The 57,671-nt window shown below is 46.4% G+C and carries 50 protein-coding genes (2 of these 50 cut by a window edge); 42 read left to right on the top strand and 8 right to left on the bottom strand.

Going from position 1 to position 57,671, the window contains the following annotated elements; translation table 11 throughout:
• The 8 genes from hemA to CLOSA_RS15420 form a co-directional block, all read left to right on the top strand.
• Positions 1 to 644, top strand: partial view of a glutamyl-tRNA reductase gene (gene hemA / locus CLOSA_RS15455; RefSeq protein ID WP_013273699.1) — the 3' portion only. Its footprint begins 553 nt before the window's first position; 644 of the gene's 1,197 nt are visible here — the last part of the coding sequence; its start codon lies beyond the left edge, outside the window; it ends in the stop codon at positions 642 to 644.
• Positions 641 to 1,285, top strand: a complete 645-nt coding sequence (locus tag CLOSA_RS15450; RefSeq protein ID WP_242647747.1) for a precorrin-2 dehydrogenase/sirohydrochlorin ferrochelatase family protein — start codon at positions 641 to 643, stop codon at positions 1,283 to 1,285. Before hemA ends, CLOSA_RS15450 begins: the two co-directional genes overlap by 4 nt.
• Entirely contained in the window at positions 1,275 to 2,177 is a 903-nt protein-coding gene (hemC, locus tag CLOSA_RS15445; protein WP_013273697.1) for a hydroxymethylbilane synthase, read from the top strand. Before CLOSA_RS15450 ends, hemC begins: the two co-directional genes overlap by 11 nt.
• 12 nt (positions 2,178 to 2,189) lie before the next feature.
• The gene (gene cobA, locus CLOSA_RS15440; RefSeq protein ID WP_013273696.1) at positions 2,190 to 3,716 is read left to right on the top strand and encodes a uroporphyrinogen-III C-methyltransferase; all 1,527 of its coding nucleotides are present in this window, start codon (positions 2,190 to 2,192) and stop codon (positions 3,714 to 3,716) included.
• Positions 3,713 to 4,990: a glutamate-1-semialdehyde 2,1-aminomutase gene (gene hemL, locus CLOSA_RS15435; protein WP_013273695.1), complete on the top strand. Its 1,278-nt coding sequence runs from the start codon at positions 3,713 to 3,715 to the stop codon at positions 4,988 to 4,990. The genes cobA and hemL overlap by 4 nt, the downstream gene beginning before the upstream one ends.
• A 191-nt stretch (positions 4,991 to 5,181) precedes the next feature.
• Complete coding sequence (gene bilS / locus CLOSA_RS15430; RefSeq protein WP_013273694.1) at positions 5,182 to 5,685, top strand: flavodoxin family protein BilS; 504 nt, start codon at positions 5,182 to 5,184, stop codon at positions 5,683 to 5,685.
• A 23-nt stretch (positions 5,686 to 5,708) separates the two neighbouring features.
• A complete protein-coding gene (gene ftsH / locus CLOSA_RS15425; RefSeq protein ID WP_013273693.1) occupies positions 5,709 to 7,586 on the top strand; it encodes an ATP-dependent zinc metalloprotease FtsH in 1,878 nt (625 codons plus the stop codon).
• A gap of 127 nt (positions 7,587 to 7,713) precedes the next feature.
• The gene (locus CLOSA_RS15420; RefSeq protein WP_013273692.1) at positions 7,714 to 9,903 is read left to right on the top strand and encodes a methyl-accepting chemotaxis protein; all 2,190 of its coding nucleotides are present in this window, start codon (positions 7,714 to 7,716) and stop codon (positions 9,901 to 9,903) included.
• A gap of 699 nt (positions 9,904 to 10,602) precedes the next feature.
• Here CLOSA_RS15420 and CLOSA_RS15415 read toward each other — a convergent pair.
• Entirely contained in the window at positions 10,603 to 11,511 is a 909-nt protein-coding gene (locus CLOSA_RS15415) for a radical SAM protein (protein ID WP_013273691.1), read from the bottom strand.
• Between the two features lie 193 nt (positions 11,512 to 11,704).
• On the opposite strand from CLOSA_RS15415, the gene CLOSA_RS15410 reads away from it, so the two are divergent.
• Positions 11,705 to 12,412 carry an AzlC family ABC transporter permease gene (locus CLOSA_RS15410; protein ID WP_013273690.1) on the top strand — a complete coding sequence of 236 codons (708 nt, stop codon included), beginning with the start codon at positions 11,705 to 11,707 and terminating at the stop codon, positions 12,410 to 12,412.
• The gene (locus tag CLOSA_RS15405) at positions 12,409 to 12,747 is read left to right on the top strand and encodes a branched-chain amino acid transporter permease (protein ID WP_013273689.1); all 339 of its coding nucleotides are present in this window, start codon (positions 12,409 to 12,411) and stop codon (positions 12,745 to 12,747) included. The genes CLOSA_RS15410 and CLOSA_RS15405 overlap by 4 nt, the downstream gene beginning before the upstream one ends.
• 12 nt (positions 12,748 to 12,759) lie before the next feature.
• Here CLOSA_RS15405 and CLOSA_RS15400 read toward each other — a convergent pair whose 3' ends face one another.
• Positions 12,760 to 13,638, bottom strand: a complete 879-nt coding sequence (locus tag CLOSA_RS15400) for an AraC family transcriptional regulator (protein ID WP_013273688.1) — start codon at positions 13,636 to 13,638, stop codon at positions 12,760 to 12,762.
• Between the two features lie 175 nt (positions 13,639 to 13,813).
• On the opposite strand from CLOSA_RS15400, the gene uxuA reads away from it, so the two are divergent.
• The 3 genes from uxuA to CLOSA_RS15380 all read left to right on the top strand — a co-directional run bounded on the left by uxuA (position 13,814) and on the right by CLOSA_RS15380 (position 18,174).
• Complete coding sequence (uxuA, locus tag CLOSA_RS15395; RefSeq protein ID WP_013273687.1) at positions 13,814 to 14,869, top strand: mannonate dehydratase; 1,056 nt, start codon at positions 13,814 to 13,816, stop codon at positions 14,867 to 14,869.
• Between the two features lie 16 nt (positions 14,870 to 14,885).
• Complete coding sequence (locus CLOSA_RS15390) at positions 14,886 to 15,734, top strand: SDR family oxidoreductase (protein WP_013273686.1); 849 nt, start codon at positions 14,886 to 14,888, stop codon at positions 15,732 to 15,734.
• Between the two features lie 400 nt (positions 15,735 to 16,134).
• On the top strand, positions 16,135 to 18,174 hold the full coding sequence (locus CLOSA_RS15380) for a methyl-accepting chemotaxis protein (protein WP_013273685.1): 2,040 nt from the start codon (positions 16,135 to 16,137) through the stop codon (positions 18,172 to 18,174).
• A 65-nt stretch (positions 18,175 to 18,239) separates the two neighbouring features.
• On the opposite strand, the gene CLOSA_RS15375 is transcribed toward CLOSA_RS15380, so the two are convergent.
• Positions 18,240 to 18,452 (bottom strand): hypothetical protein, encoded by a 213-nt coding sequence (locus CLOSA_RS15375; RefSeq protein ID WP_013273684.1) that lies wholly within the window; start codon positions 18,450 to 18,452, stop codon positions 18,240 to 18,242.
• A 182-nt stretch (positions 18,453 to 18,634) separates the two neighbouring features.
• On the opposite strand from CLOSA_RS15375, the gene CLOSA_RS15370 reads away from it, so the two are divergent.
• Positions 18,635 to 19,156: a LytR/AlgR family response regulator transcription factor gene (locus tag CLOSA_RS15370; RefSeq protein ID WP_013273683.1), complete on the top strand. Its 522-nt coding sequence runs from the start codon at positions 18,635 to 18,637 to the stop codon at positions 19,154 to 19,156.
• A 197-nt stretch (positions 19,157 to 19,353) separates the two neighbouring features.
• Here the strand turns inward: CLOSA_RS15370 and CLOSA_RS15365 are convergent, their stop codons facing one another.
• Complete coding sequence (locus CLOSA_RS15365; RefSeq protein ID WP_013273682.1) at positions 19,354 to 20,241, bottom strand: aldose 1-epimerase family protein; 888 nt, start codon at positions 20,239 to 20,241, stop codon at positions 19,354 to 19,356.
• A gap of 487 nt (positions 20,242 to 20,728) precedes the next feature.
• Here CLOSA_RS15365 and CLOSA_RS23250 point away from each other — a divergent pair, with 487 nt between their 5' ends.
• The 17 genes from CLOSA_RS23250 (at position 20,729) to CLOSA_RS15280 (ending at position 36,817) form a co-directional block, all read left to right on the top strand.
• Entirely contained in the window at positions 20,729 to 21,007 is a 279-nt protein-coding gene (locus tag CLOSA_RS23250) for a transposase (RefSeq protein WP_041708503.1), read from the top strand.
• Positions 20,968 to 21,876, top strand: coding sequence for an IS3 family transposase (locus tag CLOSA_RS22235; protein WP_330362227.1), 909 nt, complete (start codon positions 20,968 to 20,970; stop codon positions 21,874 to 21,876). The genes CLOSA_RS23250 and CLOSA_RS22235 overlap by 40 nt, the downstream gene beginning before the upstream one ends.
• Positions 21,877 to 21,957: 81 nt before the next feature.
• Positions 21,958 to 22,581: a biosynthetic peptidoglycan transglycosylase gene (locus CLOSA_RS15350; RefSeq protein WP_081443042.1), complete on the top strand. Its 624-nt coding sequence runs from the start codon at positions 21,958 to 21,960 to the stop codon at positions 22,579 to 22,581.
• A gap of 174 nt (positions 22,582 to 22,755) precedes the next feature.
• The gene (locus CLOSA_RS15345) at positions 22,756 to 23,424 is read left to right on the top strand and encodes an exonuclease domain-containing protein (protein ID WP_013273680.1); all 669 of its coding nucleotides are present in this window, start codon (positions 22,756 to 22,758) and stop codon (positions 23,422 to 23,424) included.
• Between the two features lie 95 nt (positions 23,425 to 23,519).
• The gene (locus tag CLOSA_RS15340; RefSeq protein WP_013273679.1) at positions 23,520 to 23,699 is read left to right on the top strand and encodes a hypothetical protein; all 180 of its coding nucleotides are present in this window, start codon (positions 23,520 to 23,522) and stop codon (positions 23,697 to 23,699) included.
• Between the two features lie 16 nt (positions 23,700 to 23,715).
• Complete coding sequence (locus CLOSA_RS15335) at positions 23,716 to 24,234, top strand: GNAT family N-acetyltransferase (RefSeq protein WP_013273678.1); 519 nt, start codon at positions 23,716 to 23,718, stop codon at positions 24,232 to 24,234.
• Positions 24,235 to 24,494: 260 nt separating this feature from the next.
• Positions 24,495 to 26,141 (top strand): ABC transporter substrate-binding protein, encoded by a 1,647-nt coding sequence (locus tag CLOSA_RS15330; protein ID WP_013273677.1) that lies wholly within the window; start codon positions 24,495 to 24,497, stop codon positions 26,139 to 26,141.
• Positions 26,138 to 27,148 carry an ABC transporter permease gene (locus CLOSA_RS15325; RefSeq protein ID WP_013273676.1) on the top strand — a complete coding sequence of 337 codons (1,011 nt, stop codon included), beginning with the start codon at positions 26,138 to 26,140 and terminating at the stop codon, positions 27,146 to 27,148. The genes CLOSA_RS15330 and CLOSA_RS15325 overlap by 4 nt, the downstream gene beginning before the upstream one ends.
• On the top strand, positions 27,145 to 27,969 hold the full coding sequence (locus CLOSA_RS15320; RefSeq protein ID WP_013273675.1) for an ABC transporter permease: 825 nt from the start codon (positions 27,145 to 27,147) through the stop codon (positions 27,967 to 27,969). Before CLOSA_RS15325 ends, CLOSA_RS15320 begins: the two co-directional genes overlap by 4 nt.
• Before the next feature lie 11 nt (positions 27,970 to 27,980).
• On the top strand, positions 27,981 to 28,916 hold the full coding sequence (locus CLOSA_RS15315) for an ABC transporter ATP-binding protein (RefSeq protein WP_013273674.1): 936 nt from the start codon (positions 27,981 to 27,983) through the stop codon (positions 28,914 to 28,916).
• 1 nt (position 28,917) lies between these two features.
• Complete coding sequence (locus CLOSA_RS15310; protein WP_013273673.1) at positions 28,918 to 29,529, top strand: ABC transporter ATP-binding protein; 612 nt, start codon at positions 28,918 to 28,920, stop codon at positions 29,527 to 29,529.
• Positions 29,530 to 29,547: 18 nt separating this feature from the next.
• Positions 29,548 to 30,291: a nickel pincer cofactor biosynthesis protein LarB gene (gene larB / locus CLOSA_RS15305; protein ID WP_013273672.1), complete on the top strand. Its 744-nt coding sequence runs from the start codon at positions 29,548 to 29,550 to the stop codon at positions 30,289 to 30,291.
• A 1-nt stretch (position 30,292) separates the two neighbouring features.
• Complete coding sequence (larC, locus tag CLOSA_RS15300) at positions 30,293 to 31,672, top strand: nickel pincer cofactor biosynthesis protein LarC (RefSeq protein ID WP_013273671.1); 1,380 nt, start codon at positions 30,293 to 30,295, stop codon at positions 31,670 to 31,672.
• On the top strand, positions 31,672 to 32,502 hold the full coding sequence (gene larE / locus CLOSA_RS15295) for an ATP-dependent sacrificial sulfur transferase LarE (protein ID WP_013273670.1): 831 nt from the start codon (positions 31,672 to 31,674) through the stop codon (positions 32,500 to 32,502). Before larC ends, larE begins: the two co-directional genes overlap by 1 nt.
• Positions 32,503 to 33,002: 500 nt before the next feature.
• Entirely contained in the window at positions 33,003 to 34,466 is a 1,464-nt protein-coding gene (locus CLOSA_RS15290; protein ID WP_013273669.1) for an aminoacyl-histidine dipeptidase, read from the top strand.
• A gap of 88 nt (positions 34,467 to 34,554) precedes the next feature.
• On the top strand, positions 34,555 to 36,477 hold the full coding sequence (locus CLOSA_RS15285) for an OPT/YSL family transporter (protein WP_013273668.1): 1,923 nt from the start codon (positions 34,555 to 34,557) through the stop codon (positions 36,475 to 36,477).
• Entirely contained in the window at positions 36,464 to 36,817 is a 354-nt protein-coding gene (locus tag CLOSA_RS15280) for a PqqD family protein (protein ID WP_013273667.1), read from the top strand. The genes CLOSA_RS15285 and CLOSA_RS15280 overlap by 14 nt, the downstream gene beginning before the upstream one ends.
• A 242-nt stretch (positions 36,818 to 37,059) precedes the next feature.
• Here the strand turns inward: CLOSA_RS15280 and CLOSA_RS15275 are convergent, their stop codons facing one another.
• The 3 genes from CLOSA_RS15275 to CLOSA_RS15265 form a co-directional block, all read right to left on the bottom strand.
• Positions 37,060 to 37,977, bottom strand: coding sequence for a ketopantoate reductase family protein (locus CLOSA_RS15275; RefSeq protein ID WP_013273666.1), 918 nt, complete (start codon positions 37,975 to 37,977; stop codon positions 37,060 to 37,062).
• A 59-nt stretch (positions 37,978 to 38,036) separates the two neighbouring features.
• Positions 38,037 to 38,504, bottom strand: a complete 468-nt coding sequence (locus CLOSA_RS15270) for a hypothetical protein (RefSeq protein ID WP_013273665.1) — start codon at positions 38,502 to 38,504, stop codon at positions 38,037 to 38,039.
• A gap of 65 nt (positions 38,505 to 38,569) precedes the next feature.
• Positions 38,570 to 39,499: a LysR family transcriptional regulator gene (locus CLOSA_RS15265; protein ID WP_013273664.1), complete on the bottom strand. Its 930-nt coding sequence runs from the start codon at positions 39,497 to 39,499 to the stop codon at positions 38,570 to 38,572.
• A gap of 191 nt (positions 39,500 to 39,690) precedes the next feature.
• Here CLOSA_RS15265 and CLOSA_RS15260 point away from each other — a divergent pair, with 191 nt between their 5' ends.
• The 11 genes from CLOSA_RS15260 to CLOSA_RS15210 all read left to right on the top strand — a co-directional run bounded on the left by CLOSA_RS15260 (position 39,691) and on the right by CLOSA_RS15210 (position 56,027).
• Positions 39,691 to 40,524: an ABC transporter permease gene (locus CLOSA_RS15260; RefSeq protein ID WP_013273663.1), complete on the top strand. Its 834-nt coding sequence runs from the start codon at positions 39,691 to 39,693 to the stop codon at positions 40,522 to 40,524.
• The gene (locus tag CLOSA_RS15255; protein ID WP_013273662.1) at positions 40,517 to 41,299 is read left to right on the top strand and encodes an ABC transporter permease; all 783 of its coding nucleotides are present in this window, start codon (positions 40,517 to 40,519) and stop codon (positions 41,297 to 41,299) included. The genes CLOSA_RS15260 and CLOSA_RS15255 overlap by 8 nt, the downstream gene beginning before the upstream one ends.
• An 11-nt stretch (positions 41,300 to 41,310) precedes the next feature.
• Positions 41,311 to 42,345 (top strand): ABC transporter ATP-binding protein, encoded by a 1,035-nt coding sequence (locus CLOSA_RS15250; RefSeq protein ID WP_013273661.1) that lies wholly within the window; start codon positions 41,311 to 41,313, stop codon positions 42,343 to 42,345.
• Between the two features lie 136 nt (positions 42,346 to 42,481).
• The gene (locus CLOSA_RS15245; protein ID WP_013273660.1) at positions 42,482 to 43,552 is read left to right on the top strand and encodes an ABC transporter substrate-binding protein; all 1,071 of its coding nucleotides are present in this window, start codon (positions 42,482 to 42,484) and stop codon (positions 43,550 to 43,552) included.
• Between the two features lie 12 nt (positions 43,553 to 43,564).
• Positions 43,565 to 45,370: an adenine deaminase C-terminal domain-containing protein gene (locus CLOSA_RS15240; protein ID WP_013273659.1), complete on the top strand. Its 1,806-nt coding sequence runs from the start codon at positions 43,565 to 43,567 to the stop codon at positions 45,368 to 45,370.
• Between the two features lie 12 nt (positions 45,371 to 45,382).
• A complete protein-coding gene (locus CLOSA_RS15235) occupies positions 45,383 to 46,720 on the top strand; it encodes an amidohydrolase (protein ID WP_013273658.1) in 1,338 nt (445 codons plus the stop codon).
• A 222-nt stretch (positions 46,721 to 46,942) separates the two neighbouring features.
• A complete protein-coding gene (gene rpsO / locus CLOSA_RS15230) occupies positions 46,943 to 47,209 on the top strand; it encodes a 30S ribosomal protein S15 (protein ID WP_013273657.1) in 267 nt (88 codons plus the stop codon).
• Positions 47,210 to 47,562: 353 nt separating this feature from the next.
• Positions 47,563 to 49,692, top strand: a complete 2,130-nt coding sequence (locus tag CLOSA_RS15225; RefSeq protein ID WP_013273656.1) for a polyribonucleotide nucleotidyltransferase — start codon at positions 47,563 to 47,565, stop codon at positions 49,690 to 49,692.
• Between the two features lie 377 nt (positions 49,693 to 50,069).
• Positions 50,070 to 52,673 carry a cation-translocating P-type ATPase gene (locus CLOSA_RS15220; RefSeq protein ID WP_013273655.1) on the top strand — a complete coding sequence of 868 codons (2,604 nt, stop codon included), beginning with the start codon at positions 50,070 to 50,072 and terminating at the stop codon, positions 52,671 to 52,673.
• A 111-nt stretch (positions 52,674 to 52,784) separates the two neighbouring features.
• The gene (locus CLOSA_RS15215) at positions 52,785 to 54,086 is read left to right on the top strand and encodes a DUF1576 domain-containing protein (protein ID WP_013273654.1); all 1,302 of its coding nucleotides are present in this window, start codon (positions 52,785 to 52,787) and stop codon (positions 54,084 to 54,086) included.
• Between the two features lie 57 nt (positions 54,087 to 54,143).
• On the top strand, positions 54,144 to 56,027 hold the full coding sequence (locus CLOSA_RS15210) for an ABC-F family ATP-binding cassette domain-containing protein (RefSeq protein WP_013273653.1): 1,884 nt from the start codon (positions 54,144 to 54,146) through the stop codon (positions 56,025 to 56,027).
• A gap of 80 nt (positions 56,028 to 56,107) precedes the next feature.
• Here CLOSA_RS15210 and CLOSA_RS15205 read toward each other — a convergent pair whose 3' ends face one another.
• Positions 56,108 to 57,671, bottom strand: the 3' portion of a protein-coding gene (locus tag CLOSA_RS15205; protein WP_013273652.1) for a methyl-accepting chemotaxis protein. 212 nt of this gene lie beyond the right edge of the window; 1,564 of the gene's 1,776 nt are visible here — the last part of the coding sequence; its start codon lies beyond the right edge, outside the window; the stop codon is at positions 56,108 to 56,110.

Below are 57,671 nucleotides of genomic sequence, written 5' to 3'. Positions count from 1 at the left end.
AAAAAGAGGGCGGGGAAAAGAATGTGATGGTGATCGGCATGACCGGTAAAATGGGGAGTACGATAACAAAGAATATTTTAAGCAAGCAGGGGATTTGGGTGACAGGAACGGTCAGAAGCCATAAATCGGATCTGACCGTAGAGGCAAAGGGAGAACGGGTGAGGGTCGTGGATTACAGGGACCGCTATCAGTACATGGAAGAGATGGATATTGTCATCAGTGCTACTTCGGGACCTCACTATACCGTAACCTGTGAAGAGCTGTCAGAGCAGATAAGCCCGGAAAAAAAACGGCTGTTCATGGATGTGGCGGTTCCCGTGGACATGGACCCTGAGATTGGGGAATTGGATCGGCTGACCCTTTATAACATTGATTATTTTGAGACACTTTCAAAAAACAACACGGAAATAAAGCTAAAAGAGCTGGACCGGGCAAACGCCATCATGGAAGAGGAACTGGATGGGGCCATTAAGGAAGTGGTGTTCCATCCATATATCAAGAGAATGGAAGGGCTTAGGAAAGCATTTGCAGGAAAACGGCTGGATACCCTTCTCTATGAGATCAGGGACCATGTTCCCAGTGAGGACTTAAAGGTGGTGCTTAAAACGCTGGATGGCCTGGAACGCTGGATTAAGGAGGAATGACCGTGGCTTACTTTCCGTTTTTTGTTGATATTGAGGGGAAAAGGTGTCTGATTGCAGGCGGAGGAACGGTTGCCTTCCGAAAGGCCCTGACACTCATGGATTACGGTCCGGACATTGTGATCGTGGCTCCCCGGGTGATTCCGGAGATGGAGCGGCTCATAAAGGAGAGCAGGGGGAAACTCACATGGAGGCGCCGGGAGGTTAAGGAAACGGATCTGGCAACTATGGATTTTGTAATAGCCGGAACCTCGGATGAAGAAGTAAACAGGAGAATTTCCAACTGGTGCAGAGAGCGGAGGATTCCGGTCAATGTGGCGGATCAGCAGGAGGAATGCAGCTTTATTTTCCCGGCCCTTATTAAGGATGGGGATATTACGGTGGGGATTTCCACGGGAGGAAATTCTCCGGCCCTTGCCCGGTATTTGAAAAAGCAGCTGAAAGATGCCATTCCCAAGGGACTTGGCAGTCTGGCAAAGCAGCTTGGCTCATATAGGGATATGGTCAGGGAAAAGGTGGATTCCCTTCCTGTCAGAAGATCAATTTTCAGAGCCATGACAGAGGAAGGGATCCGCCAGGGTGGTTTTTCCGGGGAACAGGCTGAAGAACTGATAGAAAGGATGCTGGCGGAGCATGAAAAGTAAGACCATTCGCATTGGAACAAGAAGAAGCGCTTTGGCCGTGGCACAGGCGAACATAATGGCTGAGGCCCTTGAAAGGACAGGTACTGGCCTGTCAGCGGAACTGGTGCTGAAACTGACGGAAGGAGACCGGATCCTGGATAAACCTCTTTTGGAATTTGGTGGAAAAGGCGTATTTGTGACCGAATTTGAACAGGCCCTTTTAAGGGGAGAGATTGATTTCGCAGTCCACAGCGCAAAGGATCTTCCCATGGAGCTGGAAGAAGGCCTTGGAATTGTTGCAGTTTTGGAAAGGGAAGATCCCAGGGATGTTCTGGTGACGCCGGCATCCGGTATTCTTTCCGGAAAAAGGGAAATCATAATCGGAACATCCAGCTTAAGAAGAAAGATTCAGATTGAGGAAATCGGTAAGACCATGTGGCCGGAGGCATTGGTACGCTGTGAGAATTTAAGAGGCAATGTGCTCACCAGACTTTCAAAGCTCATGGAAGGCTCTTATGATGGCATCATACTGGCTGCTGCCGGGTTAAAACGGCTGGGGCTTTGGGAGGACAGCCGGTATCATTATCATTGCTTTGATTGTGATACCTTTATTCCGGCTGGAGGCCAGGGAATACTTGCCGTGGAAGGACGGCTGGATTCCGGGCTTGAGGCGGTGGTAAAATCTCTTGAGGATGAGGAAGCCAGGCTGTGCCTGACTATGGAACGAAAGATTTTAAAGCTGTTAAATGCCGGATGCCATGAGCCTATAGGTGTTTATTCCAGGCTTAAAAACGGGGAAATAGAGATTCTTGGAATCAGCAGAAGAGGAGAAGAAGCAAAACGGATCCATCTGCGCGGAGGAATAGGGGAACTGGACAGGCTGGCCCTGCTGGCAGCAGAGAGCCTTGGGTAAAAGGAGGATGCTATGAAGGAAACTGGAGTTGTATATCTGGTAGGGGCCGGTCCCGGAGATCCGGGGCTTATTACGGAAAAGGGGTTGTCAAGGCTGCGGACCTGTGAAGCTGTTGTTTATGATTCCCTTCTTTCTCCGCGTCTCCTTGATGAGGTACCGGCCCATTGCCGGAAGATCCATGTGGGAAAACGCGCCGGGCATCATTCCATGAAGCAGGAGGAGATCAATCAGCTTCTGGTAGAGCTGGCAGAGAAAGGACTATCCGTGGTAAGGCTAAAGGGTGGGGATCCCTTTGTGTTTGGACGGGGAGGAGAGGAGATCATGGCACTTACTAAGGCAGGGATCCCTTATGAGGTAGTTTCGGGAGTTACCTCTGCGGTTGCAGCCCTGGCTAGTGCCGGGATCCCGGTGACCCACCGGGCGGTCAGCAGAAGCTTTCATGTCATGACCGGACACACTCTTTCAGAAAAAGGAGCGCTTCCTCCTGATTTTGCTGAATTTGCGGGACTTTCCGGTACATTGGTTTTTCTTATGGGACTTGGAAACTTATCCCTTATCGTAAAGGGCCTTTTAAACCGGGGAAAACCAGGGGTGACACCTGCTGCGGTCATTCAAAACGGAACTCTTCCGGAAGAAAGGACCGTTCGTGGAACCTTGGAGGATATCGAGGAAAAGGTGCTGGCGGCTGGAATCGAAAGTCCTGCCATTATTGTGGTGGGAGAAGTGGCCTCCCTTGATTTTTCTTCTACGTTGAAGCATCCCCTGGAGGGGTGCAGGATCGGAGTGACAGGAACAGATTCCTTTACGGTCAGGCTGGGTAAACAGATCAAATCTCTCGGAGGGGATTGGGAATGCATGCTGAGCCTTATCATAAAGTCCCACCGAAAGGACGGGAAAATGAAGGCAGCATATGAAAAGCTGCCATCCTACACCTGGATCGTATTTACCAGTGCCAATGGAGTTAAGGAATTTTTCCGTGGACTATTGGAATGGGGGTATGATTTCCGGTCGGTGGGCCATGTGAAATTTGCTGCGGTCGGAAGAGGAACTGCCGATGAATTGCTGGGGCATGGCTTTTGTGCTGATTACATACCAAAAAAATATCAGGTGCAGGATCTTGCGGCAGGCTTAAAAGGCTTAATTACCGGGGAGGACAGGCTTTTGATCCCCAGATCCTCAGGCGGCTCTAAGGAATTAAATGAGATTCTTGATGAAGCCGGGGCCTTTTATCATGACATTGTGCTGTATGATGTGGCCCCAGCAGGCCTGGAGACAGAAAACAGGGCGGAAGCATTAAGGCATTTGGACTATCTGACCTTTTCAAGCGCATCCGGTGTGGAAGCCTTTTTTAAGGAAGCAGAGGAGGGGATTGAGGAAGCTCTGGCAGGCCTTAAAGTGGTCTGTATCGGGGATATAACAGCAAAAGCCCTTTCAGAGCACGGAAGAAAGGCAGATATGATTGCCGGGGTTTACAGCATCCAGGGGATAACGGAAGTCATCTGCCGGGATTGGAACGAAGAAAGGAGTCAGTTAAAATGAAAATAGAAGAATCCAAAGTATTATTTGAAAAATCAAGGGAGTATTTTCCGGGCGGAGTCAACAGCCCGGTCCGCGCTTTTGGTTCCGTAGGGGGAGTTCCGGTCTTTGTAAAGCGGGCGTCAGGTTCCCATATTTACGATGAGGACGGAAACGAATACATTGATTATGTAAATTCCTGGGGGCCGTGTATTCTTGGACATGCCTGGGGGCCTGTGGTGGAAGCCGTAAGAGAGGCCTGTCTTGACGGTCTGTCCTTTGGAGCGCCAACCAGAAAAGAGCTGGTGCTGGGGGGGCTTATCAGGGAGTGTATGCCTTCTATGGAGATGATGCGTATGGTAAGCTCCGGAACGGAAGCGGTCATGAGCGCCATCCGCGCCGCAAGAGGCTATACGGGAAGAGATAAGATCATCAAATTCAAGGGCTGCTATCATGGCCATTCCGATGGCCTGTTAGTAAAGGCAGGTTCCGGAGCCCTGACAGGCAGTGCACCGGACAGCGCCGGTGTTCCGGCTTCCTATACGGAACATACCCTCCTTGCCCAGTATAATGATGAGTCTTCTGTAAAAAAGCTGTTTTCAGAATATCCAGATGATATCGGTGCATTGGTGGTGGAGCCGGTGGCAGCAAACATGGGGCTTGTCCCTCCAAAGCCTGGTTTCCTGGAGTTTTTAAGGGATATCACAGCAAAGTATGGAACACTTCTCATTTTCGACGAGGTCATAACCGGCTTTCGCATGGGGCTTGGAGGAGCACAAGGATATTATGGGGTTGTTCCTGATTTAACGACATTGGGAAAAATTGCCGGAGGCGGTATGCCCATGGGAGTCTATGGAGGAAAGCGGGAGATCATGGAGGTGGTTTCTCCTCTTGGAAGGGTTTACCAGGCAGGCACTCTTTCCGGCAATCCGGTTGCAACAGCGGCTGGAATTGCCACCATTAGGGCTTTGATGGAACGGCCGGAAATCTATCCAACCCTGGAAGAAAGAGCGGGAAGACTTGTAAAGTCCTTAAGGGAAGCCCTTCCGGATACCTGGGTGAATCAGGCAGGCTCCCTTTTCAGCCTGTTCTTCACAAAAAATCCGGTGGTGGACTATGATACGGCTTTGGCCTCTGATACGGTCAAATATGGAATATTTTTCCACTATCTGTTAGACCATGGAATTTATACGGCACCTTCCCAATTTGAGATCCTGTTTTTGTCTGCGGCTCATACGGATGAGGACATTGAAAAAACATGCGGCATCATAAAGAAAGCAGCCGGATCTCTGTCATAAGACAACGGAAAAAAGCTTTGGTACAGCTGGTAAACAGCGGTTCCAAAGCTTTTTTCTTGGTTTTTTGACCAGATAATTGTGAACTTTGCCATATAGATTCTAAAAGTTACATAAATTGTATTAACATTTCCCGCAATCTATTGATAAATAATCCGGTTTGGTATATTTTAATGTCATAGGAGGCTGAATGTATGGACTATTTGGTTGTGTATACAAGTAATACCGGAAATACCCAGAAGGTTGCCATGAGAATTTTTGAAACGCTTCCCGGAAAATCTAAGGATATTGTCAGCCTGGAGGAGCTTCACGGAGAAGAAGCAGATACGTATTTTGTAGGGTTCTGGAACAACCGGGGAACCTGCAAAACAGAAGTGCTTGACTTTCTTTCCGATTTACATGGCAAACGGGTGGCCCTGTTCGGAACTTGCGGGCTTTCCGGAAACAAAGAATATTATAAGCAGGTGGAAAAGCAGGTTGCTGTTTTTCTGCCGGATGATAACGAATATCTAGGATGCTTTTTGTGCGGAGGAAAGATGGCTCCCCAGATCCTTGAAAAGTACAGGCAGATGCAGGCAATTCATGATACTCCCCAGATCAGGACCTTAATATCTGCATATGAGGATGGCATGCTTCATCCCAACCAACAGGATTTTAAAGACGCGGAGGAATTCGTGAAATCGGTACTCAAGGAGTAACGGAAGAAAAAAGGAGGAGTTTTATGGGTTTGAAAGATGACGGTAATTCACAGAAAAATCCGAAAAGACCATTTATATATTATTACGCAATCGTATTGTTAGTCATGATTGTGTTCAATGCTATGACGGTTCCATGGCTGCAGTCAAAAACCGTTAACGAGGTTCCATACAGTACATTTCTGGAAATGGTTGACCAGGGGAAGGTACAGGCGGTGGCAAAGACGGAAACCGAGATCCAGTTTAAATCCGACACCGGTAAAAAGGATTGGGAAGGCAAGCCTGTGTACGATGTGTATAAGACCGGGTTATGGCCCGATGAAACCCTGACGGAACGGCTCCTTGCCCATAACGTTTCCTTTGAAAAGGCCATTGTGAAGCAGATGTCTCCCCTGCTTTCCTTTCTGCTTACCTGGATCATTCCCATTCTGATCTTTGTATTCCTGGGAAATTTTTTATCCGGGCAGATGCAAAAGAAGATGGGCGGCGGCAATGCCATGACCTTTGGAAAATCAAATCCCAAAATCTATGCGGAATCTGAAACAGGAAAAACCTTCCGGGATGTAGCCGGACAGGAGGAGGCAAAGGAAGCGTTAAAGGAGATCGTGGATTTCCTTCATAATCCACAGAAGTATGCAGATATCGGAGCGTCTCTACCCAAGGGTGCCTTGCTGGTAGGCCCTCCGGGAACCGGTAAGACACTGCTTGCCAAGGCGGTGGCCGGGGAAGCCCATGTACCGTTTTTCTCCATATCCGGTTCGGAATTTGTGGAAATGTTTGTTGGTATGGGTGCTGCAAAGGTCAGGGACTTATTTAAGCAGGCCGGTGAGAAAGCTCCCTGTATTGTGTTCATCGATGAAATTGATACCATAGGAAAGAAACGAGATGGGGGCGGCTTTACCGGAAATGATGAGAGAGAGCAGACCTTAAACCAGCTTTTGGCTGAAATGGATGGGTTTGACGGAAGAAAAGGGGTTGTGATACTGGCAGCCACCAACCGTCCGGATTCCCTGGATAAGGCACTTTTAAGACCGGGCCGTTTTGACCGCAGGATACCTGTGGAGCTTCCCGACTTAATCGGGCGGGAGGCCATATTAAAGGTTCACGGCAAAAATGTGAAACTGTCCGATGATGTGGATTTTCACGGAGTGGCTCTTGCCACTGCCGGATCCAGTGGAGCGGAGCTTGCCAATATTATCAATGAGGCGGCCCTTCGGGCAGTCCGCATGGGCAGGAAGACTGTGACCCAGAGAGACCTGGAAGAAAGCGTGGAGGTCGTGATTGCCGGATACCAGAAAAAGGACTCTTCTGTCAGCAGCAGGGAAAGGAAGATCATTGCTTATCACGAGGTTGGGCACGCTCTGGTGGCTGCATGTCAGAACCATTCGGCTCCGGTCCATAAGATCACCATTATCCCAAGAACATCCGGTGCGCTTGGCTATACCATGCAGGTGGATGAGGAAGAACGTTATCTTCTGACAAAGGAGGCTGCATTAAGCAAGATCGCTACCTTTACTGGAGGAAGGGCGGCAGAAGAGCTGATATTTCAAACGGTTACCAGCGGAGCTGCCAATGACATTGAACAGGCTACCAGAATCGCCAGGGCTATGGTAACCCGTTACGGCATGAGCGACGAATTTGACATGGTGGCTCTTGAAACTGTGACCAACCAGTATCTGGGCGGAGACACCACGCTTGCCTGTTCCCCGGAAACCGCGAAGCGGATTGATGACGCTGTGATCAGAATCGTAAAGGAGCAGCATCAGAAAGCTCTGAATATACTAAAGGACAATGAAACCAGGCTTCATGAGATTGCGAAATATCTTCTGGAACGGGAAACCATTACAGGGGAAGAGTTTATGAAGATCGCCGGATTTGATTTAGCGGAAGCTCAAGAGAGCTGACGGGTGCTGTAAGTAATTCATAATTAATTGTAAATATGTTCCAAAAAATGCTGAAATATCGTTTTACATTTTGGTAAATTATGGTATAATTCCCATAAAGCTTGTAACAACAGAGGGGGATTATGCGATGAAGGAACAGATTTTCAGAAAATGGAGGAATCGTGATTCAGGATACAAGGGAACATCATGGCTGACGAAGATGGGGATAGGGAAACACCATCTTTCAACCAGGATTGCATGTATCGCAGGGATTTTGCTGGTGGTGGTTTTTGCAGCTTTAATTGGGATTACCTCAAGAATGACAAAAAGTGTCATGAAACAGTCTGCTTTCAGGGAGTTAAAAACTCTGGCATCTGAGAATGGAAAAGTGATCCAGCAGACGCTGGATGAGGCAAGTCAGGTTTCAGAGAATATTACTTATTATCTGGAGAATTCTGCTGCTAACAGAAAGGTTCTCCAGGGGCTGAGAATCAAATCAGGCCCATCGGCCGAGCCTCTTTATAAGAGCCAGATATTTGACAGTGTTACCCTGGACAGCTATGGCATGAAGATGGAGGACTACATGCTGACCACTATAAAGTCCTCTGTTCTCTATTCCCAGGATATTGTAGGGGTCGGCATCCTGTTTGAGCAGTATGCCATGAGTTCGGCGGCCAGAAGCTACGGATTGTATGCAGGCAAGGATGGAACGGTTAGGGACTGCGGTCTTTATGAGGATTATTCTACTGCAGATTACTTTGTAAAGGCGATGGAACAAAAGGCTCAGGTCATTACGCTCCCCTATGAATCAAATGGGATGATGATCATTACCATGGCAATGCCTGTGATTGTTAACGACAGAGTGCTGTGCGTGGTTGCAGTGGATGTTGGGCTGGACCGGTTCAGCCAGATAAAGACGGCTGGTTCTTCCTATCCCAGCATGCAGACCTTTATTTTAAATGAATCAGGTACCATTATTTCAGAAAGCACAGGCAGCGGGCTTGTGGGTACCGGTGTTTCTGATTTTGTAAACAGCAAATCGTGCAAGGAAGAAATAACTTCAGGAATCTCGTCAGGTTCTGACTTTTATACCGTAGATGCAGGAAAAAAAGGGGATACATATTATTTCTTTGAACCGATCCAGCTAAAAGGGTCCAACTGGTATTCCGTCACAGCGGTGGAAGCCGGAGATATGAACCGGGAAGCAAACCGGATGTCTTCCTTAATGGCCGTGATTTCCATCATTGCCATGGTTGTTATTCTATTCATTATAACCGTTGTCATAACAAGGCAGTTAAAACCCATCCTTAAGATCGTAACGGCTGCCGGGAAGATCGCGGAAGGAAATCTGGACGTCTGTGTTGATGTGGAATCCAATGACGAAATTGGTCTTGTAGCGTCTTCCTTTGAACGAATGACGGTAAATTTAAAAGAGGTCATTGACCGGATATCCTTTGCTTTAAAGGAGGTTGCGGACAACCATCTGGATTTTGACGTGGAGCTGGGTCTTAAGGGAGATTTTTCCCAGCTTGAAGCAGCGGTCAAGCAGATTGTCAAGAATTTAAATGCAGTTATGAATGATGTCAATCAGGCGGCCTCCCAGGTTGCCGTAAGCTCCGGACAGGTTGCAAGCGGTTCCCAGCTTCTGGCAAACGGTGCAGAGGAGCAGGAAAAGACTGTTGACATGCTGTCCGGATCCATCAGCCAGGTAGCGGATAAGGTGAAACGTTTGGCAGATAAGGCAGGCGAGGTTTCTATGCAGGTGCAGCAGACCGGAACTGAGGTGGTAAGCTGTGATATGTCCATGCAGAACCTTTCCAATGCCATGAATGAGATTCATGCTTCCTCCGGAGAGATTGGAAAGATCATAAAGGTAATTGAAGATATTGCGTTTCAGACCAATATACTTGCTTTAAATGCGGCAATTGAGGCAGCCAGGGCAGGGGAATCCGGAAGGGGATTTGCAGTGGTTGCCGGTGAGGTACGGAATCTGGCGGCTAAAAGCTCAGAAGCAGCAAAAAACACCACAGCCTTAATCAGGGATTCCATAAATGCGGTGGAAAAGGGCAATGAGATACTGGCTGAAACCGTACAATCCATGATGAAGGTACTGGAGGACTCCGCCCTGGCAGTTGACTCCGTAGATTCCATTTCGGCAATAGCAGCCCAGGAAGCAAAATCAGTGGAAGAGGTGACAAAGGAGCTTGGAAGGATCTCCTCCGTAGTACAGAACAATGCAGCAGCAGCAGAAGAGAGCGCGGCCTCCAGCGAGGAATTATCCCAGCAGGCCCAGCTTCTGCGTGAACTGGTACTAAGCTTCCGTCTGAGAGAGAGCTGAAAAGGTATTCAAATTAATATATACAGTGAAAACAGAGTTGAGAAGCAGATGTCTTAGCTCTGTTTTTTGCTTAGGAATGGTAAAAATATATAAGATTCCGATAGAATTTAAAAATAAATTTTATTACAATACGATATAAATGAATATAAAATCTAAATAATTATATACAATTTGAAAATTAACAAATAATGAAATGAAAACATTGAAAAAGTATTGACAACATAAAGCTTGTACGCTATAATAAAGTCATAACAAAAAGAAATACAAAAGATAACCAAATCCAACGAAAGGAGGTACACTCCACCAGAAAGAGAAGTCTGGCTTCATTCATGAAAAAATGAAGCAAAAGGAAAACCAATCTGCCGATGTTAAAAACCTATCGAAGGAGAGCTCATGAAAAGTGATGAGAGGAATTGATTGTATTCATGGCCGGATTAACTGTATGAGATTCCAAACGTGGAACAAAGAAAATTTTGTAACACCGTAAGAGAGAAAACAGTAAGGAATGATAGAAGTTCATGAATCTGGTGTATAACAACGGGGAGCGGAAAAATTAATATAGATCATGTGAATGATATGTACCATGTACAAGGAAGTAAACATGAGAGAAACGAGGTATTAAGACCATTGGATGAGATAATATAGAAACGGGTATCGATTGTAGTTTTTTCATCGGTATCCGTTTCTATCTGTGTTTTATCATTCAATTCCTTCCAAATCAAAGGGCGGCGTGTATTCTTCCTTTGCGCTGCTTTTTTCCTGCATAAAACCCTGATCCAACCCAAGTCGGATGGCTTCATCCACCACTTTCCCATATTCATATGAAGTAATTCTCCGGTTGATTTCCGGAAAGTTTCCGCTTTTATAGAATGGAGTATATTGGCTCATAAGGCTGATGTAATACATTCCCTCCGGCAGTGTTTCCTTCATCCAGTGAAGAAGACGGATGGAATCTTCTTTTGCACCCGGAAGCACCATATGGCGTATGATGACGCCTTTTTTCATAATATCACCATGGGAGTCAAACTGGGGGGCTCCTGTCTGGAGGATCATTTGTTTAATAGCTTTAGAGGCCGCTTCAAAATAGCCGGGCGCCTTACTGTAGCGGGAGGAAAGCTCCGTGCTGAAATATTTTAAATCAGGAAGCCAGATATCGACATAGGAGGACAGTTCCTTTACGATTTCTTCCGATTCATATCCCCCGCAATTATAGACCACGGGGATGAATAGACTGGATTTTATAAGATCCAGGGCTTCCAGGATGGAAGGAAGATACTGGGTGGCAGTGACCAGGTTAATGTTATGGGCCCCTTTCTCCTGAAGCCTTAAAAAGATATGGGAAAGCTCCTTGCTTGTAATTTCTCTTCCAAAATTCTCCTGGCTGATGGAATAGTTCTGGCAAAAACAGCAGCCAAGTGTACAGCCGGAGAAAAAGACGGTACCGCTCCCCCTGGTGCCGCTGATGCATGGCTCCTCCCAGTGGTGGAGAGCGGCACGTGCGGCTTTTACAGTATGGCCGCATCCACAATACCCGGTGTTTGCATAGCGGTTGACCCTGCAGTTTCTGGGACAGAGACAGCAGGATTCATAGATATGGGTAAGATTCATATGATTAACTCCTGATTTTTTACTTGCAACGGGCCGGACGGATATACCAGCCTGTTCCTTGGACGGCTGCCAGATTAATAAGTAACTGTCGGATGTTTTCTTAACGTTGACAAAGTAACTTTTGTGCATTAATATAGTAAACAATACGCAGAAAAAATGCAAGATAAAGATGATACATAAAGGAACGATGAGGATGAGAGAAACGAAAAAAATGGCGGCACTCCGCTATGCATTTCCTAAAACAATGCCTGTTATGGCAGGTTATCTGGTTTTAGGAGCAGCATACGGAATACTAATGAATGTCAACGGAAACGGGATCTGGTGGGCTCTTCTCATCAGTGTGTTTGTTTATGCAGGCAGCCTGCAGTATCTTGGAATCACGTTTTTTGCGGCAGCAGTGAATCCGTGGTACGCTTTTTTTATGTCCTTGATGCTCAATGCCAGACATTTGTTTTACGGGCTTTCCATGCTGGACAAATATAAGGCTGCGGGAAAGCTGAAGCCCTATCTGGTATTTGCCCTGACAGATGAAACGTTTTCCGTATTGTGCAATGAAGAGGTGCCGGAAGGACTTCCAAAAGACTGGGTGTATTTTTTTGTTTCCATCCTGGATCAGATTTACTGGGTAACAGGGGCTGTGATCGGAGCCTTAGCCGGGAGCATGATACGCTTTAATACGGCGGGAATGGATTTTGCCCTGACGGCTCTTTTTGTGGTGATTTTTATTGACCAGTGGAAATCAGGAAAGGGACGCCCTGCCGCCTGCGTAGGCGTGGGGGCTTCTGTTCTTTGCGTGGCAGTCCTTGGCCAGAGCGTTTTCATCATACCTGCCATGATCTTAATATTGACCGTTATTACAGCAGGATATTACAGGGAAAAGAAAAAGGAGGAACAGTCATGAATCAGAATTTAACAGCCAACATCCTTCTTGCAGCAGCCATGGTGCTGGCAACCGTCATCACCCGTTTTCTTCCCTTCATTCTGTTTCCGGCGGGGAAAAAGACCCCCAGGTACATCCTCTATCTGGGGCAGACGCTGCCCTATGCAACCATAGGACTTTTGGTGGTTTACTGCTTAAGAGGAATTAAGCTTCTTTTATACCCACACGGACTTCCGGAGATTATCTCCATTGCAGCCATTGCCTGGCTTCATCTGCGGAAGGGGAATCCCCTGTTGAGCATTGGCGTTGGAACCGCTCTTTACATGGTGCTTATTCAGGGAGTGTTTCATTCGTAAAAAGGCAACCGATCAATAACCTTTTGGCAGCACGGCCTGCTCCCGGAATTCTTTGGGAGACAGGCCGAATTCTTTTTTAAAGGCCCGGTAAAAGCTGGTATAATCGGAAAATCCATACTGGTGGTACAGCTCTCCAAAGGGAATCCCGGAAAGTATTCCGTTTTTGCTTGCCTGAAGGCGTTTTTTAATGATGTACTGATGAAGGGAAATCCCCATATTGTCCTTAAATACATGGGAAATGTGATATTTACTGGCATAGAAAAAGGAAGCCAGATGGTCCAGGGAGAGATTTTCCTCCAGATGGTTATTAATATAATCACAAATATTCAGATATAGCGCATTTTCATAAGCGGCCGGGACTTTATGGAGCATGTCATAAGTAATCCTGTTTAACAGTAGCATAAAGGAATGGATCTGCAGCTCGGCATTCAGCATATGGAATGCCTTATTTCCATGGATCTCTTCCAATAAATCCAGCAAACGGCCCTGGATATTCTGGAAAGTAACAAAATCCGTGCGGAAATGGGAATGCCTGCTTTCCTGCACATAGCGGAAACTGTAAGAGAAGTCCTCTGACCAGGAACACATGGTTTCAAAATAGTTCCGGCTGATCCAGAGGACTATGCGCTGGTAGGTTTTTCCGGTTGAATGGAAAACCGGATGGTGCTTCACCTCAGGAGGGATGAGCAGATAATCTCCGTACTGCAATCGATATTGGGTTCCTTCCACCTCATAGGACACATCTCCATTTAAGAAAAAATAGACTTCATAATAGGAGTGGCTATGATCCACCACATGATCCAGATCCAGATCCTTATAAAAAAACACTTCATATTCACCTGAGTTCATATACTGCCTCTGGTTAAAGCCGGTGGACAGTTCTTTTCTCATTTCATAATCCCCTTTCCTGTTTTGCTCATGTCTAATTGGTATTATAGGGCATGACCGCAAGTTTTGCAATGTGAACGGCAATTAAATCCATGGTAAAGAGGTTTCGTTTTGTATATACTGAACCCATAAGACAGGAAAAGAAACCCCTATGATTGGATTGCTAAGGAGGTATTTTATGAAATTATCATTCAGATGGTATGGAGACGATGACAAGGTAACCTTACAGGACATCCGCCAGATTCCGGGTATGTATTCCATTGTAACGGCTGTTTATGATGTCCCTGTGGGAGAGGTGTGGAGCAGGGAAAGCATTGCTCACTTAAAAAAGGAGACAGAGAAGGCAGGGCTGGCTTTTGAAGTGATTGAAAGCATTCCGGTCCATGAGGACATTAAATTAGGAAAGTCTTCCAGAGATAGGTACATTGCTAATTACTGCGAAAACATCAGACGGGTGTCGGAGGCAGGCATTAAGTGCATCTGTTATAACTTCATGCCGGTGTTTGACTGGACCAGAACCCAGCTTGATCATGTACTGGAGGACGGCTCCACATCTCTGGTTTATTATCAGGAACAGGTGGACAAGGTGAATCCTCTGGAAAGCGAAAGCGATCTGACACTTCCCGGCTGGGATTCCAGTTATACAAGGGATGAGTTAAAGCAGGTGGTCAGCGAGTACAATGCCATGTCAGAGGATGATCTTTGGGATCATTTAAAATATTTCCTGGAAGCCATCATACCGGTTGCGGCAGAATGCGGCGTAAACATGGCAATCCATGAGGATGATCCCTGCTGGAGCATTTTTGGTCTTCCTAGAATCATTACCTGCGAGGAGAATTTAGACCGTTTCTTAACGCTTGTGGATGACAAGCACAACGGAATTACTCTTTGTACCGGTTCCTTAGGCTGCTCCAATCAAAATGACGTAGTGAAGATGGCAGCCAAATATGCTGCCATGGGACGGATCCACTTTGTTCATGCAAGAAATGTGGCTGTTTTGGAGAACAACCAGGGCTTTGAAGAACGGGCTCATTTGTCATCATGCGGTTCCCTGGATATGTTTGCAATCTTAAAGGCTCTTCATGACAATGGCTTTGATGGTTATATGCGTCCGGACCACGGCCGCATGATCTGGGGAGAAACAGGCCGGGCCGGTTACGGACTTTATGACCGGGCGCTTGGCGCCACCTATTTAAACGGTCTTTGGGAAGCCATTGAAAAAATGAGCAAATAGGAAAGAGGGGAATCATATGTCATTATCATTTGGAACGGATTTAAGCGGCAAGGTAGCAGTCGTAACAGGAGCAGGCGGTGTATTATGCGGCATGTTTGCAAAAACACTTGCAAAAGCCGGTGCAAAGGTGGCGGTCCTTGATCTAAACGAACATGCGGCAGAGGAAGTTGCAGCCTCCATTCATGAAGCGGGCCAGATGGCAAAGGCTTATAAGGTCAATGTCCTGGAACGGGCAAGTCTTGAAGAGGTCCATGCAAAGGTTTTGGCAGAGCTTGGTCCCTGCGATATCCTGATCAACGGAGCAGGTGGCAATAATGCAAGAGCCAATACGGATAAAGAATATTTTGAAATGGGAGATATTGAGGCAGATACAAAGTCCTTTTTTGACCTGGATCCGTCTGGCGTTGAATTCGTTTTCAACTTGAATTTCCTAGGGACTTTGCTTCCATGCCAGATCTTTGCCAAGGACATGATCGGCAGAGAGGGCTGCAGCATATTAAATATTTCTTCCATGAATGCATTCACCCCTCTTACAAAGATCCCGGCATACAGCGGCGCAAAAGCAGCGATCAGCAACTTTACCCAGTGGCTGGCCGTTCATTTTTCCAGGGTAGGCATCCGGGTAAATGCAATAGCGCCTGGTTTCTTTGTAACCAAGCAGAATGAAAAGCTTCTATTTAATGAAGATGGTACTCCTACACCAAGAACCAACAAGATCCTGTCTGCAACTCCTATGGGACGTTTTGGAGAAGCCGAGGAATTAAACGGCGCCCTGTTATTTTTCTTAAATAATGAGGCAGCAGGCTTTATCACCGGCGTGGTACTGCCTATTGACGGAGGATTTTCCGCTTATTCCGGAGTGTAATGAGCGATAGAGAGCGGAGACGAGCCTGCCCGTAGGCGCGAACGGCGAATGTCGATGAAGAACGCTTGCGTTCATCCTATAATGAGCGAAAGAGAGCGAGGACGAGCCTGCCCGTAGGCGCAAACGGCGAATGAAAACAGTTATAGAATATCAGCCTTTTCCACAGGAGTCCGGCCGGCGGCCGGATCAGGAAGAGGCTGTTTTTCTTTCTGTCCATGATTTGACAGCAGTGGAAAAAAGACATGACATCCAACTAAAATCACTTTTTAGAGAAATTTCGACAAATATTTCTGCCATTTTCTGGATGCGTTGACAAATGGTTACAAAATATTGTATAATGAAAAAAATCATAAACAAAGTGTTATGGTTTACATTTACCAAAGACGAGGAGCATAAGGCAATGAAGACATCGGGGGAAAAGAAACGAAACCTGAAAGCGTTACTGACGGCGAAAAGAGTGAAGCTGGAGAAAAAAGGAAACAAAAGTCAATTCCTGAAATCACTGAAGATGAAGATGCTGGCATTCATTATCGCAATTATTTTGGGACTGGCTGTGACCAACATGGCAATCAGTATTTCGGTCAGTTACAAAGGAATTACAGATGTTGTAAAAAACGATCTGGAATCAACGGGAAAACTAGTAAACAGCCTGGTCGTGCAGAATCTGAATCAGATGAAGGTGAGCATTGAGGCCAGTTCCCAGGGCGGAAGCTTAAAATCCATAAATTCCAGGGTCGTAACGGAATACCTTTCTAACCAGTGCAAGCTTTATGGATATAAAGACCTTCAGGTAATTAACAAGGATGGTACCATTACCCGCAGTGCAAGCGGAGAGAATATCGGCGACGTATACCCGGCCGCAGATTATTTGACAAGGGCCATGAATGGAGAAACCACCATATCCACCACGGAATTTGATAACAATAATGAGCTGGTGATCCGGGTTGCTGCTCCTTATGAGTATGGAGTTCTTCTTGGAACTTATGACGGTGCTGTTTTAAGCAGTCTGATCAGTGACCTGCGGATCGGAGAGAGCGGAAATGCCTTTATCATTGATAATACAGGAACCATGATTGCCAGTATGACACCGGAGCTGGTTCAGAGCCGCCAAAACTTTATTGAGTTGGGAAAAACGGATAAATCCTACGCTTCCGCCGGCAACATGTTTCAGACCATGCTGAACGGAAAAACGGGAATCGGCAGATATGAATACAATGGAGAAGACCGTTTTTGCTATTACAGTCCGGTAACAGGCAGTGACGGCTGGGCCCTGGGTGTGGTAGCATCTGTGAAGGAAACCACCTCTTCCATCTATTTAGTAGTTTTCGCCATGACCGCTTTTGCTCTTGTATCAGTGGTAATTGGCAGTATTCTTGCATTTTGGTTTGCAGGGTCCATTGCAGGTCCTGTGTCAGCCATTGCAGCTAGAATGAAGCTTTTTACGGAAGGAGACTTGTCAAGTGAGGTTCCGGTCGTTAAGCGTAGAGATGAGATCGGCCAGCTTGCTGATGAGATCGCAAGTTCCGTGCACAGCGTAAAATCCTACATCTCTGAGATTGCATCTGTACTGGGAAATATCGCATCCGGAGATTTCAGCCAATCTGTTGGGATGGAGTTCCAGGGAGATTTTAAGGTGATCCAGGATTCCATTGACAGGACAGAGGATCTGCTTTCAAAGACTATGGAAACCATCAGCATTTCTGCCGATGAAGTGGCTAAGGGCAGTACCCAGGTGTCCCAGGGAGCCCAGAATCTAAGCCAGGGGTCCGTAGAACAGGCAGCTTCAGTAGAAGAATTATCTTCCTCAGTAAACGAGATATCAGGCAGCCTGATAAGCACTGCAAAGGCAGTGGAAGATGTGAATAAGCAGGCGGGACGGGTCGGTCAGGCCATGGAAAGCGGCAATGCCCAAATGCATGAGATGATGCAGTCCATGGATCAGATCAACAAAAAATCCAAGGAAATTGAAAAGGTCAATAAGCTTATTGAAGATATAGCATTCCAGACCAATATTCTTGCATTGAATGCGGCTGTGGAAGCAGCCAGGGCAGGCGAGGCCGGGAAAGGCTTTGCAGTTGTTGCAGATGAGGTCCGCAATCTTGCCGGTAAGAGTGCCAACGCGGCAAAGGATACCTCCAGCCTGGTTGCAGATACCATAGCAGCCGTTAACAAAGGAACTGGTATTGCAGCGTCTACAGGGGAAACCTTGAATGGTGTTCTTTCCGAGACCAAAAGCATGGTTTCCGCCATCCGTAACTCTGCAGAGGAATTGAAGGAGCAAAGCGAAAAGGTGACCCAGGTAACCTATGGAATCGAGCAGATTTCTTCCGTAGTCCAGAACAACTCCGCTACCGCAGAGGAAAGTGCTGCGGCCAGTGAAGAACTTTCCAGCCAGGCGGAGAGCCTGCGGGAATTAATGAGTAAATTCCGGCTTCGTTAAAAGCAGAATAGAGAATAAGAAGGCCGTTTAAGAGGCCTTCTTATTTTTTTGCCATTTTTTCAGCCTTACCTGGAGTCCTTATCTACGTTCTTTGAATGAGGCATGAAAGGATAAAGGTCTTCGTATGATTCCAGCTCAGCCTCAGATTGGGGAGCTGAGGGAATAAGTCCGGTGCAATCCATGGTAGAGCAGGCCTGGATGTCAATGTCATAATTATTCTTGGAGGTGGTTGATTCCGTCTTCTTCTTTTGGTTCTCATTTTTATTTTCTGATTTCATTTCGTATTCTCCTTCCGGCAGTTTTTAGGATTCTATTATTTAGTTTGAGGAAAAACAACGTAATTATTCGCTGCCTTCAGGTTCTCTTTTGTTTTTGCGTTATAAGCTTTCGTGGAAATCGTTTTATAGGATGCGGGACTTTATCATCCGCAAGTTAAGAATAGATACAGGGGGATCTGAATATGAGAATTGCCTTTTTTACCAATGAAAAACAGACACAGGGATTAGAATATGTCTATCCCGGCACCTGGAACAGCCGGTTAAAGGTAGACTATTTTTCGATTAAAGAGGGACATTTTACCACATTAGGGTGTTCCGTATATGATATGATTGTGATTTATCCAAAAGGGAACAGCAGCTTGCATCCGACAAAATATCCTGTTTTCTTTAACGGACAGTCCGCGATCCTGGATATCAGGGATATCCTTTATCTGGAATCTTATTACAGAAAAACCAGTGTGGTAGCAGGCAGCGGCCGGATGCGGATCCGCGCAAGGCTTGATGAAGAGGAGGAAAAGCTGCCCAAAGACCGTTTCGTCAGGATTAACAGGCATAACATTATAAATATGCATTATGTTAGGAGTGTAAGGGGAGAGGCGGTTGAAATGCAAAACGGTGAGGTTTTGTATGTAAACGACGGAAGGAGAAAGAAATTTGAAAATAGGTACAGGGAATTTTTAAAGGAAAATTGTTTGTCCTTGTAGAAATATATAGAATAGCGCAACAATTCCATTAAAATAAGCAAAGCGGGTTGTTTTGACCGGAAGTTCATGGTATTGTTATCCCAATCCAAAGAGTTAAAATTCTGTTTCAAAGGTCGGCAAATCACATCTGAAAAATTCTTCATATTCTGTAAATTCAGGGCAGGCAGCGAAAATCAGCCGATTCGCTGCCTGTTTCCTTATTCGTTGAGAATTTTTATGGAAAGGCCGTAGCTTTTTGCCTTTCCTGGTTTTAAGGTCTGTACATGGTTCTTATGAATAAATTCGTCATCTTCCGTAGCATAGATTGCGGAACCATTCCAGGGCTCCACGCAGACAAAAGGCGCTTCTCCCGGATAAGGTGACCAGAAGGCCACGGTTTCAAAGCCTGGAAAGGAAACCTCTACGCCTCGACCGGTATTTCTGTTTATAATAGAAACTGCTCTGGATTTAAGGTCATCAAAATAGACGGCGTCATCCTTAAATAGTTCCCGGTTCAGAGAAAGGATGCGGCTTTCCTTTAGCCTGCTGATCCTGTTGCCAGGATTAAATTCCAGATTCTTACAGTCGTATACCATGCTGGATATGGTTTCTTCTTTTTCAAACACCAGGTCATAATCTTCCAATGAAGCACCATTCTCCATGGGGCAGTTAAAGCCCGGATGAGCCCCCAGACAATAATAGATGGTCCTTTCCTCCGTATTGAAAACCTGGTATTCCATATATAAGCTTCCGTCAATAAGCGTATAGGAGAGGCTTAAGCGGAAGGAGTATGGATAAAACCTTTTTGTTTCTTCCGTATCCCGGATTTCAAAGGCCGCAGAAGTTTTTGCCTGCTGGGTAACGGCAAAATCAGCTTCCCGGCAAAAGCCATGCTTGGGTATTTCCCACGTCCGGCCTTCCAGACGGGTCTGGTTATTCCGGCAGTTTCCAACAATGGGGAAAAGAAGAGGAGAGCATTTGCTCCAAAACTCAGGATCTCTCTGCCATATGTATTCTGTACCGGCAGAATCTTTGAATGATAGAAGCTGGGCACCGATGGAATCGATGACAGCCGTTGCTTTGGTATCGTGTAGTGTTACCAGCATTTTCATTTACCTCGTTTCTTTATTCGGTTGTTTTTGTCCTTTCACAGTCTTCCTGGCAGTCCTCTAAAGGATAAGGCTTGCTTTATGATAAGTATACTAAATAAAATTAAAAAGTTCCATGGGTTTGATAAAAAAACAGCAATTTCCCTCAAAGGGGAATAATTGCCGGATGCTTATAGAATGGAGATTTTTCCATCCTTTCATTAATTTGTAAGAATTGGTAAGAGATTTGTCAGAACATGTCCGAAACCTTTAGGGAAATATAAGGAATTATTCCTGTTTTTAAAGGAACTCTATGATACAATTTATTCAGAACCATAACATATATATAACGATAAGGAGGCAGTGAATCTATGAAAATTGGAACGTTTATAAGAAGAATTGTTTTGTTACTGATGACCGTGTGCCTTGGTGTTAGTATATAACTGTAGACACGAAAAGTCGAACAACCTATAATAAAATCAATAAGATAAAGGAGTTGTTTGGCATGGCTAGAAGTCAAAAATCATATACACCAGAATTTAAGCAACAATTAGTTGACTTATATAACACTGGTAATTATTCATATCCTCAATTAGAACAAGAATATGGCGTTTCTAAATCCACTATTGTAGGGTGGGTTAAAAATCTCTCACCAATTAAAGTTTCTGATTCAGAAACAATCTCTATGAAAGAGTATAAGGCTCTTCAAAAGAAAATACGTAACCTTGAAATTGAAAATGAAATATTAAAAAAAGCTACCGCCATATTCGCCAAAAATCTATAGAGGAATACGTTACTTTTATCAATTCAAATCTACATTTATATACAGTTAAGCAATTATGTAATGCCTTGAAGTTTCCAAGAAGTACATACTATAAGGCTTTAGTTAGTGTGCCCTCAAATAAGCAGCTTGAATATGAAGAATTTAGCAAAAAAGTTATTTATCAATTCAATAAATACAAGCAACGTTATGGAGCAATTAAACTACAAAGAGTTCTATCAGATGCAGGTACTAAATGCAGTATTAAAAGAGTTCAAAGGCATATGGTGAAAAATGGCCTACGCTCAGTAGTGGTCAAAAAATATAACCATCACTCAAGTAAAAATAACATCCCAGAAAAAGAAAATATTCTTAACAGACATTTTGAGGCTGATACAATTAACCAAAAATGGTGTACAGATATAACATACATCCATGTTTTAAAAGAAGGCTGGACTTATTTGGCTTCTGTTATGGATCTGTATACACGTAAGATTATAGGTTATGCGTACGGAAAAGAAATAACTGCGGAGTTAGCTAAAAAAGCTGTAGAAAATGCCTGTTTAAATGTTAAAAATACCAAAGGAATCATACTTCACAGTGACTTAGGGGTTCAGTACACGAGCCAACTATTTGAAAACTATATAAACTCTAAAAAAATGATTCATTCCTTTAGTCATAAAGGTAATCCATATGATAATGCATGTATTGAATCATTTCATGCAACATTAAAAAAAGAAGAAATTTATAGACATACATATCGCGATTTCAATGAAGCTAATAGGGCTATCTTTGAATATATAGAGTCCTGGTATAATAGAATTAGGATTCATAGCAGCATCGATTTTATGACTCCACAACAAAAAGAAGATGAGGCGTTAGGTGTTGCATAAAAGATTCGACTTTTTGTGTCTAAAGTATTGACATAGGTCCACCTTTTGGCCGGATTCACTGTGGCATATAAGGGATATGAAATGTACCGGAATGCCCTTTCGGAAGCCGGACTCCAGGAACGTGTGGAAGCTGTTCGGGATAAGGAAGGCTATACGGAATACAAAAACCTGCCCCAGATTTATGTGAATGCAGTCGTTTCAGTTGAGGATCACCGATTTTACCGTCATCATGGAATCGATCTGATCGCCATAGCCAGGGCCGTTACTAACGATATCAGGGCGGGTAAGCTTGTGGAGGGGGGAAGTACCATAACCCAGCAGCTTGCCAAGAACCTGTATTTTGACCAGGATAAGGACATCGCCAGAAAGGCGGCCGAGGTATTCATGGCCTTTGATTTAGAGAAGAACTATACCAAGGAGGAAATTTTTGAGCTGTATGTAAACTGCATTTATTTTGGAGATGGATATTACAGCGTCGGCGATGCCAGTGCGGGGTACTTTAAAAAGACTCCGGATGAAATGTCAGAATATGAAAGTACACTTTTAGCCGGAGTTCCTAACGCCCCTTCCAAATACGCACCGTCCAAAAACCAGGCCCTTGCGGAGAAACGGCAGATGAAGGTTCTTCGGAGAATGGAGGAATGCGGATATTTTTCTGCAGAAGAAGCGGAGACTGTTGCGGAGCAAATGGTAGCCTTTCAATGATTTTCCTGCAGGCAGCGGGCCAGGGTCAGGGTTGCCTGACTTGGCAGCCGCCCATGGGAGATCCCCTGCAACCAGCAGTGAGGTATTTGATTTTTGCTTGAAGAATGGAAGCGCAGAGGGTATAATGAAGTTGTTACATATATTTTGTTTTTATACAAATGAATGGAGGAACCTATGGCTGTCAGACAGTTTACAGGCAGACGTTTGAACCAATATGCAGAGAATTACGTGGTATTTGATCTTGAGACAACAGGCATCAGCCCGGCAGAGGATTCCATCCTTGAGATTTCCGCGATCAAGGTAAAGGGACATGAACCGGTGGCTGAGTTAAATACCCTGGTTAATCCGGGCACTCATATTCCGGCAGGAGCGACCAGGATCAACGGGATCACAGATGACATGGTTAAAGCAGCGCCTGGATTAAAAGAAGTGCTGCCTGATTTTCTTTCCTTTATTGAAGGAGAAATTCTGGTGGGCCATAATATCCAGTCCTTTGATCTGCTTTTCCTTTACCGGGCAGCGCAGGAGCTTTTTGGGAAAGAGGTGCCCAATGATTATGTGGATACCCTTTTCATGGCAAAGACCACCTTGCCCCAGCTTGGCCGCCACCGCCTGACGGATATTTCGGCTTATTTTCACATTAATACAGAGGGGGCTCACCGGGCTCTTTCTGATTGTGTTATGAACCAGAAATGCTATGAACAGATGGGAAAGCTGGTTCATAAGGAAGAAGCTGAGATTTGTCCTCAATGCGGCAGTGTGCTTAAACGGCGCAGCGGAAAATTCGGAGAATTTTATGGCTGCTCCAATTTCCCCCAGTGCCGTTTTACCAGGAATGTTTAAGGGAAAAGCAGTAGAATACCTGACTTTATCCGGTATTGGAAGCATAGACTGATTCTATAGTGAAAGAAAGGGGAAACGGTGTGGAGGATAAAAAATTGTATAATAGGATCATGCTGATCGCATTCTGCCTGATCATGATTTTGCTTTGCGCCGGCGCATATAGCTGGTTCCATGGCGGGGATGCCTTGCCGGATATGGAAGTGCCCCGGGAAAAGGTACAGGTTCTTCACTGGGTGAATTGGGAGCCGGCAGAACTTCCGGACGCAGTTATTTGAGAGGAAGAACCAGAAAATGAATTTTTTAATTGAAAGGGCAGTCCACGAGGATTATCAGATCATGGCTGATGTAATCCAATCCGTGTGGCGGCAAATTGAGAGGAAGGACTGGTTTGTTGCTGATGATTCGGAATATACCTGCCATACCCTGCAGGAGGGAAATGGTATCGGCTATAAGGCATTTGAAATGGAGACCAACGCCCTGGCAGGGGTATTGATTGCATCCCTTCCGGGAAAAGGGGAAGAAAATCTTGGCTGGGACATAGGAATGGCCGAAGAAGAGCTGGGAAGGGTGGCCCATATGGAGTCTGTGGCCATTCTTCCAAAATACCGGGGAAATGGTCTTCAGCACACGCTGATGAAGATTGCGGAGGAAGAGCTTAGGAACCATGGGTACCGGTATCTCATGTGTACGGTTCATCCGGAAAACAAATTCAGCAAGAACAACATGATAAAGCAGGGCTACCAGGTTGTCCTGACCAAAGAGAAGTACGGCGGATATTTAAGGGATATTTTATATAAGGAACTGTTATAAAATACCTTAACCTGCAAACGTTTGCTAAAAAAACGTTGACGTTTGATGGAATATTCCGTATACTTTTTTTAACGGCTGACAGAAGTCACCACTGGCAGGAAGCATAAAATATCAGAATAAATAAAGACAGATACCAGGAAGGTATAGGTATTCCCAAGGAATACGTATGACTGTTTCTGGTATCTGTTTTTATTTTAAAAAATGTGCCAGGGGCGGATAATACCGGGTCTGGCAGGACCAATTATGGAGGAGGATATCGTATGATGAAGCGGAAATGGGGGATTGCAGCGGCTGTTTTGATGACTGCCGTTGTTTTGAATGGCTGTGGAAAAGCGGACAGTACCCAAGCCTCAGGGAAGACCGGGACAGCTACTGAAGCAGCCGGAACAGACAGTGACGGCGAAAAGGACAGGGTCGTGGTGGTAATGGGAGTCAGCTCAGAGCCTGAGGCAGGATTTGATCCGGCTTATGGCTGGGGGGCCGGAGAACATGTCCATGAACCTTTGATCCAAAGTACTCTTACGATTACGGATAAGGATTTAAACATTGGCTATGATCTGGCAACGGATATGCAGGCAAGCAGCGATGGCCTGACCTGGACCGTAAAGATCCGGGATGATGTATTTTTTACGGATGGGGAAAAGCTGACCGGACAGGATGTGGCATTTACTTATAATACCTTGAGAGATACCAGCTCGGTGAATGATTTCACCATGCTGGACCGGGCAGAGGCACCGGATGATACGACGGTACTATTTCATATGAAGCATCCCTATTCCATATGGCCCTATACCATGGCCATTGTGGGAATCGTACCGGAACACGCCTATGGACCGGATTACGGGGAGCATCCCATTGGCTCCGGCAGGTACCTGTTAAAGCAGTGGGACAGGGGGCAGCAGGTGATCCTGGAAGCCAACCCGGATTATTATGGGGAAGCTCCCAGGATGAAACGAGTTACGGTTCTTTTCATGGAAGAGGATGGGGCACTGGCTGCAGTCCGGTCCGGACAGGCGGATGTAGCTTACACGGCCGCATCCTATTCGGATCTGACTATTCCCGGCTATGGGCTTTTGGATTGTAAGACCGTAGATAACCGGGGCTTTAACCTTCCGGTGATACCCTCTGGAAGCATATCGGAATCAGGGGTACCTCTTGGGAATGATTTTACCAGCGATGTAAGGGTCAGAAGGGCCATTAATATGGGAATCGACCGGGAAGAAATGATCGATCATGTACTGAACGGATACGGCAGTCCTGCTTACAGTGTCTGTGATAAAATGCCATGGTATGAGCCTTCTGCAAAGACAGAGTACGACTTGGAAGGAGCAGAGGCCCTGCTTGAAGAAGCAGGCTGGAAAAAAGGCGGAGATGGAATCAGGGAAAAGGATGGAAAAAGGGCGGAGCTTCATTTCCTTTATCCGGCAGGAGATTCTGTAAGGCAGGCTCTTGCGGCGGATACCATCAATCAGCTGAAAAAAATCGGAATTGACGGACAGATGGAAGGAGCCGGCTGGGATACGGCCTATGACAGAGCCCAGACACAGCCGTTGATCTGGGGGTGGGGAGCCCATACTCCCATGGAGCTTTATAATATTTACCATACCATGAAGGAGACGGGACTTGCAGCTTATTCCCCTTATGCCAATGAAAAGGTGGATCAGTACATGGATGAGGCCCTGGCGCAAAGCAACCTGGAAAAATCCTATGAGCTTTGGAAAAAGGCCCAGTGGGATGGAGAAAACGGCATTATCCAGAGCGGGGATATTCCCTGGATCTGGCTTGTAAATATCGATCATTTATACTGGGTAAGGGATGGATTGAAGGTTGCGGACCAGAAGCTTCATCCTCATGGGCATGGCTGGTCGATTGTAAATAATGTGGATCAGTGGAGATGGGGATCATGAAAGATGGCCGGTCAGGAAGGAAGATCCTTTGTTTTTTGGTAAAACAGTTGGCGCGGATGGCTGTCCTTCTTTTTCTGGTAAGCGCAGCGGCCTTTTTTCTTGTATCAGTTTCTCCCATTGATCCTCTAAAGGTCAATGTTGGCCAGGCCGCTCTTGGCTCCATGAGCCAGGAGCAGATTGCAAAGCTTTCCCAGTACTGGGGGACCGGTCTGCCTCCCGCAGAACGGTTTCTTTCCTGGGCCGGTGATTTTATCAGAGGTGATCTGGGTACATCACTTTTATATCGCCGGCCGGTTTCCCAGGTGATCGGTGTAAAGCTTAGAAACTCCCTGTGGCTGTTGGCAATTTCCTGGGCGGTTTCCGGGATAGTTGGCTTTGCCCTGGGAACCCTGGCCGGCGCAAACAGGGGAAAAGCAGTGGATAAGGTGATTTCCGCTTATGCTCTCATTACTGCCAGTACCCCGGCCTTTTGGCTGGCACTGGTGTTCCTCATTGTGTTCGCCGTCCGGCTTCAGGTGCTTCCTATCGGGTTAAGTGTTCCCATAGGCATGGAAGCGGCAGAGGTTACCTTAAAGGATCGGGTGGTCCATGGGATTTTGCCCTGCCTGACCCTTACCATTTCTGGAATGTCCGGCATCCTTCTTCATACCAGGGAGAAAATGATTCAGGTCATGGAAAGTGATTATGTACTTTTTGCAAAGGCAAGAGGAGAGTCCAAAAGCAGAATCGTTTTTCACCACGGTATCAGAAACGTTCTTTTGCCCGCACTGACCCTTCAGCTTGCTTCGGTCAGTGAAATCTTCGGTGGATCGGTTCTGGTGGAACAGGTGTTTTCATATCCAGGTCTTGGCCAGGCGGCTGTAACAGCCGGTCTTGGCGGTGATGTGCCTTTGCTTCTTGGGATCACGGTAATCAGTGCTTCCATTGTATTTACAGGTAATTTTATTGCTAACGTATTGTACGGTGTGGTGGATCCAAGAATGAGGAGAGGGAGGGTAGGCACATGAAGCAATGGAACGGACGAAAGACCATGGTCTGCCTCCTGGTTATTTTTATTTGCCTTTTGACAGCTGTGACCGCTGCCGGGCAGTTTTACAGAGCAGAGGCCCTGGTCACTGATTTTTCCAGGAAAAATATGCCTCCCTGCTTGACTCATCCCTTTGGCACGGACTGGATGGGCAGGGATATGTTCGCCCGGACTATGACAGGCCTTTCCATGAGCATCCGGATCGGCCTTCTTACAGCCGCGGTCAGTACGGTGACCGCTTTTTTTCTGGGTCTTCTTGCTGCTTCTATGGGAAAGGTGGTGGATGGGGTTGTGATCGGACTCATCGACCTTGTCATGGGAATCCCCCACATCCTATTGCTGGTTTTGATCTCCTTTGCCCTGGGTAAAGGCTTTAAAGGGGTTGTGGTGGGAATATCTCTGACCCACTGGACTTCCCTTGCAAGATTAATCCGTGGTGAGGTTCTCCAGCTTAAGGAAAGCCAGTACGTAAAAATTGCCCGTAAGCTGGGCCATGGTGGATTTGAAACGGCACTTAAGCATATGACCCCTCATTTGCTTCCTCAGCTTTTTGTTGGGCTTGTGCTGCTGTTTCCCCATGCCATCCTTCATGAGGCCAGCATCACGTTTCTGGGCTTCGGGCTTTCTCCGGAGCAGCCGGCCATTGGTGTGATCCTGTCAGAGAGCATGAAATATCTGACCATGGGAAAATGGTGGCTGGCCCTTTTTCCGGGATTGTTTCTGGTTGCTGTTGTACTGCTGTTTCATTTAACAGGAGAAATGATGAGCAGGCTTATGGACCCTGGCTTCGTGCATCAGTAGGAGGGAATGGATTGGAAGAGAAGAAAACGGTTTTGTCGGTAAAGCACATGTCAGTATCATTTACCCAATATGAGCGGTGGATCCAAAGAACCACCCTTTTAGCCGTTAAGGATGTGAGCCTGACAGTGAAGGAAGGAGAACTGGTGGCAGTCGTGGGCTCCAGCGGATCAGGAAAAAGCCTGCTGGCCCATGGGGTGCTGGGAATACTTCCTTATAATGCATCCTGGACCGGAGAAATATCCTACTATGGAGAAAAGCTGACGGAAAAACGGATGGAGGAACTGCGGGGCAGGGAGATCGTTCTGGTTCCCCAAAGCGTTTCCTATCTGGATCCGTTAATGAAAGCCGGACCTCAGATCAGAAAAGGGAAGTGTGATCCAAAAAGCAGAGAAGAAAGCGTTAAAACCCTCCTGCGGTACGGGCTTGATGAAAGTGTGGAAAAGCGTTATCCATTTGAATTGTCGGGAGGAATGACCAGGAGAATCCTGATTTCCACAGCGGTCATGGAAAAGCCAAGGCTGGTCATCGCGGATGAACCCACACCGGGTCTGCATCTGGAGGCTGCGAAGCGGGTGCTGTCCCATTTCCGAGAAATGGCGGATGAAGGGGCGGGGGTGCTTCTTATCACCCATGATTTGGAACTGGCTCTTGAAATTGCGGACCGGATAGTGGTCTTCTATGCCGGTACCAGCGTTGAGGAAGCTTCTGCCTCTGATTTTAAAGAGGAAACCTGTCTTCGTCATCCATATTCAAAAGCTCTTTACAAGGCAATGCCTGACCATGGATTTTGGGCAGCACCGGGTACCCAGCCTTATTTAAAGGACCGTCCTTCGGGTTGTCCCTATGCTCCCAGATGTGAGATACGGGAGGATGGTTGTTTAAAGGAAGTAGAATACGTTGGCCTGCGGGGAGGAATGGTCCGGTGCCGAAAGGCAAAGGAGGAATAAAGTGAGGCTGGAAGCGAAAAACATATCATTTCGATATGATAATGGGAATACTCAAATATTAAACAATTTAACCATGCATATGGACAGCGGAGACCGTTTGGGTCTAATTGCGCCCAGTGGTTTTGGCAAAACCACCTGCTGCAAGATCCTTGCCGGATATGAAACACCGGACAAAGGAGAGGTGCTTTTAGACGGGAGGCCCCTTTCTTCCTATAAAGGCTATTGCCCTGTCCAGATGATCTGGCAGCATCCGGAAAGCTCTGTAAACCCCAGGCTAAGGCTGAAAGAGGTTTTAAAGGAGGGGGACAGGGTGGAAAAACGGATCATCCAGGGGCTGGGCATTGAACCGGAATGGCTCAACCGGTACCCATCAGAGGTTTCCGGAGGGGAACTCCAGCGTTTCTGCATTGCCAGGGCACTGGGCCAGGGGACCAGGTTTCTCCTTGCGGATGAGATCAGCACCATGCTGGATTTGATCACCCAAAGCCAGATCTGGAATTTTCTCATGGGAGAAATAGAGAATCGCCGCATGGGACTATTGGTGGTCAGCCATTCCAGGGGGCTATTAGAACGGGTTTGCACGAGAACACTGGATTTAAACGAGACACCATAAGAGGAAGGAATCGGGATCATGGATATTAGAGATATGCTGAATCTGGTAAAATCAGGAGAAATGGACGTCAGAGATGCAGAACGGCTGTTAAAGGATCTTCCCTATGAAGATCTGGGCTATGCAAAGCTGGATCACCACAGGGCGCTTCGTTCCGGCTTTGGAGAAACGGTTTTTTGTCAGGGAAAGCCGGATCCGTATCTGGTGGAGATTTACAGGAAATTCTATGAAAGAGATGGGGAGGTGCTGGGAACCAGGGCATCAAAGGAGCAGTATGAGCTGGTTAAGGCGGTAGTGCCTCAAGTCTGTTATGATCCCATATCCAGGATCCTGAAAGCAGAGCGGCCGGATAAGGAAAGAAAGGGCTGCGTGGCAGTCTGTACCGGTGGTACGGCAGACATACCCGTGGCAGAAGAGGCTGCACAGACTGCGGAATATTTCGGCTGTCAGGCGGACCGGATATATGATGTGGGAGTTGCCGGAATCCATCGCCTTCTTTCCCAGAGAGAAAGGATCAGAAACGCCAACTGCATTATTGCGGTGGCAGGAATGGAAGGGGCCCTTGGAACCGTGATCGCCGGACTGGCGGACTGTCCGGTAATAGCGGTTCCGACCTCCGTAGGCTATGGGGCCAGCTTTCACGGCCTGTCTGCTCTCCTTACCATGCTGAATTCCTGTGCCAATGGAATTTCTGTTGTAAATATTGATAATGGGTACGGGGCCGGGTATCTTGCAACACAAATCAATCGACTGGCGGTGAGATAACATGAAAAAAATACTGTATTTGGAATGCAATTCAGGGATCAGCGGAGATATGACCGTAGGCGCTCTTTTAGACCTGGGAGCGGACAGGGAGATGCTTATAAAGGCGTTGCAAAGCCTGGGAGTGGATGGCTATCATCTTCATTTTGGAAGGACCAGGAAATGCGGGCTGGATGCTTATGATTTTGATGTGGTCCTGAAAAACGAAGGTCATGAGCATGAAAACGATCAGGACTGTAACCGCAAACATATTCAAGATCACAGCCATGACCACAGCCACGACCACGACCACAGCTACGGCCATGACCACGACCACAGCCACGACCACAGTTACGACCATAGCCATGACCATAGCCACGGCCACGACCACAGCCATGACCACGACAAAGATTACAGCCACGACCACGACCACAGCCACGACCACGACCACAGAAATCTTCAGGATATATACACCATCATCGGCCGCCTAGATTCCAATGAACAGGTAAAGACAATGGCAAAGCGGATGTTTGATATAGTGGCGGAGGCTGAGTCAAAGGCTCATGGCATTCCTGTGGAAGAGGTTCATTTTCATGAAGTAGGAGCCATTGATTCCATTGTGGATATCATCGGCGTGGCAGTTTGTGTGGACAGCCTGGGAGTCGATGAAATCCTGGTATCTCCTCTGTCAGAAGGATACGGCAGCGTCCGCTGTCAGCATGGAGTCATCCCGGTCCCTGTTCCAGCAACGGCCAATATCGTTTCGGCCCATGGACTGAAACTTCGTTTTACAGATAATGAAGGGGAAATGGTAACTCCCACCGGAGCCGCCATAGCGGCAGCTCTTGGCACAGGAAAGGATTTGCCCTCCACCTTTCAGATTTTAAAAACCGGAATCGGAGCAGGGAAAAAGGACTTTAAACAGGCAAATGTCCTGCGGGCCATGATTCTCTTGGATGAGGAAAAGGAGGAAGAAGACCGGATGTGGGTTTTGGAAGCCAACATTGATGACTGCGGCGGGGAAGCCTTTGGTCTTGCCATGGAGTCCTTATTGGAGGCGGGAGCCGCCGATGTCTGGTATACGCCTGTTTATATGAAAAAGAACCGCCCTGCCTATATGCTCAGCCTGATCTGCCCGGAAGAGACCATTAGCAGAATGGAAGATATCCTGTTCCTTCAGACCACCACCATCGGTGTGAGGCGGTATCCGGTATCCAGAACTGTTCTGGACCGGATGAAGAGAAAGGTTATGACGGAATTCGGGGAGGCAGAGGTGAAAATCTGCACATACAAGGGCAGGACGTTCTGTTACCCGGAATTTGAAAGTGTAAGAAGCATTTGCAGACAAAATGGGATGGATTACCAGACCATATACAGCATCATACGCAGAGAGGCGGACAAATAATGGAACAGAGCATGATGGAAATAAAGAAGAGGCTGGAGCAGAGGATTTCGGTTTATGCCAAAGAGGATATTTGCCTGGCTTTTTCCGGGGGAGTGGATTCAAGTTTATTGCTTAAGGTGGCGGCAGAGGCTGCAGAAAAGATGGGAAAAACCGTTTATGCAGTGACCTTTGACAGCCGCCTCCATCCCTCCTGTGATCTGGAGATCGCCGCCAGAGTGGCAAAGGAACTGGGGGGAGTTCATAGGGTGGTTTCCGTCAATGAGCTGGAACAGAAGGAAATACGCTTTAACCCTGTAAACCGGTGCTATCTCTGCAAAAAGAAGCTGTTCCGGTCTTTGAAGGATTTTGCCGGGAAAATGAACATCCCTTATATCATGGATGGTACCAATGAAGATGATCTGCATGTTTACCGTCCGGGAATCAAGGCTTTAAGAGAGCTTGGGATCATCAGCCCTCTGGCAGAACTTCATATCACCAAGGCCCAGGTCAAAGCGCTGGCCTCCTGGTACGGAATCTCCGTGGCGTCCAGGCCCTCCGCTCCATGTATGGCGACCCGCCTTCCATATAATACGGAAATTGATTATGATATCTTAAACCGTATTGGAAGAGGAGAGGAATTTGTAAGCTCTCTTGTGAAAGGAAATGTGCGGCTAAGGCTTCATAAAGACATTGTCCGTATTGAGGTAGACCGGGAGGCCATGGGAGAGTTGATGGAGAGGAGCAGTGAGATTGTCTCTTACTTAAAAGAACTGGGATTTTCTTATATTACTATGGATTTGGAAGGGTTCCGGTCCGGAAGCATGGATGTGGGGATAGAACCTCTTGAATAGAACCGATGAACCGATTATGTTTCTTGTGGTGTTACGGATATTGCTGCGTTAGATTTGATTTTAATCTGAAATGAAAAAAGTGCGTTTCCATGTCCGGAAACGCACTTTTTTCATATATTTATTCATCGATTCCATAAAAGAAAAAATGATTCATCGAAAGGTTTTTTGAAACATACGAAAGTTCTGCTTGTTTATGATATCGCCGGAAGATCATTGGGGGGGCAATGCAGTTTATCGTAAGGGATATAGGAAGCTTGGCAGGATTGGACGGTGTTTGAATGCAAATTTATTCATTAAATCATAAAATATGGCTATAGATCAAGAATATTGTAGAATTTTGCATAAATAATGAGAAAGATGTCGAATAAAATTGTACACAATGCACAAATGTGTCCATTGTATTTTGATTTTGTTTGTGATAATATATTATTGGGTTTTTGCCTGAAAACCTGTTTTTCAATACATAGAGGGCAAATTTTTTAGTAAAGGAGAAATATACCGTGGGTAGCAAAGCATTGGTAAACATGGAACCGGTTGAAGTGTTTCAGTATTTTGAGGAAATCAGCCGTATTCCCAGAGGTTCGGGAAATGAAAGAAGAATCAGCGATTATTTAGTCTCTTTTGCAAAGGAGCACAAGCTGGAGGTCATACAGGATAAAGCGCTGAATGTAATCATTAAGAAGCCGGGTACCAGGGGCTATGAGGACAGCCCCGGCGTTGTGATCCAGGGGCATATGGATATGGTCTGTGAGAAAAGGCCTGATGTAACCCATGATTTTCTGACAGACCCCATTCCGTTGAAAATCGTTGGGGATATGCTTTGCGCAGACGGAACGACTCTCGGAGGGGACGACGGGATCGCGGTCGCCATGGGAATGGCTGTTCTGGCTTCAGATACGCTGGAACATCCGCCGGTGGAATTGGTGGTTACCACTTCTGAAGAGACGGGAATGGATGGCGCCCATGTGTTGGATCCAAAAAATGTATCAGGTAAAACACTTATTAATATTGACTCTGAGGAAGAGGGAATTCTGACAGTAAGCTGTGCAGGCGGCTGTACCTCCAAGATCAATATTCCTATCATATGGGAACGTGTAAATCCCGGACGGGCGGCTTTTACCATTGATATATCAGGTCTGCAGGGCGGACACTCCGGAGCGGAAATACATAAGGGCAGAGCAAATGCCAATAAATTAATGGCCCGCCTGCTGAAAAGTTTAAATACAGAGATGGATATAAATCTATGCTTCGTCAGCGGAGGTTCAAAGCATAACGCCATTGCCCGTGATGCACAGGCTGTCGTATGTGTAAATGCAGACAATGTCTCAGAGCTGATCGCGCAGGTTTCCGGTCTGGAAGAAATCATGAAGGACGAATACAAAGTACCAGATCCGGACATAAAAGTTGAATTAAAGCCTGCTGAAACTATGCCGGAACGAATCATGTCAAAAGATACAAAAGAAAACATCATTAATTTTTTGTATCTGATTCCAAACGGAGTACAAAGCGTAAGCATGGAAATTGAGGGGTTGGTAGAGAGTTCATTGAATCTGGGGGTAGTTCAGATAAAGGAGGATAGTGTTGAAGTCATTAGTTCTATAAGAAGCTCTGTTGGAAGTAGAAAGGATAATATTTACCATACCGTAGCCGCCATTGCCGGCCTTACAAATGGAAAGGTGACTGCTGAATCGGATTATCCGGAATGGAAATATAATCCCGACTCAAAAGTAAGACGGCTTTTCATCGATTTATACGAGAAATTATTCGGTAAAAAACCGCTTATCAGTGCAATTCATGCCGGACTTGAATGCGCGATTTTTGACAAAAAATTTAATGGAAGCCTGGATATGATATCCATTGGGCCAACCATGTTTGGAGTACATACTGCGGAAGAGCAATTAAGTATCCCATCAACCCAGAGGACATGGAAGTATTTAACAGAAGCACTGAAAGCTCTTAAATAACAGCACAGGGGTGACGAAATTATCAAATTTCAATTTATGGCAACCATTGAATCAAGCAATGACAATATAATATAAGGGAGTACTGTGTATGAATCAAAAATTATCAAAAGGAGCATATGGCGGTGTATCCGGAAAAGACTACGTCCCATACGTTTCCAAAAGCTCAGGATTGGGTGGAAATATTACAGTATTAATCATTGGTATTCTTCTGTCTGCATTGTTCGCCGCATCGACTGCTTACTCAGGAATGAAAGCAGGTCTTACAGTTGCCGCAGGGATACCGGGGTCCATATTAGGTTCTGTGTTTATTGCTGTTTTTGCCAGGGAGAAGGGGATTCTTGGAAAGACACTCATGCAGGGGATGGCAAGCGGAGGGGAATCAATAGCCAGCGGCATGATATTTGTTTTACCGGCAATTCTTTTAATTGGTTCCCAAGTGACCTTTGTGGAAGGCTTTGTAATCGGTGTCGGTGGTGCATTGTTTGGCATAGGAGCCGCTTCTCTTGTTTACAATTATTTAATCGTGGAAGAACACGGAACATTGATGTATCCGGAATCAATGGCTATTTCTGAAACCTTGGTTGCTTCGGAAGGAGCGAAAGATTCGCTTAAGTTTATGGGTATCGGATTTGGAATTGGCGGTTTTATAACCATATTGACCAGCTCATTCTTAAATATCACCAACAATGTGATCAGTTTTGTAAATGAACCCTTTTATAAATGGAAATTTCAGATGGAAGTAAACCCCCTACTGCTGGGGATAGGCTTCATTGTTGGCATGCAGGTTTCTGTGACCATGTTTGCCGGTTCCATATTATCCAACTTTGCTGTTACGCCCCTCATCGGCTATTTTGCCTCTTTGGGCAGCGGTGGTCCGGCCGTATGGAATAATCCTGCTGTCAGTATAAATGGTATGGGAGTCGGCGATATAGCAGGAAGCTACGTAAAATATATCGGTGCAGGCATGATGCTTTCCGGCGGCCTGATCGGTGCAATAAAACTGATTCCTACGGTTATCGCTTCTATAAAGGAAACCATGAATGCCAGAGGAAAAAGCTCCGGTGCCGGATCTTCTGTTGAAACAGTTATATTACTGGCAGGAATCATCATAGGCTTGATCGGCGGTTTCCTGGTATCCGGCGGCAACCTTGCCATGGCATTGCTGGGGGCTGTTTTATCCATGATGCTGTCCATGATGTTTGTTATCGTATCCGGCCGTTTAACCGGTACCATCGGAACTTCAAATCTTCCGGTATCCGGAATGACAATTGCTTCCATTGTTATCGTCACATTGCTGTTTGTGGGTTTGGGGTGGAAGAGCGTGGATGATAACAAGGCTCTGCTGCTATTCGGCTCCTTTATTGTCACTGCAATCGCTGCAGCGGGGGGTTACTGCCAATCGCAAAAGGTTTCTTTCATCATCGGCGGAAACAAGAGTGAAATGCAGAAATATTTTGCCATTGCTTCTGTGGCAGGTGTCATGGTAGTTACCTGTGTCATATTATTGCTTTCCAATCAGCTCTCAATGACTGGTGACAATGTTCCTTTTGCATTGCCTCAGGCGAATTTGATGGCAACATTGACAGCCGGAATCATGTCTGGCCAATTACCATGGGTTATGATTATCTGCGGCATTGTGATGGGTATCGTTTTGTTTTTGCTGGGGCTCCCTGTTATGACAGTGGCAATCGGGTTTTATTTACCTATATCCACTACTTCTATTATTTTGATAGGGGCACTGGTCCGTTACTTTGCTGAAAAGTATTCCCGGAATGAGAGAGAAAAGGAAACGAAAGTTTCTAACGGAGTAAGCCTGTCGTCAGGGCTTGTTGCCGGCGGATCAATCATCGGCCTGATCGGAATTGTTCTGCAGGTGACGGGCATTATCAAGGGGACCGGACCAAGCGGATTTGCGAACACAAATGGAATGGCATTTATCTTACTGGTCATTCTTGTAGCAGCCACCGCAATACCGATTTTTAAGAGTGAAGTGAAGAATGTTAGATCATAATGATGATGCTTTCAATATAATATTTAAGATTTCTGATGAACTGGAATATGAGGTTGACAAAAACGGCATTGTGACCATGCTTGAAAAACAGGATCACAAGATTCAGCGGTTTTTTAGAAAACTTGGTTTCAAAATTCCGGAATATAAAAGAATGACGATGGATGAGTATGGAAGCTGCGTTTTTCTTCTGATTGACGGCAGGAAGACCGTCAGGGAAATCGGGAAAAGCCTTGAAGAAACGTACGGTGACAAGGTAGAGCCACTGTATGAAAGACTGCTGTTATTTGTCAGTCATCTGGAGCAGCAATTTCACTATATCGAAAATATCAGCAGGGTATAAGAAAGAGTCGGCTAAGCAGATTCCCGCACAGGAGTGTGGCTGCGTCAGCATCCATGCTTTAGCACTGGGAAATCAGAACGCAAAAAAGGCCGGTGCCGGGAGCTGTGTCCCGGCACCGGCCTTTTTTGCGTATCGATGCTTCCGTAATCAGGATCTGTATGGAAACTTAAATGGAGTTTCCCTTCTAAATTAGGTAAAGTCTTTATTATCTCATATATGCATTTGATAGAACGAAGGAAGGTTTAATATGCTGCTTCCATTTCCTTGATCTTTTCATAAAGCATGTCATTGACCGGTACTGATAGTCCATGTTTTGCCGCCAGACGGCGGACAACCCCTGAAAACATTTCCACCTCAGAATACCGTCGGGCGATTCCATCCTGACGCATGGATGGAACACTTTTTGGTGAAAGAGTTTTAATCAGGTTTATGTAGAATCCCATATCTTCTTCCGACAAACCGATCCCTTCTTTTTGGGAAAGGGCGATTACTTCTTCCATGGCTCCGATCAGAGCATCATGGGCCTTTCCGGGCGCAAGGATCCCGCCATAATCCATTTCAAATGCCATGCAGCTCTGATTGATTCCCACGTTCAGCATGAATTTCCCCCAAAGGCGTTTCACAATATTGGCTTCAACTACGTATGGCAGGCCAGCCCTTCCAAAGAATTGGGTAATGTCCTGCAGCCGTGATTCCTGTCCCCCGGTCCTGGTTCCAAGATAGAGGGTGCCCGGAAGGGTGTAGGTAAGACTGGAGCCAAACCTCATGGCATCCATTCCCTGAGCAATGCAATAAAGCACTTTCTCCTCACCGAAGCGCTGTGCAATAATCTCTTCACTGTCGATGCCGTTCATGACCGATAGGATTGTGGTATGAGGACCGATGGCAGATTTCATGGTATCCAGTGCAGATGGAAGGGAGTTGTATTTGACAGCCACAATCAGAAAATCCACCGGCAAGACTTTTGTACAGTCCTGGATCCGGAAGGAAACGGGTTCCCCGTTTATGGTAAAAGGTGTCTGACGGTAACGGTCCATTCTTTCACGGTCCCCAAGAAAGAAGACGGAATCCGGGCCAAGGGCAAAGGAAATCTGGCTGGCATAAAGCATCCCCAGGGCACCCATCCCTACAATCGCTGTTGTTTTTTCGTGATCACTCATAAAGTTTCCTTTCTATAAAGAAGTTTTCTATAAAGAAGATTTCTATAAAGATGCATTAGCTATTGAATCAGGCATTGGCTTTTGTCAAAGCCGCCTGCATTCATACTGTCCTGATAGATTTTTTTCAGCTCTTCCAGATGAAAGGTTCCTTCATCGACCTGATAGTATTTTTTCGTATCCGGCAGATAAAACATGCCTTTTTCGTCCACATTTACCGCTCCGGTCTGCCCTTTTGAATTGGAAAAATAGATCTGATAGGTGGTGGTGCTGTCCAGGGTTCCGTCCGGAACCTCCTTTAAAGAAAAGCCGCGAAGGAGATCCGCCACATTGGATATGGTTTCCTTGTTTTCGTCATAAAAAGAATAACAGATGGAACCATAATATATGGAAACGGATTCGGTTTTTGAAATGTCAACGGGAATGCCGGTAAGATCCTTTGACGCCTCGTTTTTCTGACTCTGGCATGAAGTAAGGGATAACAGAAGCAGGATAATAAGGAAAAAAGTTCTGTATATTTTTTTTGTCATAGGTTACCTCGTGTTTTTAATCTATATTACCATAAGTTCTTAAAAAAGCAAAGAAAAGGAAAGCATTAGCCATGTTTTGTCTGGTAATATCCGGCCAGAATATTAAGATAGGCCTTGGCGTATTTCGGCAGGTACCGGTTTTTCTGGTAAGCAGCTATAAGGGTGTTTTCAATTCGTTCTTTTCCAATGGAAAGGCAGACAGAGGAACTGGGCTCCCTGTCTTTTAAATAATGATAATAGCTTTCAGGTGCAAAGGCGGTTCCCAGGCCTTCCATGGCAAGGCGGATGGACATTTCACTGCTTCTGGTGTGCAGAAGGACATTTGGTTCCATCCCGTAGTCCTTAAATAGCTTTAAAGCCAGGCCGCCCGTGTTCTGGTCTGGATAGAGAAGGATAAAGGATTCGCCGGCAAGAAGGCTTAGATCGATCCAGGGGTATTGAAAGCCTTCTTTATGTTCTGCCTTTTTTATCAGGGGATTTGAGGCTGACAGAACCAGGACCATTTCTTCCTTTCCAATAATCTGGTAATCCAGGCCGGTGGGAAATTCATGGACATTGTAAAACGTTAAGTCAACGGTGTGGTCGGTCAAGGAATGCTCGGCAACAAAGCTGACCTCTTCCATCATGTTCACTGTGACATGGGGATACAGCCGGTGAAAGGTGGAAAGGGTGGGGCCGATCAGGCTGTTCCCAAGCATAATTGGGATGGCAATATTTAGGCGTCCGTGATTCTGGTGCATGATATCATCAAATTCCATATCCCATTCCATGCCATATTCTACAATTTTTTTCGCATAATGGATATAACGTTCTCCAATGTAGGTGGGAAAATAACCGCTTCCCACCCGGTCAAACAGCCGGACTCCAAGCTGGTGCTCCAGGTTTTTTAAATACTTGCTTAAGGAAGGCTGAGAGATAAACAGAGACTCAGCCGCTTTGCTGATGTTTTTCTGCCTGGCAATGGCCAGGATATATCTGGCTTCTTTCAATTCCATAGGTGTTCCCCCTTTATGTGCAGGTTATGGTGTTTCTATTATAGCTTTACTGCATAAAAAATATAGATAATATGTATTTGACGTACAGTATATCATAAATTATAATAAAAGTATAGATATAAATTAACTGAACTTATAAGTGATTATAAGTGTTGACAATGAATGCGAATAAAACCCGTGGGGAGGTCAAGATGAAGAAAAGTAGTGCATTTATAATGGTCGTGCCAGGACTGGTAATATTGGCAGTATGTCTGTTTCTTCCGCTATTAAGAGTGCTGATTCCGTCTTTTCATACCGGGGATTATCCTTTCAGCGCCTATGTGGATTTTTTCCGGGATGAGTATTATCTTAAGATCTTTATGAGGACGGTAAAGGTGGCCTTCCTTACGACGGCTGTCTGTATGACAGCAGGAGTACCCACTGCGTATTTTATCAGCCGGTGCAGGAAAAAATGGAGAGGGATTCTTCTTTCTGTTTCAATTTTTCCCTTAATGACCAATTCCGTCATCAGAAGCTTTGCCTGGATCAATATTTTAGGCAGCAACGGTATTATTAACCGGTTTCTTTTGGCAGCCGGTTTTTTGGAAAAGCCTGCCAAGCTGTTATACACGGACTTTTCCATCATCATTGGCTCCGTTTACCTGTTCCTTCCCCTGATGATCGTTACGGTGGCCGGTGTTATGGAAAATATAGACGATGACATGATGGAAGCAGCTCTTAGCCTGGGGGCGGACCGGTTCAAGGCTTTTATGAAGGTGATTTTCCCCATAAGTCTCCCTGGGATCATCGTAGGAGGCATTCTGGTGTTTACCGGGACATTGACCGCTTATACCACGCCTCAGCTGCTGGGAGGCAATAAACATATGGTTCTTGCCACATTCATCTACCAGAGAGCCATGAGCGTGGGAGACTGGAATGGGGCAGCGGTCATTTCCCTGATCATGATCGTGGTGACACTGGCTGTTATCAAAGGATTGAATGCCTTGTCAGCCAGGTTGGACAGGAGAGGAGGAGGCCATGCGTAAAAATAAAATGCTTACGGGTTTTGCTGTTCTGGTGTTTCTGTTTTTGATCCTGCCCCTTGTGATCATTGCTGTGACTGCTTTTGGAGAGGGCAGTGCCATCACCTTTCCTGTTGAATCCTTTTCTTTCCGTTGGTTTGTCAATGTTTTTGCTTTGAAATCCTTCCGGGTTTCCTTTTTGACCAGCTTAGAAATTGCGCTCCTTGCCACCGTAGCCGCTCTTATTGCAGGAATACCGGCTGCCTATGCCCTGGCAAGGTCCGGGATGAAGGGAAAGGGGATTTTAAAATCCATATTTCTTTCTCCGACCATTGTTCCGGGAATCGTAATCGGCTTTGTTCTTTACCAGTTTCTGGTGCTGACCTTAAGGGTTCCGGTATTTACAGGACTTTTGGCAGGGCATTTCATGGTGACTCTGCCCTACGTGATCCGGGTGGTGGGTTCCAGTCTGGACCAGTTTGATGATTCCGTGGAAGAGGCGGCCTGGAGTCTGGGCTGCACAAAAACAGGAGCGTTTTTCCGGGTAGTGCTTCCGAACATCACATCGGGAATCTCAGCGGCTTTTATGCTGGCTTTTATTAACTCCTTTAATAACATTCCGGTTTCCATGTTTCTCTCAGGTCCAGGGGTATCTACTTTCCCGGCGACCCTTATGAATTACATTGAATATAATTATGACCCTACGGTGTCTGCGGTTTCCGTGCTTTTGATGGCCATAACGGTACTTATCATGGTAATTGTTGACAGGACCCTGGGAATTGCGGCTTTGGCCAAATAGGAGGAAAAATCATGGCATATATGACACTGCAAGACATTGATGTCTGTTTTGATAAGAAAAAACAGATTTTAAAGGGGCTTAATCTGGAGGTGCAGGAAGGGGAGCTGGTTTCTCTTTTAGGGCCAAGCGGCTGCGGAAAGACAACGACCCTTCGGGTGGTGGCCGGATTTATTGAGCCGCAGAAAGGGGTTTTCTCTTTGGATGGAGCCGATTTAACGAAGGTTCCGGTACACAAGAGGAACTTTGGAATCGTATTTCAAAGCTATGCCCTGTTTCCCCATTTAACTGTTTATGACAATGTGGCCTTCGGACTTAAAATGAGAAGGCTTCATAAAGAGGAGATTGATAAAAAGGTGGATCAGATCCTGGAGGTCTGCGGCCTTACGGAGTTCCGGGGGAGGTTTCCCCAGCAGATGTCAGGCGGCCAGAGACAGAGGGTGGCCCTTGCCAGAGCCCTGGTGATCGAGCCAAAGCTTCTCCTTCTTGATGAACCATTAAGCAACCTGGATGCAAAGCTGCGCATTAATATGCGAATGGAGATCAAGAGGATCCAGAAAAAGCTGGGTATTACCACCTTGTTTGTTACCCATGACCAGGAAGAGTGCTTCTCCATTTCGGATAAGGTGGCGGTTATGAACCAGGGAGTGATCGAACAGTTTGACACACCGGAAAACATTTATCAAAAACCCAGCACGGAATTTGTAGCCAGATTTATAGGTTTTGAAAATTTTCTTCCTTTAAAGAGACAGGGGGATGAATATAAAACCCAGTCCGGCGCAGTATTTCAGATAGAAACCTTCCCCAGAGAGGGCGCCTGCATGGGCACCATACGGCCGGAAGATATCCGGGTGGCGGACGCGGGACAGGATCACAACATCCTGGAAGGCACTGTGGGTGTCCGTACATTTCTTGGAAAAGGCTATCAGTACGAGGTCCTTACGGCAGCAGGAAAGTTTCTGGTAAACCGGCCGGCAGAAGAATCATATGAAGAGGGCAGCAGGATCCGCCTTTATCTTCCGGAGTCAAAACTGATCCTGGTGTCCTAAGGATATGGTTCTTGCCCCAGGGCTGGGACCGAAAAGAGGTATACCCGGGGCATATACCAGGAAAACAGGAAAGTCAGGAAATATAGGTAACAACGGCTGATAAAGCCGGTCAATAATAAAAGAGAGGAAGAAGATTATGAAGAAAGTATTGGCATTATCCCTGTGTGCAGCCATTGTATTAACAGGCTGCGGCGGTGCCGGATCTGCAGGAACAACGGCGGCAGGTGAGAAAAAGAGCGGCACAGAAGAAAAGAAACTGGTATTATCCACTTATGGCCTAAGCGAGGATATCTCAGAGGAAGAGGTGTACAAGCCTTTTGAGGATCAGTTTAACTGCAAGATCGTTACAGAGACGGGAAGTACCAATGAGCGCTACACAAAGCTTTCTGCCAACTCCGAAAGCGCCATTGATGTGATCGAATTATCACAGGCTATGACAGCAAAGGGGATGGAAGAGGGCTTGTTTGAGCCTCTGGATTTAGGCAAGATCGAGAACAGCCAGTATTTGATCAAAGCAGCAAAGACCATGGCAGATGCGGGACAGGGAGTTGCCTATACCATCAACAGCATCGGCATTATGTATGATCCGGAGGCAGTAGGATTTGAGATCAAGAGTTTTGATGATTTGTGGAAAGCGGAACTGGAAGGAAGCGTAGCCATTCCGGATATTACCACTACCTTTGGTCCTGCCATGGTTTATATGGCAAGCGATTACAAGGGGGTAGATGTAACCAGTGACAAGGGAGCGGCTGCTTTTGAGGCATTGGAGGAATTAAAGCCAAACCTTGTGAAAACTTATGCAAAGTCTTCTGACTTAATCAACATGTTTACTTCCGGAGAAATCAAGGCTGCCATTGTAGGTGACTTCGGTGTTCCCACGATCAAGGAAGCAAGCCCGGATCTGGTGTATGTGACTCCTGATGTGACCTATGCAAACTTTAATACCATCAGCATCACCAAGAACTGCAAGGACAAGGAACTGGCTTATGCATACATTAATTACCGGTTGAGCAAGGAATTGCAGAGTAAGACAACCAAGGCATTAAACGAAGCGCCTACCAACAATCAGGTGGAGGTTTCCGAAGAAGATTCCGCAAACATGACGTACGGAGAAACTGCGGAACGTGCAAAGGTTCTGGATTACGCTTTTGTCAATCCCATATTAAGCGACTGGATCGACCAGTGGAACCGTATTATCAATAATTAAGGACAGAGAGAAATGAAGGTTGACTTATTAGTACAAAATGGATGGGTCTACCGGACATACAGGCAATGTTTTGAAAAAATGGACATTGCGGTTGTAGGGGAAAGGTTTTACGACATTTCCCCTTCCTCATTTCATGGGAACGAAGAAAGTGATCCTATGACCGGAGGGACGGCCCCGGAAGCAGCGCCTTTTACGGAACGTTGTACGGCAGCATCCCATAAGCCGTGTTTTGAGGCGGAATGTGTGGTGGATGCTAGTGGAAAATATATCATACCAGGACTGATCGATATTCATATGCACATCGAAAGCTCCATGACATATCCAGGTGAGTTTTCCAGGGCAGTCCTGCCCTGGGGAGTCACCTGTGTGGTGGCTGATCCCCATGAAATCGCCAATGTATTCGGGTTGGAAGGAATAAAAAGCTTAATGGAACAGGAAACAGAGCTGGACATCTATTACGGGATTCCATCCAGCGTTCCTTCCACAAGAAGTGAGCTGGAAACCTCAGGCGGGGTAATCGGGGAAGAGGAAGTCAGGGAGCTTTTAAAGAATGATAAAGTCATCTGCCTGGGAGAGGTGATGAATGACTTAGATCTGGTTTCCGTGGAAGATACCCGGATCAAACGAATCGTCAGCCTGTGCCGAAACGGGGGGCGCAGGTTAAAGATAGAAGGCCATTGCCCCGCCCTGTCCGGGGAAGACCTGGCGGGCTTTATCCGGGGGGGCGTGGATGCAGACCATACCCAGCAGACAAGGTCTTCGGTTCTGGAAAAGACGGATATGGGCATGTTTCTGGAGCTGCAGGCAAAATCCCTGACATCCGATGTGGTGGAAACAGTCATAAGCTACGGTCTTTATGAAAATGTAGCCCTTGTTACGGATGACACCATGCCCGACCATTTGGTGAAGGGGCATTTAAACCAGATCCTTCGTTTGGCGGTGGAGCAGGGGATGCCGCCAGAAAAGGCCATATATTGTGCAACTCTGACTCCGGCCAGGCGCATGGGTCTTGATGACAGGGGGATGATCGCCCCGGGAAAGCTGGCGGATTTCGTTGTTCTTGATGATCTGGCAGGCTTTTGCCCTTCTGCAGTTTATAAAAACGGAAAACAGCATATAAAAAACCAGGATTCTCCCAAGGCAGTTTTCCCGGATCATTTTTACCAGTCCGTAAAATGCAGACTGGCCCTGGCTTCTGATTTTAAACTGAACCGGTGCGAAATACGTGAGGGAACAGCAACCGTCAATGTTATGGAAATCCAGGACTTTGGAACAAGAGTCAGGCATGGGAAGCGGGTCATTCCCATTCGCAACAGATGCCTTTGCTGGCAGGAGGCAGGCCTTTGCCTGGCAGCAGTTTTTGAACGATATGGTAAAACAGGAGATGTTTCCTATGGACTTGTAGACCATGCCTTACAGTCTCCCGGAGCCGTGGCTACCACCTGGAGCCATGACAGCCACAATCTGCTGGTTCTTGGAAATTCGGTGGAAGACATGGTGCTTGCACAGAACCGGGTAGTTCACATGCAGGGCGGATATGTAACGGCCAGGGAAGGAAAGATCACGTCGTGTGCATCTCTTCCTGTAGGAGGGATTCTTTCTGACGGAAGCCTGTTAAAGCTTTCCGGGGAACTGGGGGGAGTAAGAGAGGAAATCCAGGCCATGGGATATGTAAACAGCAATGTCATCATGTCCATTTCTACTTTGACGCTTCTGGTTTCGCCGGATCTAAAGATAAGTGATAAGGGATTGTTTGATGTAAAGACAAAGGAAGCGGTACCTTTGGTGGAAAAACAGGAACAAGCTATCATAAGGTAAAGGTTGATAAGTGTGAGAACGATAATCATAAATGTAACTGTGGTAACAATGAATGATCAACGGGAGATTCATGATCCTGGCTTCGTGATGTTTGAAAATGATATCATCACGGCGGTGGGAGATATGAAGGATCTGCCGGATAAAGCCGGTCTTTTGCATACCGTAACCGTAGATGGGAGGAACGGAATTCTGATGCCAGGGATGGTAAATCTCCACACCCATATGGGTATGGTCCCTTTTCGCGGCCTTGGAGATGATTGCAAAGACCGGCTCAGGGTATTTTTGCTCCCCATGGAGCAGAAGACCATGGATGAAGAGCTGGTATACCTGTCCACCCGCTACGGGGCAGGAGAGATGCTTCTTGGCGGCGTGACCACGGCTCTTGATATGTATTACTTTGAGGAGGAAGCCGCAAAGGCCATGGATGAGATGGGGATGAGAGGGATCACAGGACAGACGGTGATGGATGAGGGAGCCTGTGATTTTGCCCATCCCCGTGAAGCTCTTGCTTATGGGGAAAATCTGATAAAAAAATACCGGTCCCATCCCCGGATATCGGCCTGCATAGCACCCCACGGGACGAACACCTGCGGAGAGGACCTGCTTTTGGAAGCTTACCGCATGGATTCGTTATATAAGGTTCCCTTTCCCCTGCATATGGCGGAGATGGACTACGAGATGGATTATTTCCGTAAGGAATACGGTATGACACCGGTACGGTATCTGGACAGTCTTCATGTGTTGGGAGAAGAGACTCTGGCGGCCCACTGCATCCATATGACAGAAGAAGACCTTCTGTTATTTAAGGAGAAAGGGGCAAGGGTGGCTCACTGCATTGGTTCCAATACAAAGGCGGCTAAGGGCGTGGCTCCCGTAAGCTCCATGCTGAGGCTGGCAATCCCCGTAGGCCTTGGGACGGATGGCCCTGCCAGCGGAAACACTCTGGATATTTTTACCCAAATGAAGCTTTGTGCTAATTTTCATAAAAATGAGACCAGGGACCGGAGTGCATTTCCGGCGGAAACCATTGTGGCCATGGCTACCATTCAAGGTGCAAAGGCTATGGGTCTTCATGATCTTACAGGCTCTTTAGAGCCTGGAAAACAGGCAGACATGGTTTTGGTTGAAACGCATTCCCCCAACATGTTTCCGGTTTATAACCCCTACTCTGCCCTGGTTTACAGCGCCAATCCTTCCAATGTGGAAGAAGTGTACGTGGCAGGGGAATGTCTGGTGAAAGGGAAGAAGCTTGTAAAATCAGACATGGATGAAATCAGGAAGGCTCTTTCCGAAAAGATGAAAAAAACGGATTTTGGAATTTATATGGCAAAAATGGGAAATATTTATTGAGTGAAGGGTTTGCCGGATGCTCATAATAGATGAATAGAAAGAAGTTGTTAAGGACAATTAAAAATTAGAATTCACCCTCTCTTATTTAATAGAAATAATTGACAACCATATTTCCCTGTGGTAAACTGTATCAGTACAAATACGCGCCGATACCCGGTATTTCGGATACTCCAGCCTTTACTTGGTATGAGGTGAGAATTTAAGACTAAAGGAGGAAATCACATGATTTCAAAGGAAAAGAAAGCAGCTATCATTGCTGAATATGGCAGAAAGGCCGGCGACACCGGTTCACCAGAAGTACAGATCGCAATTCTGACAGAAAGAATCACAGAATTAACCGATCATCTTCAGAAGAACCCGAAAGATCATCATTCCAGAAGAGGTCTTCTGATGATGGTTGGCCAGAGAAGAGGTCTTCTTGATTATTTAAAGAAGACAGACCTGGAAAGCTATCGTTCCTTGATCGAGAAGTTAGGAATCAGAAAATAAAAAACAATTTAGGGTGGAGAACTTCTCCACCCTATCTGTCTATTAAGAAAAGAATATTAAAAGTAGAAGCATTCCCCGAGACCGCTGATGTGCGCGTAATAAGCAGAGCCAGGAGGCGGGAGGGGTAGAAGGATATGCAAGCATATCCTTCTACCCCTCCAGTCTCTTGGCGAGCATCCGCGAATGAGGGACCAAAGGTCCCGAATTTGGGGCTGCATATTCAGCCTTTGGCAGAATATGCTTATGTTTCCTGGCGGGCCGCACAAGCAAATCATTTCTTGCGCGCAGATCAGTAGTTTCGGCGTCTTCTACTGTTAATATAAATGATTAATCCAATTAAAGGAGATACCAGTATGTTCAAGAGTTTTAGTATGGAACTGGCCGGCAGAACATTGACCGTTGATGTCGGCAGAGTAGCAAAGCAGGCAAACGGCGCAGCGTTCATGCATTATGGTGACACCGTAGTATTGGCCACTGCAACTGCTTCCGATAAGCCAAGGGATGGAATCGACTTCTTCCCCTTGAGTGTAGAGTATGAAGAAAAATTATACGCCGTTGGAAAGATTCCCGGCGGATTCAACAAAAGAGAGGGAAAGGCGTCTGAAAATGCCATTTTAACGTCCCGTGTGATTGACCGTCCTATGAGACCTTTGTTTCCCAAGGATTACCGCAACGATGTAACCTTAGATAACATCGTTATGTCCGTAGACCAGGACTGCAGCCCGGAGCTGACTGCCATGTTAGGCTCAGCCATTGCAACCTGCATTTCCGATATTCCCTTTGACGGTCCCTGTGCCTCCACCCAGATCGGCCTTGTAGACGGAGAACTTGTGGTTAACCCGACCCAGGCTCAGAAACAGGTATCTGATATGGCACTTACGGTGGCGTCCACAAGAGAAAAAGTCATTATGATCGAGGCAGGAGCCAATGAGGTGCCGGAAGATAAGATGATCGAGGCCATTTTCAAAGCACATGAAGTAAACCAGGAAATCATCAAATTCATTGACACCATCGTAGCAGAATGCGGTAAGCCAAAGCACGGATATACCAGCTGTGCCGTTCCGGAAGAGCTGTTTGCAGCGATCAAGGAAATCGTCACTCCGGAAGAGATGGAGGTTGCTGTATTCACCGATGAAAAGCAGGTGAGAGAAGAGAACATCCGCAACATCACGGCGAAACTGGAAGAAGCCTTTGCGGATAAGGAAGAGTGGCTGTCTGTATTGGGAGAAGCCATTTACCAGTACCAGAAAAAGACCGTCCGCAAGATGATCTTAAAGGACCACAAGCGTCCGGATGGCCGTGCCATGGATCAGATCCGTCATCTGGCGGCAGAGATTGATATGCTTCCCAGAGTTCATGGTTCTGCCATGTTCACCCGCGGCCAGACCCAGATCTTAAATATCTGTACCCTGGCTCCTTTGTCAGAAAGCCAGAGATTAGACGGCATTGATGATATGGAAACATCTAAGAGATATATGCACCACTACAATTTCCCCTCCTTCTCTGTCGGTGAAACAAAGCCTTCCAGAGGACCGGGACGCCGGGAAATCGGTCATGGTGCGCTGGCAGAAAGGGCATTGATCCCTGTTCTTCCCTCTGAGGAAGAATTCCCATATGCCATCCGTACTGTTTCTGAGACCATGGAATCCAATGGATCTACCTCTCAGGCAAGCATCTGCTCTTCATCCATGTCTTTAATGGCCGCCGGTGTTCCCATTAAAGCAGCTGTTGCGGGTATTTCCTGCGGTCTGGTTACCGGAGATACGGATGACGATTATATAGTACTCACCGATATTCAGGGACTGGAAGATTTCTTCGGAGATATGGACTTTAAAGTAGGCGGTACCCATAAAGGGATCACTGCCATCCAGATGGACATAAAGATCCATGGACTTACAAGACCTATTATCGAGGAAGCCATCCGTACGACCAGAAAAGCAAGGCTCTATATCCTTGATGAGGTCATGGCAAAGGCCATTGCTGAGCCTCGTAAGGAAGTAGGAAAGTATGCTCCGAAGATTGACCAGATATCCATTGATCCTCAGAAGATCGGTGATGTGGTAGGGAAGCAGGGGAAGGTGATCAATAAGATCATTGAGGAGACCGGTGTGAAAATTGACATTTCCGATGACGGAAATGTATCGGTATGCGGAACGGATCAGACCATGATCGACCGTGCCATCCAGATCATAAAGAGCATTGTAACAGAGATCGAAGCGGGTCAGATCTTTACAGGAAAGGTTGTGAGGATCATGAACTTCGGTGCTTTTGTTGAACTGGCGCCAAACAAGGATGGTATGATCCACATTTCCAAGCTGTCTGAAAAGAGAGTGGCAAAGGTGGAAGATGTGATCAACATCGGCGATGAAGTTACCGTCAAGGTAATAGAAGTGGATAAAATGGGCAGGATCAACTTAAGCATGAAGCCGGGAGATCTGTCCGCAAAGCCGGAAGATAAGAAAGAAGCAAAAGATACAGAATAAATATGCTATGCCGCAAGGCAGACAGCAGATTGACCGCCGTAAAGATAAAAAACATTGTTGACAAATATACCATTTGAACGTATAATTGGGTGGATCAAAGAAATAAGTATCTGATTTATAATTGAATATGCTTCATTAAGAGGGAGTAGTTTCAATGCATCATCAACATCCTGACTGTCATAGGGCAGCCTGGTGGTGCATGCCAGACAATGGTTACCAGACTTTTAATGTATTTAATCTGAACATTTGATTTTTTTCAGAATAAATGCATTAAAAGTCTTTTTCTTTTCCTTTTTGGGGCAATAATAAATCAGAGAGATCAAAACAGTACATGCTGATGCAGGCTGTCCCAACCGGATGGCAGAATGGAGGAGAGTTTGAAAGACTGGTATCAGAAAACAGAAAAGGAAGTATTAGAAGAGCTTCAGACATCGAAAGAAGGGTTAAGTGACGAGGAAGCTGCCGGACTTCTTGCCAGCAAGGGAGAAAATATTCTGGAGGAAGGAAAGAAAAAAAGTACCCTTCAGGTATTTGTCGAGCAGTTCCGTGACCTGCTGGTGGTCATTCTGATTGCAGCGGCTGTCATTTCCATGGTTTCAGGAAATGTGGAAAGTACAATCGTGATTGTGGCAGTGATTGTGCTAAACGCAATTTTGGGAACGGTGCAGCACGAAAAGGCCCAAAAGTCCCTGGCAAGCTTAAAATCCTTATCATCGCCTACAGCTAAGGTGATCCGGAGCGGGCAAAAGCTTGAAATTCCTTCTAGAGGCGTAGTTCCGGGAGACATCCTGCTTCTGGAAGCCGGAGATATGGTAGTGGCTGACGGAAGGATTCTGAATAATTATTCCCTGCAGGTCAATGAAAGCTCCCTGACCGGAGAATCCACCAATGTGGACAAAGAGGAGGGGACTCTTGACTCAGAAGCCCCTCTGGCAGACCGGACCAATATGGTTTATTCCGGAAGCCTGGTTACTTACGGAAGAGCAGTCGTGGCTGTCACAGGAACCGGAATGGATACGGAGATCGGAAAGATTGCCAGCCTGATGAACGCCACGAAGGAAAAGAAAACACCTTTGCAGGTCAGTCTGGATCAGTTTTCCAGCCGTCTTGCCATGGTCATCATGGTGATCTGTGCCCTGGTATTTCTGTTAAGCATTTATCGTAAAATGCCCCTTCTGGATTCCCTCATGTTTGCTGTGGCCCTTGCGGTTGCTGCCATTCCGGAAGCCTTAAGCTCCATCGTAACCATTGTACAGGCAATGGGGACCCAGCGTATGGCCAGAGAAAATGCTATTATCAAGGAGTTAAAGGCAGTGGAAAGCCTTGGCTGCGTATCCGTCATCTGTTCCGATAAGACGGGAACCCTCACCCAGAATAAGATGACGGTACAGGAAATCTATGTGGACGGCAAGGTCTGTCAGCCAGATGAGTTAGACCTTCGCAGCCAGCTTCACCGGTATCTTCTTTACGATGCGGTGCTGACCAATGATTCATCCATTGTGGAGGGGAAGGGGATCGGAGATCCTACAGAGTACGCACTTCTTGAAATGGCTGGAAAGATCAGCTTAAGTCATGATCTTATCAGGGAAATGATGCACCGCCTGGAAGAGCTTCCCTTTGATTCCGACCGGAAGCTGATGAGCACCAAATACCAGCTCCATGGGGTACCCACCATACTGACAAAGGGAGCGGTGGATGTACTGCTGTACCGGACCACCCATATCCGTACCTCTGAGGGTGTCAGGGAACTGACAGAAAAGGACAGGGAGGAGATCCTAGAGCAGAATATGCGATTTTCAGAGAATGGGCTTCGGGTGCTTGCCTTTGCCTATAAGGAAGTGGAAGAAGACCATGTGCTTTCTTTAAGCTCTGAAAACGGCTTTATTTTCATTGGACTTATTTCCATGGTGGATCCGCCGAGAGAAGAGTCTAAGGAAGCGGTAGCCGATGCCAAACGTGCTGGAATCCGGCCGGTTATGATCACAGGAGACCATAAGATCACAGCAACCGCCATAGCAAAGCAGATCGGGATTTTTGAATCAGGAGATCTGGCTGTGACCGGTGCTGAATTAGATGCAATGACGGATGATGAGCTGGATCTGAATATAGCTAAGACCTCTGTATATGCCAGAGTGTCGCCGGAAAATAAGATCCGTATTGTGGATGCCTGGCAGCGGAGGGGAAATGTTGTTTCCATGACAGGAGACGGAGTCAATGATGCCCCTGCCTTAAAAAAGGCGGACATCGGAGTTGCCATGGGAATCACCGGAACAGAGGTTTCCAAGGATGCCGCCTCCATGATCCTGGCAGATGATAATTTCGCTACCATAATAAAAGCTGTTGCCAATGGCCGTAACGTGTACCGGAACATAAAGAATGCCATTCAGTTTTTACTTTCCGGCAATATGGCCGGAATCCTTTCCGTTCTTTATACATCCATTATGGCCCTTCCCGTTCCTTTTGCTCCGGTCCACCTGTTGTTCATTAACCTGCTTACAGACTCGCTTCCGGCAATCGCCATTGGTATGGAGCCTGCGGAGCATGGCCTGCTTAACAGGAAGCCGAGAGATCCCAAAGAGGGAATCCTGTCCAAAGAATTTTTGATGAAAATACTGGTGCAGGGCGGTCTCATTGCCGTATGTAGCATGGCGGCTTTCCATATTGGATTAAGACAGGGCAGCGCAGCCACAGCAAGCACCATGGCATTCTGTACCCTGACCCTTTCCCGGTTGTTCCATGGATTCAACTGCAGAAGCCGTCATTCTATTTTCCGGATTGGCTTTAAAACAAACTGGTACAGCCTGGGAGCATTTCTTGCCGGTGTTTCCCTCTTAAGCCTTGTTATGTTTGTGCCCGTACTGGAAAGACTGTTTTCCGTAACTCCTCTTTCCGGCAGCCAGATCGGCATGGTGTATGGTCTTGCAGTCATCCCTACCGTAGTGATACAGCTTACAAAAATAATAAAGGAAAACAGGAAATAATTTCTTGTAAAAAAAGAGGCTCAACCGCAAAAAAAGTGTTGAACCTCTTTTTTAAAAATGATAAAATACTTCAGTATATAAAAAAATTTTATATAGGAGAAAGGACGACACATGACAGGACAACCTTCAGTTAAAGTAAGAAATTACGGACCGCTGTCCAGGCGGACGAAATTCCAGATTCTTGCCCTGGTGCCGATTTATTTTATTGTTGCAGGCTTCTTTCTGCAGCCGTTTGATGGAATTTGGAGGGGGATCATTACAATTGTCAGGGAGCCAGATTTCCTGATCACGGATTATTTTGCTATTGGCGGAGTGGGAGCTGCGTTTGTTAACGCGGGTGTATTAACCTTATTAAGTATTGCTATTGTTTATTTTCTTGGTATGGAGATGAGCGGCCATACTATAACCTCATGCTTTCTCATGTTTGGTTTTTCCCTTTTCGGAAAAAATATCATGAATATATGGGCGATCATGATGGGAATTTGCCTGTATTCTTATTATCACAAGACTTCCATAACACGTTATATTTATGTTGGCTTTTACGGGACTTCTTTGTCCCCGATTATTACTCAGATCATGCAGATCGGTAATCTGCACCTGGCATCCAGGCTGATTCTGAGCATCATTGTTGGATTGGGAATTGGATTTGTACTCCCGCCCCTGTCCACGCATACCCACTATGCCCATAAGGGATATTCTCTTTATAATGTGGGTTTTTCCGCCGGCATCATTGCCATTGTCATCGTATCTTTGATGAAATCCTTTGGAATTAACATTGAAGCAAGACTGATCTGGTCGGAAGGAAACAATGTGCTTTTTGCTGGGCTGCTTTTGTTTTTATTTCTTGGAATGATCATTTTTGCATTTTTTCTGTCAGATAATGTAGGAAAGCGTTATATGGACATACTGAAAACATACGGCTTAAGCGGGACGGATTATGTGAAAAGTGACGGATTTGGGCCTACACTTCTAAATATGGGAATCAACGGTATTGTATCAACCCTGATTCTTGTTATAATAGGAGGGGATTTAAACGGACCAACCATTGGAGGGATATTTACCATAGTGGGTTTCAGTGCCACTGGAAAACATCTTCGGAATATCGTCCCTATTATGGTGGGCGTTATTCTTGGCGGGGTGATCCAGAACTGGAGCATTACGGATCCCAGTGCCATTCTGGCTCTTTTACTGTCTACCACCCTTGCGCCCATTGCCGGTGAGTTCGGGGTTGCTGCCGGGCTTATAGCCGGATTTCTTCATTCTGCAGCAGCTCTTAATGTTGGTATCGTATACGGCGGAATGAATCTTTATAACAATGGCTTTGCCGGTGGTCTTATAGCCACGTTCCTTGTGCCGGTGATCCAGTCCATACGGGACAGAAAGGCCCATGCAAAGGTCCATGACTCCTTGTAATTTCGTAAGATTCAACAGGCAGAGCAGAATAAATGATAAGAACAGGACAATTTGGAAATGTTGTATCACATAACGGATGGGACAGTTACTGCCGGAGGCAGCCTGATCCTGTCGCATATTGATTTTGAAGTACATGGCAGGGAAAAAATAGCGGTGGTGGGAAATAACGGGGCCGGAAAAACCACACTTTTAAGGCTGATCGCAGGAGAACTGGATTTAGACCGGGATGACAAACGGGATGGCCCTGGCATCATCAGTTCCAGAAAACTGACCATAGGATACTTGAAGCAGCAGGCATTTGAGGATAAAGGAAGGACAGTGGAGGAAGAGCTGCTGTCCTCCTGTCCTTTTAGAGAATCCTTTGCTATGGAGCGGTTTGAATATGAACGGGAATATGATATCCTGTTTACTGGGTTTGGATTTACGAAGGAAGACAAAAAGAAACGTCTTTCCCAGTTTTCCGGTGGGGAACAGACGAAGATTGCCCTTATCCGCCATTTGCTGCAGAAGCCTGATATCCTTCTTATGGATGAGCCTACCAACCATCTGGATATTCAGGCGGCGGAGTGGCTGGAGCAGTATATGAAGCAGTATGAAAAGGCAGTGGTGATGGTATCCCATGACCGTTTTTTTCTGGATCAGACGGCTTCTGTAGTATATGAGCTTTCCGGAAAGAAGCTTACCCGGTATCCAGGAAATTATACCCATTACCGGGAAGAGAAAAGGAAGGCTCTCCGCATACAGACAAAAGCCTATGAGCGTCATCAGGAGGAGCTGAAACGTTTAAACGGTCTTGTAGAGCGGTTTAAGAATAAACCCAATAAGGCCTCTTTTGCCAGAGCAAAGAAAAAGGCAATGGAACGGATGGGACAGGCAGAAAAGCCGGCCGAGGATGATATCCACATGTTCACAGGTCCTTTGGAACCTGCTTTTTTAGGAAGCAAGCAGGTTTTTGAAGCAGAACATTTGAAGATCGGCTATGGCCGCCCCCTTATGGAGCTGACCTTAAGGATCAGCCGTGGGCAGAAAATAGGGATCCTTGGTCCTAACGGTGCCGGAAAAACCACATTTCTAAAAACTGCGGCAGGCCTTATCCCTCCAATTTCCGGGGAACATTCTCTGGGGAACCAGATTACCATTGGCTATTTTGACCAGCATTCCTCGGAATTTGATTCAGATAAGTCCGTCGCAAAGCATTTCCATGACCTCTTTCCATCACTGACGGAAAAGGAGGTCCGCAGTATTTTGGGAGCATACCTGTTTGGCGGAAAAGAAGCAGAAAAGCGGGTGAGCTTTCTGTCCGGCGGGGAAAAGGCAAGGCTTGTCCTGGCAGAGCTTTTGCAGAGCAGGCCTAATTTTCTGATTTTGGATGAACCCACCAACCATATGGATATCAGGGCTAAGGAAACTCTGGAATCTGCTTTTCGGGCTTATACTGGAACTATTTTATTTGTATCTCATGACCGATACTTTTTAAGCCGGGTAGCTGAATCGGTTCTTATATTTGAAAATCAATCCGCTTTTTACTACCCCTTTGGCTATGAACATTATCTGGAACGATGCAGAAAGGCAGAAAAGGGGGAGGGGATCGCGGCACAGATCAGGGCAGAGGAACAGGCCCTGATTGCAGGAATGCGGGGAGTCCCTAAGGCAGAACGGCACCGCTTAAGAGAGATACCGGAAGAAGAAGCGTATCTGGATTGGAAGCTTGGGCTGATTCTTAAACGTCTCGTGCCTGCTAGGGACCGGGTGATGGAATTAACGGTCTCCATGGATTCCCTGAAGGAAAGGTGGCTGGAATCGGAAGGCTTCTGGAATGGAGAAGAATGGGAGGAATCCGGTTCCTATGAGAGTCTTAAGAAGGAGCTTGATATAGCATGGACAGATTGGCACCAACGATGCCTGGAATGGTTTGATATGGCTTTTGAAGATGAGATATAAAATAAAGAAGTGCAGGGCATTGGCGGCTGTTCCGCCAATGCCCTGCACTTCTTATGTAAATTGATGTAAGTTTCCCAGATTTAATATTTCCCGGAATAATCAAAGGCGTCTGATGCTTCTGAATAAAATTCCGGTTCCGGACTCTTGAAGGAAGGAGCATATTCCTGATGAAAATCCATTTGTTCTCCGTTTAATTTGAATTTTCCAACCTCCTGCTGCAAGGTCTGGGACTGAGCGGTCAGCTCTTCACTGGAAGCAGAGCTTTCTTCTGCGGTAGCAGCATTTGTCTGGATTACGGCAGATACCTGTGACAGGCCCTGGTTGATCTGCTCAATAGCCATTACCTGCTGGGCTGATGCGGCTTCGATCTCCTGAATGGCCTGCTCCACAACCTTTGATTTTTCCCCTACTTCCTGAAGGATCTTTGCGGCGTTAGCTGCCATCTGCTTGCCTTCGGTAACTGCTTCCACGGAATGTACGATGAGATTTGCGGTTTCTTTTGCTGCTTCTGCTGATTTTGTGGCAAGATTCCGCACTTCATCCGCAACCACTGCAAAGCCCTTACCAGCACTTCCTGCACGTGCAGCTTCAATAGCGGCATTCAATGCCAGAATATTTGTCTGGAAGGCGATATCTTCAATCACTTTGGTGATATTGGAGATTTCTTCGGAAGCGGTGCTGATCTTATTCATGGAGGTATTTAAGTTTTGCATGTGGGTATTGCTTTCAATAACGCCGACTCCGTTTTGTTCCACGTAGGTAGATGCCAAACGGACATTGTCTGCATTCTGGCTGGCCTGTTTGGCAACTGTGGTAATGGCGGCATTAAGCTCTTCAACGGTTGCGGCCTGTTCCGTAGATCCGGAAGCCAAAGCCTGGGCTGCAGAAGACACCTGCTCTGCACCAGAATTGACCTGATCGGCTGCCGTGCTTATGAGAAGCAGGGTCCGGTTAAGGTCCTTTTCGATCTTGCGGAGAGCAAGACCAAGAATATCTTCCTCGGAACGGAGAGGAACTTCCTGTGTAAAATCTCCGTTGCTGATTTTTTCGGCAATGAGCACCTGAGCCCGGATGCCTTCCAGCATGGAGACAAAGGCAGAAGCCAGCTGTCCGGTTTCATCTTTGGAATCTACATCCTGTAAATCAACTTCCAAATAACCAAGGGCGATTTTATCAGCAGCCTTTACCACCTTTTCGATGGGCAGGCTGATCATGCGGGAGATCCGAATACCCAGGAACATGGCCAGGGCGATACCTGCTGCAATGATGACACAAAGGATCAGGGTCAGTACGATGGCGGTGGAATCATTGGTTTTGCTGGTCTGGTAAGCTTCGTCCAGGCGGAACTCCGCCATTCTGTCAAAATTGTCAAATATCTTCTGTATCTTGTCTGCGTCCTGATCAAAGGCAGTCAATGCCGTGTTCTTTGATCCCTGCTTGGCTGCATTTAAACATCTTTGTATGGATGGATCAAAGGAATCGGTATAGAGCTGGATCGCCTCATCCATCAGCGCAAGAGCTTCCGCATCCTCAATGCTGGTCCGGTACGTGGCGGAAACGTTAAGGAAGTTGTTCTTAGTTTCTAAATAACTTTGCTCTAATTTTTCCAGCGCTGCGGTATCGCCTGCATGAATGATCATGGCG

The organism is [Clostridium] saccharolyticum WM1 (assembly GCF_000144625.1).
In the GTDB taxonomy this organism is placed as follows: Bacteria; Bacillota; Clostridia; order Lachnospirales; family Lachnospiraceae; genus Lacrimispora; species Lacrimispora saccharolytica.
Note: the sequence above shows the minus strand (reverse complement) of the source record. Positions and strands in the feature narration are given on the sequence as shown.

Bases quoted from the DNA above. Each gene is read 5' to 3' on its own strand.
- CLOSA_RS15450 (WP_242647747.1), top strand. From the start codon at position 641: ATGACCGTGGCTTACTTTCCGTTTTTTGTTGATATTGAGGGGAAAAGG.
- hemC (WP_013273697.1), top strand. From the start codon at position 1,275: ATGAAAAGTAAGACCATTCGCATTGGAACAAGAAGAAGCGCTTTGGCC.
- cobA (WP_013273696.1), top strand. From the start codon at position 2,190: ATGAAGGAAACTGGAGTTGTATATCTGGTAGGGGCCGGTCCCGGAGAT.
- hemL (WP_013273695.1), top strand. From the start codon at position 3,713: ATGAAAATAGAAGAATCCAAAGTATTATTTGAAAAATCAAGGGAGTAT.
- bilS (WP_013273694.1), top strand. From the start codon at position 5,182: ATGGACTATTTGGTTGTGTATACAAGTAATACCGGAAATACCCAGAAG.
- ftsH (WP_013273693.1), top strand. From the start codon at position 5,709: ATGGGTTTGAAAGATGACGGTAATTCACAGAAAAATCCGAAAAGACCA.
- CLOSA_RS15420 (WP_013273692.1), top strand. From the start codon at position 7,714: ATGAAGGAACAGATTTTCAGAAAATGGAGGAATCGTGATTCAGGATAC.
- CLOSA_RS15415 (WP_013273691.1), bottom strand. From the start codon at position 11,511: ATGAATCTTACCCATATCTATGAATCCTGCTGTCTCTGTCCCAGAAAC.
- CLOSA_RS15410 (WP_013273690.1), top strand. From the start codon at position 11,705: ATGAGAGAAACGAAAAAAATGGCGGCACTCCGCTATGCATTTCCTAAA.
- CLOSA_RS15405 (WP_013273689.1), top strand. From the start codon at position 12,409: ATGAATCAGAATTTAACAGCCAACATCCTTCTTGCAGCAGCCATGGTG.
- CLOSA_RS15400 (WP_013273688.1), bottom strand. From the start codon at position 13,638: ATGAGAAAAGAACTGTCCACCGGCTTTAACCAGAGGCAGTATATGAAC.
- uxuA (WP_013273687.1), top strand. From the start codon at position 13,814: ATGAAATTATCATTCAGATGGTATGGAGACGATGACAAGGTAACCTTA.
- CLOSA_RS15390 (WP_013273686.1), top strand. From the start codon at position 14,886: ATGTCATTATCATTTGGAACGGATTTAAGCGGCAAGGTAGCAGTCGTA.
- CLOSA_RS15380 (WP_013273685.1), top strand. From the start codon at position 16,135: ATGAAGACATCGGGGGAAAAGAAACGAAACCTGAAAGCGTTACTGACG.
- CLOSA_RS15375 (WP_013273684.1), bottom strand. From the start codon at position 18,452: ATGAAATCAGAAAATAAAAATGAGAACCAAAAGAAGAAGACGGAATCA.
- CLOSA_RS15370 (WP_013273683.1), top strand. From the start codon at position 18,635: ATGAGAATTGCCTTTTTTACCAATGAAAAACAGACACAGGGATTAGAA.
- CLOSA_RS15365 (WP_013273682.1), bottom strand. From the start codon at position 20,241: ATGCTGGTAACACTACACGATACCAAAGCAACGGCTGTCATCGATTCC.
- CLOSA_RS23250 (WP_041708503.1), top strand. From the start codon at position 20,729: ATGGCTAGAAGTCAAAAATCATATACACCAGAATTTAAGCAACAATTA.
- CLOSA_RS15350 (WP_081443042.1), top strand. From the start codon at position 21,958: ATGTACCGGAATGCCCTTTCGGAAGCCGGACTCCAGGAACGTGTGGAA.
- CLOSA_RS15345 (WP_013273680.1), top strand. From the start codon at position 22,756: ATGGCTGTCAGACAGTTTACAGGCAGACGTTTGAACCAATATGCAGAG.
- CLOSA_RS15335 (WP_013273678.1), top strand. From the start codon at position 23,716: ATGAATTTTTTAATTGAAAGGGCAGTCCACGAGGATTATCAGATCATG.
- CLOSA_RS15330 (WP_013273677.1), top strand. From the start codon at position 24,495: ATGATGAAGCGGAAATGGGGGATTGCAGCGGCTGTTTTGATGACTGCC.
- CLOSA_RS15325 (WP_013273676.1), top strand. From the start codon at position 26,138: ATGAAAGATGGCCGGTCAGGAAGGAAGATCCTTTGTTTTTTGGTAAAA.
- CLOSA_RS15320 (WP_013273675.1), top strand. From the start codon at position 27,145: ATGAAGCAATGGAACGGACGAAAGACCATGGTCTGCCTCCTGGTTATT.
- larB (WP_013273672.1), top strand. From the start codon at position 29,548: ATGGATATTAGAGATATGCTGAATCTGGTAAAATCAGGAGAAATGGAC.
- larC (WP_013273671.1), top strand. From the start codon at position 30,293: ATGAAAAAAATACTGTATTTGGAATGCAATTCAGGGATCAGCGGAGAT.
- larE (WP_013273670.1), top strand. From the start codon at position 31,672: ATGGAACAGAGCATGATGGAAATAAAGAAGAGGCTGGAGCAGAGGATT.
- CLOSA_RS15285 (WP_013273668.1), top strand. From the start codon at position 34,555: ATGAATCAAAAATTATCAAAAGGAGCATATGGCGGTGTATCCGGAAAA.
- CLOSA_RS15280 (WP_013273667.1), top strand. From the start codon at position 36,464: ATGTTAGATCATAATGATGATGCTTTCAATATAATATTTAAGATTTCT.
- CLOSA_RS15275 (WP_013273666.1), bottom strand. From the start codon at position 37,977: ATGAGTGATCACGAAAAAACAACAGCGATTGTAGGGATGGGTGCCCTG.
- CLOSA_RS15270 (WP_013273665.1), bottom strand. From the start codon at position 38,504: ATGACAAAAAAAATATACAGAACTTTTTTCCTTATTATCCTGCTTCTG.
- CLOSA_RS15265 (WP_013273664.1), bottom strand. From the start codon at position 39,499: ATGGAATTGAAAGAAGCCAGATATATCCTGGCCATTGCCAGGCAGAAA.
- CLOSA_RS15260 (WP_013273663.1), top strand. From the start codon at position 39,691: ATGAAGAAAAGTAGTGCATTTATAATGGTCGTGCCAGGACTGGTAATA.
- CLOSA_RS15255 (WP_013273662.1), top strand. From the start codon at position 40,517: ATGCGTAAAAATAAAATGCTTACGGGTTTTGCTGTTCTGGTGTTTCTG.
- CLOSA_RS15250 (WP_013273661.1), top strand. From the start codon at position 41,311: ATGGCATATATGACACTGCAAGACATTGATGTCTGTTTTGATAAGAAA.
- CLOSA_RS15245 (WP_013273660.1), top strand. From the start codon at position 42,482: ATGAAGAAAGTATTGGCATTATCCCTGTGTGCAGCCATTGTATTAACA.
- CLOSA_RS15240 (WP_013273659.1), top strand. From the start codon at position 43,565: ATGAAGGTTGACTTATTAGTACAAAATGGATGGGTCTACCGGACATAC.
- rpsO (WP_013273657.1), top strand. From the start codon at position 46,943: ATGATTTCAAAGGAAAAGAAAGCAGCTATCATTGCTGAATATGGCAGA.
- CLOSA_RS15225 (WP_013273656.1), top strand. From the start codon at position 47,563: ATGTTCAAGAGTTTTAGTATGGAACTGGCCGGCAGAACATTGACCGTT.
- CLOSA_RS15215 (WP_013273654.1), top strand. From the start codon at position 52,785: ATGACAGGACAACCTTCAGTTAAAGTAAGAAATTACGGACCGCTGTCC.
- CLOSA_RS15210 (WP_013273653.1), top strand. From the start codon at position 54,144: ATGTTGTATCACATAACGGATGGGACAGTTACTGCCGGAGGCAGCCTG.